52 protein-coding genes (2 of these 52 only partly in view) are annotated in these 57671 nt (G+C 42.7%); 35 read left to right on the top strand and 17 right to left on the bottom strand.

Annotation, left to right across the window (positions count from 1 at the left end; all coding sequences use genetic code 11):
• Positions 1-773: the 5' portion of a LysR family transcriptional regulator gene (locus tag V6252_RS09885; protein ID WP_341610269.1), read on the bottom strand. Its footprint begins 133 nt before the window's first position; the window shows 773 of its 906 coding nt (coding positions 1-773); it begins with the start codon at positions 771-773; its stop codon lies beyond the left edge, outside the window.
• Between the two features lie 137 nt (positions 774-910).
• On the opposite strand from V6252_RS09885, the gene V6252_RS09880 reads away from it, so the two are divergent.
• The 3 genes from V6252_RS09880 to V6252_RS09870 all read left to right on the top strand — a co-directional run bounded on the left by V6252_RS09880 (position 911) and on the right by V6252_RS09870 (position 3072).
• Positions 911-1291, top strand: a complete 381-nt coding sequence (locus V6252_RS09880; RefSeq protein ID WP_341610268.1) for a DoxX family protein — start codon at positions 911-913, stop codon at positions 1289-1291.
• Between the two features lie 346 nt (positions 1292-1637).
• Entirely contained in the window at positions 1638-2351 is a 714-nt protein-coding gene (locus V6252_RS09875; RefSeq protein ID WP_341610267.1) for a pirin family protein, read from the top strand.
• 109 nt (positions 2352-2460) lie between these two features.
• The gene (locus V6252_RS09870; RefSeq protein WP_057761493.1) at positions 2461-3072 is read left to right on the top strand and encodes a nitroreductase family protein; all 612 of its coding nucleotides are present in this window, start codon (positions 2461-2463) and stop codon (positions 3070-3072) included.
• A 174-nt stretch (positions 3073-3246) separates the two neighbouring features.
• Here V6252_RS09870 and V6252_RS09865 read toward each other — a convergent pair whose 3' ends face one another.
• The 3 genes from V6252_RS09865 to nadR form a co-directional block, all read right to left on the bottom strand.
• Positions 3247-3681, bottom strand: coding sequence for a DUF962 domain-containing protein (locus V6252_RS09865; protein ID WP_102091859.1), 435 nt, complete (start codon positions 3679-3681; stop codon positions 3247-3249).
• Positions 3682-3902: 221 nt separating this feature from the next.
• Positions 3903-4634: a nicotinamide riboside transporter PnuC gene (gene pnuC / locus V6252_RS09860; RefSeq protein ID WP_160022375.1), complete on the bottom strand. Its 732-nt coding sequence runs from the start codon at positions 4632-4634 to the stop codon at positions 3903-3905.
• Between the two features lie 109 nt (positions 4635-4743).
• Positions 4744-5802 (bottom strand): multifunctional transcriptional regulator/nicotinamide-nucleotide adenylyltransferase/ribosylnicotinamide kinase NadR, encoded by a 1059-nt coding sequence (gene nadR / locus V6252_RS09855; RefSeq protein ID WP_341610266.1) that lies wholly within the window; start codon positions 5800-5802, stop codon positions 4744-4746.
• Positions 5803-6546: 744 nt separating this feature from the next.
• Here nadR and V6252_RS09850 point away from each other — a divergent pair.
• The 4 genes from V6252_RS09850 to V6252_RS09835 all read left to right on the top strand — a co-directional run bounded on the left by V6252_RS09850 (position 6547) and on the right by V6252_RS09835 (position 10913).
• Positions 6547-6759, top strand: a complete 213-nt coding sequence (locus tag V6252_RS09850; protein WP_057761485.1) for a PspC domain-containing protein — start codon at positions 6547-6549, stop codon at positions 6757-6759.
• A 475-nt stretch (positions 6760-7234) separates the two neighbouring features.
• Complete coding sequence (gene glyQ, locus V6252_RS09845) at positions 7235-8221, top strand: glycine--tRNA ligase subunit alpha (RefSeq protein WP_341610280.1); 987 nt, start codon at positions 7235-7237, stop codon at positions 8219-8221.
• Between the two features lie 9 nt (positions 8222-8230).
• Complete coding sequence (gene glyS, locus V6252_RS09840; RefSeq protein ID WP_341610265.1) at positions 8231-10324, top strand: glycine--tRNA ligase subunit beta; 2094 nt, start codon at positions 8231-8233, stop codon at positions 10322-10324.
• A 298-nt stretch (positions 10325-10622) separates the two neighbouring features.
• Entirely contained in the window at positions 10623-10913 is a 291-nt protein-coding gene (locus V6252_RS09835; RefSeq protein WP_341610264.1) for a hypothetical protein, read from the top strand.
• 78 nt (positions 10914-10991) lie between these two features.
• Here the strand turns inward: V6252_RS09835 and V6252_RS09830 are convergent, their stop codons facing one another.
• Entirely contained in the window at positions 10992-11453 is a 462-nt protein-coding gene (locus tag V6252_RS09830; protein WP_341610263.1) for a cell division protein ZapA, read from the bottom strand.
• Between the two features lie 106 nt (positions 11454-11559).
• On the bottom strand, positions 11560-12000 hold the full coding sequence (locus tag V6252_RS09825; protein WP_057761479.1) for a hypothetical protein: 441 nt from the start codon (positions 11998-12000) through the stop codon (positions 11560-11562).
• 212 nt (positions 12001-12212) lie between these two features.
• Between V6252_RS09825 and V6252_RS09820 the strand changes: the two genes are divergently transcribed.
• The 3 genes from V6252_RS09820 to V6252_RS09810 all read left to right on the top strand — a co-directional run bounded on the left by V6252_RS09820 (position 12213) and on the right by V6252_RS09810 (position 15099).
• Positions 12213-12866 (top strand): UPF0149 family protein, encoded by a 654-nt coding sequence (locus V6252_RS09820; protein WP_057761477.1) that lies wholly within the window; start codon positions 12213-12215, stop codon positions 12864-12866.
• Between the two features lie 48 nt (positions 12867-12914).
• On the top strand, positions 12915-14195 hold the full coding sequence (gene argE / locus V6252_RS09815; RefSeq protein WP_341610262.1) for an acetylornithine deacetylase: 1281 nt from the start codon (positions 12915-12917) through the stop codon (positions 14193-14195).
• Positions 14196-14370: 175 nt separating this feature from the next.
• Complete coding sequence (locus V6252_RS09810; protein ID WP_341610261.1) at positions 14371-15099, top strand: LysE family translocator; 729 nt, start codon at positions 14371-14373, stop codon at positions 15097-15099.
• A 202-nt stretch (positions 15100-15301) separates the two neighbouring features.
• On the opposite strand, the gene miaB is transcribed toward V6252_RS09810, so the two are convergent.
• Positions 15302-16795, bottom strand: coding sequence for a tRNA (N6-isopentenyl adenosine(37)-C2)-methylthiotransferase MiaB (gene miaB, locus V6252_RS09805; protein WP_341610260.1), 1494 nt, complete (start codon positions 16793-16795; stop codon positions 15302-15304).
• A 347-nt stretch (positions 16796-17142) separates the two neighbouring features.
• Here miaB and V6252_RS09800 point away from each other — a divergent pair, with 347 nt between their 5' ends.
• The 4 genes from V6252_RS09800 to V6252_RS09785 all read left to right on the top strand — a co-directional run bounded on the left by V6252_RS09800 (position 17143) and on the right by V6252_RS09785 (position 22345).
• Positions 17143-19275 (top strand): lytic transglycosylase domain-containing protein, encoded by a 2133-nt coding sequence (locus V6252_RS09800; RefSeq protein ID WP_341610259.1) that lies wholly within the window; start codon positions 17143-17145, stop codon positions 19273-19275.
• Between the two features lie 495 nt (positions 19276-19770).
• Positions 19771-20451, top strand: coding sequence for a hypothetical protein (locus V6252_RS09795; protein ID WP_341610258.1), 681 nt, complete (start codon positions 19771-19773; stop codon positions 20449-20451).
• Positions 20452-20821: 370 nt separating this feature from the next.
• Positions 20822-21811 carry a malate dehydrogenase gene (locus tag V6252_RS09790; protein WP_179797575.1) on the top strand — a complete coding sequence of 330 codons (990 nt, stop codon included), beginning with the start codon at positions 20822-20824 and terminating at the stop codon, positions 21809-21811.
• A gap of 294 nt (positions 21812-22105) precedes the next feature.
• Entirely contained in the window at positions 22106-22345 is a 240-nt protein-coding gene (locus V6252_RS09785) for a DUF2789 domain-containing protein (RefSeq protein ID WP_057761462.1), read from the top strand.
• Positions 22346-22425: 80 nt separating this feature from the next.
• Here V6252_RS09785 and ribF read toward each other — a convergent pair whose 3' ends face one another.
• Positions 22426-23508, bottom strand: a complete 1083-nt coding sequence (ribF, locus tag V6252_RS09780; protein WP_341610257.1) for a riboflavin biosynthesis protein RibF — start codon at positions 23506-23508, stop codon at positions 22426-22428.
• A 125-nt stretch (positions 23509-23633) separates the two neighbouring features.
• Between ribF and V6252_RS09775 the strand changes: the two genes are divergently transcribed.
• Entirely contained in the window at positions 23634-24356 is a 723-nt protein-coding gene (locus V6252_RS09775; protein WP_341610256.1) for an N-acetyltransferase family protein, read from the top strand.
• Between the two features lie 11 nt (positions 24357-24367).
• Here the strand turns inward: V6252_RS09775 and V6252_RS09770 are convergent, their stop codons facing one another.
• The 3 genes from V6252_RS09770 to ampD all read right to left on the bottom strand — a co-directional run bounded on the left by V6252_RS09770 (position 24368) and on the right by ampD (position 27413).
• Positions 24368-24991 carry a hypothetical protein gene (locus V6252_RS09770; RefSeq protein WP_341610255.1) on the bottom strand — a complete coding sequence of 208 codons (624 nt, stop codon included), beginning with the start codon at positions 24989-24991 and terminating at the stop codon, positions 24368-24370.
• 129 nt (positions 24992-25120) lie between these two features.
• Positions 25121-26671, bottom strand: coding sequence for a murein biosynthesis integral membrane protein MurJ (murJ, locus tag V6252_RS09765; protein ID WP_102091874.1), 1551 nt, complete (start codon positions 26669-26671; stop codon positions 25121-25123).
• A gap of 112 nt (positions 26672-26783) precedes the next feature.
• On the bottom strand, positions 26784-27413 hold the full coding sequence (gene ampD / locus V6252_RS09760) for a 1,6-anhydro-N-acetylmuramyl-L-alanine amidase AmpD (RefSeq protein ID WP_341610254.1): 630 nt from the start codon (positions 27411-27413) through the stop codon (positions 26784-26786).
• Positions 27414-27564: 151 nt separating this feature from the next.
• Here ampD and V6252_RS09755 point away from each other — a divergent pair, with 151 nt between their 5' ends.
• The 12 genes from V6252_RS09755 to lpxC all read left to right on the top strand — a co-directional run bounded on the left by V6252_RS09755 (position 27565) and on the right by lpxC (position 42839).
• Positions 27565-29724 (top strand): DUF4105 domain-containing protein, encoded by a 2160-nt coding sequence (locus V6252_RS09755; RefSeq protein ID WP_341610253.1) that lies wholly within the window; start codon positions 27565-27567, stop codon positions 29722-29724.
• A 125-nt stretch (positions 29725-29849) separates the two neighbouring features.
• Positions 29850-30689: an SDR family oxidoreductase gene (locus V6252_RS09750; protein ID WP_341610252.1), complete on the top strand. Its 840-nt coding sequence runs from the start codon at positions 29850-29852 to the stop codon at positions 30687-30689.
• Positions 30690-30776: 87 nt separating this feature from the next.
• The gene (locus V6252_RS09745; RefSeq protein WP_341610251.1) at positions 30777-31799 is read left to right on the top strand and encodes a hypothetical protein; all 1023 of its coding nucleotides are present in this window, start codon (positions 30777-30779) and stop codon (positions 31797-31799) included.
• Positions 31800-31861: 62 nt separating this feature from the next.
• Positions 31862-32578, top strand: a complete 717-nt coding sequence (pyrE, locus tag V6252_RS09740) for an orotate phosphoribosyltransferase (RefSeq protein ID WP_341610250.1) — start codon at positions 31862-31864, stop codon at positions 32576-32578.
• Positions 32579-32643: 65 nt separating this feature from the next.
• Positions 32644-33615 (top strand): glutathione synthase, encoded by a 972-nt coding sequence (gshB, locus tag V6252_RS09735; RefSeq protein WP_191114161.1) that lies wholly within the window; start codon positions 32644-32646, stop codon positions 33613-33615.
• 279 nt (positions 33616-33894) lie between these two features.
• Positions 33895-34980, top strand: a complete 1086-nt coding sequence (murG, locus tag V6252_RS09730) for an undecaprenyldiphospho-muramoylpentapeptide beta-N-acetylglucosaminyltransferase (RefSeq protein WP_341610249.1) — start codon at positions 33895-33897, stop codon at positions 34978-34980.
• 66 nt (positions 34981-35046) lie between these two features.
• Positions 35047-36486, top strand: a complete 1440-nt coding sequence (gene murC, locus V6252_RS09725; RefSeq protein ID WP_160022333.1) for a UDP-N-acetylmuramate--L-alanine ligase — start codon at positions 35047-35049, stop codon at positions 36484-36486.
• A gap of 23 nt (positions 36487-36509) precedes the next feature.
• On the top strand, positions 36510-37502 hold the full coding sequence (locus V6252_RS09720; protein ID WP_298809125.1) for a D-alanine--D-alanine ligase: 993 nt from the start codon (positions 36510-36512) through the stop codon (positions 37500-37502).
• 377 nt (positions 37503-37879) lie between these two features.
• Positions 37880-38668 carry a cell division protein FtsQ/DivIB gene (locus V6252_RS09715; RefSeq protein ID WP_341610248.1) on the top strand — a complete coding sequence of 263 codons (789 nt, stop codon included), beginning with the start codon at positions 37880-37882 and terminating at the stop codon, positions 38666-38668.
• Between the two features lie 164 nt (positions 38669-38832).
• Positions 38833-40125, top strand: a complete 1293-nt coding sequence (gene ftsA / locus V6252_RS09710; RefSeq protein WP_341610247.1) for a cell division protein FtsA — start codon at positions 38833-38835, stop codon at positions 40123-40125.
• A gap of 266 nt (positions 40126-40391) precedes the next feature.
• Positions 40392-41597 (top strand): cell division protein FtsZ, encoded by a 1206-nt coding sequence (gene ftsZ, locus V6252_RS09705; RefSeq protein WP_057761433.1) that lies wholly within the window; start codon positions 40392-40394, stop codon positions 41595-41597.
• 324 nt (positions 41598-41921) lie between these two features.
• Positions 41922-42839 (top strand): UDP-3-O-acyl-N-acetylglucosamine deacetylase, encoded by a 918-nt coding sequence (gene lpxC, locus V6252_RS09700; RefSeq protein ID WP_341610246.1) that lies wholly within the window; start codon positions 41922-41924, stop codon positions 42837-42839.
• A 298-nt stretch (positions 42840-43137) separates the two neighbouring features.
• On the opposite strand, the gene V6252_RS09695 is transcribed toward lpxC, so the two are convergent.
• Positions 43138-43653, bottom strand: coding sequence for a hypothetical protein (locus V6252_RS09695; protein ID WP_102091884.1), 516 nt, complete (start codon positions 43651-43653; stop codon positions 43138-43140).
• Positions 43654-43904: 251 nt separating this feature from the next.
• Between V6252_RS09695 and V6252_RS09690 the strand changes: the two genes are divergently transcribed.
• On the top strand, positions 43905-44633 hold the full coding sequence (locus V6252_RS09690) for a CHAP domain-containing protein (protein WP_160022325.1): 729 nt from the start codon (positions 43905-43907) through the stop codon (positions 44631-44633).
• Positions 44634-44772: 139 nt separating this feature from the next.
• On the opposite strand, the gene V6252_RS09685 is transcribed toward V6252_RS09690, so the two are convergent.
• Entirely contained in the window at positions 44773-45546 is a 774-nt protein-coding gene (locus V6252_RS09685; RefSeq protein WP_341610245.1) for a hypothetical protein, read from the bottom strand.
• A gap of 219 nt (positions 45547-45765) precedes the next feature.
• A complete protein-coding gene (locus V6252_RS09680) occupies positions 45766-46077 on the bottom strand; it encodes a YhbY family RNA-binding protein (RefSeq protein WP_341610244.1) in 312 nt (103 codons plus the stop codon).
• A 334-nt stretch (positions 46078-46411) separates the two neighbouring features.
• Here V6252_RS09680 and V6252_RS09675 point away from each other — a divergent pair, with 334 nt between their 5' ends.
• The 6 genes from V6252_RS09675 to V6252_RS09650 all read left to right on the top strand — a co-directional run bounded on the left by V6252_RS09675 (position 46412) and on the right by V6252_RS09650 (position 52547).
• Positions 46412-47044 carry an RlmE family RNA methyltransferase gene (locus V6252_RS09675; RefSeq protein ID WP_057761424.1) on the top strand — a complete coding sequence of 211 codons (633 nt, stop codon included), beginning with the start codon at positions 46412-46414 and terminating at the stop codon, positions 47042-47044.
• 401 nt (positions 47045-47445) lie between these two features.
• Positions 47446-49341 carry an ATP-dependent zinc metalloprotease FtsH gene (ftsH, locus tag V6252_RS09670; protein WP_057761422.1) on the top strand — a complete coding sequence of 632 codons (1896 nt, stop codon included), beginning with the start codon at positions 47446-47448 and terminating at the stop codon, positions 49339-49341.
• A gap of 456 nt (positions 49342-49797) precedes the next feature.
• Positions 49798-50691 (top strand): dihydropteroate synthase, encoded by an 894-nt coding sequence (gene folP / locus V6252_RS09665; RefSeq protein ID WP_341610243.1) that lies wholly within the window; start codon positions 49798-49800, stop codon positions 50689-50691.
• Positions 50692-50799: 108 nt separating this feature from the next.
• A complete protein-coding gene (locus V6252_RS09660) occupies positions 50800-51081 on the top strand; it encodes a succinate dehydrogenase assembly factor 2 (protein WP_057761419.1) in 282 nt (93 codons plus the stop codon).
• 52 nt (positions 51082-51133) lie between these two features.
• Positions 51134-51592, top strand: coding sequence for a hypothetical protein (locus V6252_RS09655; protein WP_341610242.1), 459 nt, complete (start codon positions 51134-51136; stop codon positions 51590-51592).
• Positions 51593-51833: 241 nt separating this feature from the next.
• The gene (locus V6252_RS09650; RefSeq protein WP_341610241.1) at positions 51834-52547 is read left to right on the top strand and encodes a YidB family protein; all 714 of its coding nucleotides are present in this window, start codon (positions 51834-51836) and stop codon (positions 52545-52547) included.
• Between the two features lie 179 nt (positions 52548-52726).
• Here V6252_RS09650 and V6252_RS09645 read toward each other — a convergent pair whose 3' ends face one another.
• From V6252_RS09645 to trmB, 3 genes are all read right to left on the bottom strand, one after another.
• The gene (locus V6252_RS09645) at positions 52727-53818 is read right to left on the bottom strand and encodes a regulatory protein RecX (protein WP_341610240.1); all 1092 of its coding nucleotides are present in this window, start codon (positions 53816-53818) and stop codon (positions 52727-52729) included.
• 40 nt (positions 53819-53858) lie between these two features.
• A complete protein-coding gene (gene recA, locus V6252_RS09640) occupies positions 53859-54911 on the bottom strand; it encodes a recombinase RecA (RefSeq protein WP_101205782.1) in 1053 nt (350 codons plus the stop codon).
• A 1057-nt stretch (positions 54912-55968) separates the two neighbouring features.
• Positions 55969-56808 (bottom strand): tRNA (guanosine(46)-N7)-methyltransferase TrmB, encoded by an 840-nt coding sequence (gene trmB / locus V6252_RS09635; protein WP_341610239.1) that lies wholly within the window; start codon positions 56806-56808, stop codon positions 55969-55971.
• Positions 56809-57009: 201 nt separating this feature from the next.
• On the opposite strand from trmB, the gene V6252_RS09630 reads away from it, so the two are divergent.
• A protein-coding gene (locus V6252_RS09630) for a DUF2628 domain-containing protein (RefSeq protein WP_102091892.1) crosses the window boundary here: on the top strand, positions 57010-57671 show its 5' portion. It continues 268 nt past the right edge of the window; only the first 662 of its 930 coding nucleotides appear in the window; the start codon lies at positions 57010-57012; its stop codon lies off the right edge, out of view.

Below are 57671 nucleotides of genomic sequence, written 5' to 3'. Positions count from 1 at the left end.
TGTAAGACAGGTACAAGCTCGCCAAGCGCCAGTTGTTTATAAGCAATAAAAGTCGGCACAAAAGTAATCCCATGGCCCTTGACTGCCAAATCCACTAAGAACTCACCATTGGTGGCTTTAATTTTGGCATCTATTGTACGATGATGACTTCTGCCTTCAGTATCCACCAAGTTTATACTATTGGTTTGACCGAGACTGTATTGCAAAAGCGCATGGTTGTCTAAATCGTCTAGCGTCTCAGGCGTGCCCATTCTTGCTAAATAGTCGGGACTGGCGCAAATCACACAACGAATCAATGCCAACTTTTTTGCTTGATAACTAGAATCTTGTAGCTCTCCGATTCGAATGGCCAATTCATAGCCTTCTTCAATCAAATCGATACGTCGGTCAGAAAAATCCAGATCGAATTTCAGATTGGGATGTTTATTGGCGTATTTATCAATTACATCGTTCAGATGCATGAGTCCAAAGGACAACGGCGCTGTCATCTTTAGCGTACCTTCAATACGCATGGGAGCGTCAGTAGCATGCTCATTGACAGCGTCAACCTCACGCAAGATATTGTTCACTTGCTGATAATACTGCTCACCAGCTTGCGTCAATTTAGATTGGCGGGTAGTACGGCTGATTAATTGACTGCCTAAACGCTCTTCCAATTCTTTGAGTCGGCGACTGACGGCTGATTTTGCAATATTTAACTGCTCAGCAGCCTTGGTAATACTACCTGCCTCAACAATGCGTACAAACATTGCCATGTCTTCTAATTGACCCATTATCGATGCCTCATGATTGTTCTTACACCAAGAACTTATATTTGTGATTATTGCTGTTTATCCCATGCTAGTCAACGCCTATAATCGCGCTATTCTCTACTTAGAGACATGATTAAACACACTTTTGGAGCATCATTATGGACAAATTACAGCAATTTAGCGCACCGCTCGGTCGTCTATTATTATCAATCATTTTCATCTTTGCAGGCATTGGTAAAATCACAGACTATGCGACTACTCAAGGCTATATGGAGTCAGTAGGTGTGCCTGGTATGTTGCTACCATTGGTAATCGCGTTTGAGGTACTAGGTGGTATCGCTATCTTGCTAGGTTATAAAGCTCGTCCAATCGCTTTCTTGTTTGCCGGGTTTAGCATCGTGTCAGCCATTATTTTTCACCAGTTCTGGGTTGATGAATCGCAAATGAATTCATTTATGAAGAACGTCGCGATAGCTGGTGGATTCTTAATGATTTTTGCTCATGGTGCGGGTGCTTACTCAATAGACAATAAACGATAAGCAATCAGTAGCTGAGTTACCTCTTATACGCTTACGAAGAACAATCATGAATGGATAATTTCAAATAAAGAGCGTCATAAAATTTTCACAGAAAACCTTAACAACAGACAGTTTTGTTATATAAGCATAACTTAAATTAATTTATATAAAGTTAGCTGTGCTAATATATGTAAAAAATCTATATTACGTTAAAACCGCCCTGATTGTTCTATAAAAAAGAATAGTTAATTGCATTTAGTGTTGTTTATCTATGTAGAATTAATAATTATAATAAGCCCATTGTTTAAATAGATTAATCGATAAGAAGTATATAGAGGATTAATCTGTTGATAGCTAAGGATAAATAATGAAAACAATCTATCATGCAGCAGACTCACGTGGCGATGCCAATCATGGCTGGCTTAAAAGCAGACATACCTTTAGCTTTGCCAATTACCATAATCCTGAGCGCATGGGCTTTGGTGCCTTACGCGTCATCAATGATGATTTCGTCATTGGCGGTCAAGGGTTTGGCAAACACTCGCACCGTAACATGGAAATTATCAGTATTCCTCTATCCGGCAAGCTCGCTCACGGCGATAGTATCGGCAACGAGGGCATCATAGAAACTGGTGAAATTCAAGTGATGTCAGCGGGTACAGGCATTACCCATAGTGAAATGAATGGTGACGATGCAGAGGCTGTGAGGTTTTTGCAAATTTGGGTAATACCAAACAAAATGGATGTCGCACCGCGTTATCAGCAGGTGCATATGAGCGATATCATGCGACCTAACGAGTTTAGCCAAGTGCTATCACCTAATGCTGATGATGCAGGTGTTTGGATTCATCAAGATGCTTGGTTTAGCATGGGTGGTTTTGACGAAGGTGTATCGCAGACTTACCAGTTAAATGATCCTAACAATGGTGTCTACGTATTTGTCCTCAGCGGTGAAGTCGTGATAGATGACAATACTTTGGTTAGTAGAGATGGTTTGGGTATTTGGGATACTCAGAGTTTTACGATGGACGCAACAGTAGCTAGCCGTGTGCTAGTGATGGAAGTACCGCTATTTATGTAGTCATTGAGAAGCAAAGCAATTTATCAATTAAAGTACTCATACCAATAAATATTAACGCTAAAAATTATTTTTATTAATAACTATTTTACTAACAACATGGAGAAACACTATGTCAGATTTAACAACATTACAGCAGCTAGCAGAAAAACGTCGTTCTATCTATGCGCTAAGCAACCAACTGCCAGTAGCTAATGACGAAATCGTAAAAATAGTTGAACATGCTATTTTGCATACGCCATCGTCGTTTAACTCGCAATCGACACGTATCGTTGTATTGTTCGGCGATGACCATCGTAAATTGTGGGATATGACCGAAGATACGTTACGCGAAATCGTTGGTGACGAAGAGAAGTTTAAATCGACCAAAGAGCGTGTCAATGGTTTCCGTAATGGTGCTGGTACGGTGCTATTTTTCGAAGATCAAGCAGTCGTCAGAGGCATGCAAGAAGCAGCGCCACTATATGCTGACAACTTCCCAATCTGGGCAAGCCAAACCAGCGCCATGCATCAGTATGTTATCTGGACGGCACTAGCCAGTATCGATGTTGGCGCAAACTTACAGCACTACAATCCAGTAATCGATCAAAAAGTAGCTAGCGCTTGGGATATCGACAAAGACTGGACGCTAAATGCACAATTGGTATTTGGAACGATTGAGCAGCCAGCAGGCGAAAAAGCATTCAAGCCAGTCGAAGAGCGTATGAAAGTTTTTGGTGCTTAATATAAGTTAGTTTATTCTATTTTATATAGCCCTAAAAGCTTATGTAAAACAAAAAGCGCCACTCAGTAATTTCTGGGTGGCGTTTTTTTATTGATGATATTCTTTTGTTGAGGGTCAAGATTGTAGAGGTTATCAATAGCCTACAGCTAAGCTAAATTACGCAGAGATTAACGACTATTTACGCTGCATCAAACTGTTAGCCACCCATGCTGGACCAATTAACAAAAACTGCAAATCTTTAAAGAAAGAAGGTTTTTTGCCTTCGATTTTATGCCCAATGAACTGGCCAATCCATGCAACGACAAATACCGCTGCCCACGCTTTGAAGCCCCATGGCATCGCTGCCATCACTGATAGACAGATAAGAATAAACATCCCCATCGCTAAAAATAGTGGCGTAGATAAACGCATATAAAACAGTAACACCAATGCGCTTAGTACCAAGGTAAACCATACGGATAGTGACATGCCCATACCTAACAGGCTGACAAAGATGGTTGGCACACATAGCCAATGGATCTTTTTATTGACCAAGTTTTGGTGACTGACAGAGTACTCACTAAGCCATTGCTCTAGCGTACGTTTGGACATTTTTGGTTGACGAGACATACTAACCTCCCTGTTAGTAAATAAGATAAGTAACTCATACTAGCTAATGGACTCGCTACTGATCTCAGTATGAAGATGATTGTTAATATCAGTTGTAGCACTAATTGCGCCTGTCTACCATGTTATCTGATAGACGGCACAGTCAATTTCACTCGTACTATTGATACTATATCAGCAAGGTTTTATTTAAAATCCCAAGGGGTTTTTGTATAAGAGACGCATTATCCTTGCTCGCTGCGATGCCATTCATACAGGCCGATAAAGGCGTTTACTTGATACACCATAGTCTGAATAGCAAAGATATAGTTGCCAGACATGAGGTTCACAATGAGCCAGACAAAGTTGACGATAATCCATAACCACCAGTTAAATGAATAACGCAGAATCATAGCTGCCTGAGCGGTAATAGAAAGCACAAAGGCAATGACATTAATCCAAAAGAAAGAGATAAATCCCAAAAACAGACTACTATCATCTTCTACGACTGCATAGCCGTAGCTCGCTAGTAGATCATTTATCGTAGGAAACAAGGCAAGACCAATAATAATAAATGCAGCGGTGATTAACCAGACAGCTTTACTCGCTGATTTAGGTATCATGTCGCCATCAGGATCGGTATGCTTCGACCAATAAAAAATCCCGTAGACATGAGTGAAAAAGTTAAACAGTGGCGCAAGCATCAAACCAACTGCGCCAGACGTTGCCTGCACGATGACCTCCCCTGCGGTCGCCCCCATACCAAAGCCATTGCCCATGACGTTTTTGCGAAATGATAGCGAGACCACGCAAACCAAACCAATGAACGAGACCGCTAAATAAAACCAATCAAGCGTGGTATGGTCTGTCGTGAGCCAAAAACCTGCGGACAAAGCAATAACACCGCAAATAAACCAAATGATAATCCATTGCATCGCCCATTTTCCGGTGATGTTGTCCAATAGCTGAATACGCATCGCTTTTCCCCTAAAGTAAATACTGATATCAATATAGTGCTAACTGTCATGTATTAGTTAAACAACGTGTGCTAGTTGAATAAATTATTATAAATATGCTCAGTACAGCTTATGATTTTTTGCCATAGATATATTGATCAATCAATAGTAATGCTTGCTGGTAGCGAGCATCATAGTCGGGCTGATCGATCGTATGCGGCGTAATATCGTGACGCGCAAAAATATCTATCAAACGCTGCTCAAAGCGTCCACGATCTTCAGGCGTACCCAAAGATCGCATACCATCATCAACCCATGGTGTATTGTTATCTAACATAATGGTGTGGTCTAAACGAAACTCATCAATACAAGCAGCCACAAAGGGATGCGTGCGACCCTCGTATTCTTCACAAAATGCTTGCGTAGTGACAAAGTCAGTATCAACGATGGTGATAGGGGCCGTTGCATTGGCTTTAGCTTCTCGGATTGCCTCAGCATGATCAAGACAAATAGGGCCATAATCACTGTACTGTAATCCAACCTCGCTACCACCCAAATCTGTACCGACATACAGACGCCCCATCTCTAAGGCAAAGCTGGCACCATAATAATTGGCAAGCTTATGTACCAGCGTTGTCTTGCCTGAGCTTTCACCGCCGACGATAGCGACAGTCTTGGTATAGTCGACGCGCGCTTGTGGGTGAAGTGCTGACCAATGGGTAACTGGATCACGCGCAATCGCATAAGAGTCAAATTCGAGCTGTAGCGGCGTAGTAACGACTGGCAAAAGCAGCTGCTTTTGTATGTCATTGCGAGTGAGCGGATGGTTGTCCGCCGTAAACAATACAGTCTCTGCTGATAGTGATAGTGCGTCCATTAAGCGTTGTAATTTGGCATTGCTAGCAGCGATATCGATACTGACATCATCACTGGCACTATACAGATGTTCGTGCAGCGGTAGCTCTATCTCATGAGTAGTATGAATATGAATAAATGGCAAGTCGGCACAGGCCATCTGTAGCCAGCGCGCTTTGTCTTGTAAGGTGATGGTAAAATCTGGATGCGGCGATGGATGCGCCATAATAACGATATGCAAGGTTTTGGCTTGTCCTGCTGCATCCAATATGCTGCGCATCTGCCCTAAATGCAGCGGCTCGAAATGTCCAATCATCAATCCAGTGTCGTACATAGTTATCCTTATTATTTTTTTATTCTAATCTCAGTGTTCCATGTCTATTCCAAAAAATACGGCTAATACTGTCTAAGTTAAATGATCCAAACTAGACATCTATCAAGATCCAAAGTAGACACCTATTAAGAATCGTAATACCAACCACGTTCTTTACTTCAATATTCTTCGTAAAGGTATTTTTATCTAACAGTTGAGCAGTGTTATAACTTTCATTATAGAACGTCTGAAAACCTAAGTTGCTTATCAGCATGGTATAAAGGTTTTGGATGATTTGCAGGTGGGTTATTGTAAAAATAAGGTATATCGCACGTACACGGAATCGCAGGTTTTTTAATTGAGGATTCTTTTAATCGAGTAAACTTGGTTAACTAAAAGATTATTCAGACTATAAAAAGTTCCACTCGATTTTATCGTTATGAAGCAAGCTTATCTCTTTGATTAAATTAAAAATAACAAGATACGTGAAGCGAGATTGCAAGGTTATAGCAACAAAAATGATTTTGAAACATTTTGAAATAACTATTTAAAATCAGGGGCTTGCATGGTGCTATGACAGATTAGGGTAAGCTTGAGTAGCATAAATTCACAAAGTACTGCTATACCTTCAACAGATAAATCCTGAAATATTGATATACTGATTCGTAAGTTAGCAAAGCAAGATAATGTTTTAGTTAAATACGTAAGACAATCAGAAAATAGAATAAAAAATAAACAAGAATAGAAAATAGAGGGGTATTTGATTTGGCTAAGTTAGCAAAATTACATCGCTCACCAAATAATCGCATGATAGCAGGTGTGATGGGTGGCATTGCAGAGTACGCTGGTTGGTCGCCAACATGGGTGAGAGTATTATTTGTCATCATCTCATCGTTAAGCGCAGCAGTACCAGGCATTTTGATTTATATCATCTTATGGATAATTATGCCAAAAGCCAACAGTCAGTCTTATCAATAACAAGAGCCTGATAATTGTTTTCAAAATTAGCTTTTTTAAAATTAGGTTTTTTGAACCAGTTAAAGAGTCAAGTTTAAGTTAGATGTAGTTGCTAAAAACAGTAGACCTCCAAAAAATAAAAAGCCTGATCAATCAGGATGCCCAAGATACAATTTTCCTCCTGCCCGAATGCTAGCGCATTTGGGTATTTTTTTATTCATTATATTAGTGCGAATTCTATGATGATTTGCCTGCAAATACGCTATACAACCGAGGTTTTATGCTCACTATGCAAATTTAGTTGATGTAAATATGGATAAAATAGTCAATTTTTAGTAAGGTGAGCAGGCAGATAGAGTCGTTGCCGAATAGGTCGCGCGAGCGCTATCAGAGATTTATTTAATAATACTCATTTCACAGTGGCTATACTATGAAAACCGAAACTATGACATCCCAAGCGATAACCCCGATGACCCAAGATAAAGACTCTCAACCGATGACTTTTCAAGATTTAATCTTAACTTTGCAAAATTATTGGGCCGATAAAGGCTGCGTTGTATTGCAGCCCTACGACATGGAAGTCGGTGCAGGTACTTTTCATACCGCGACGTTTTTGCGCTCGTTAGGTCCTGAGCGCTGGAATGCGGCCTATGTACAGCCATCACGTCGTCCTACTGACGGGCGCTATGGTGATAACCCGAACCGTTTGCAGCATTATTATCAGTTCCAGGTTGTACTAAAGCCAAATCCACCGAACATCCAAGAGCTGTATTTGGACTCACTACGAGCCATTGGTATTGATCCATTGGTGCATGATGTGCGTTTTGTAGAAGACAACTGGGAATCGCCAACGCTTGGTGCGTGGGGACTTGGTTGGGAGATTTGGCTAAACGGTATGGAAGTCACGCAGTTCACGTACTTCCAGCAAGTCGGCGGTATCGAGTGCTTCCCAGTCACTGGCGAAATCACTTACGGGCTTGAGCGTTTGGCCATGTACGTACAGGGCGTCGATAGCGTTTATGATTTGGTCTGGGCAGATGGTGAGTTTGGCCGTGTCACGTATGGCGATGTCTTTCATCAAAACGAAGTCGAGCAGTCTACCTACAACTTTGAGCACGCTGATGTGCCTATGATGGGTGAGATGTTTGACTTTTATGAGCAGCAAGCCGACAAATTGGTCGATGCAGGATTGCCGTTACCAGCTTATGAGATGGTATTAAAAGCATCTCATGCGTTTAACTTGCTTGATGCACGCGGCGCTATTTCAGTGACTGAGCGTCAGCGTTTTATCCTACGTGTACGTACGCTTGCTCGTAAGGTCGCCATTGGTTATGTCGAAGCTCGTGCCAAATTAGGTTTCCCGTTGGCTGATGAAGAGCATCGTCAAGCGGCATTCGACAGATATCTACCAAATGAGGATACTGCCCTTGCATCTGACAATGTTTTTGATACCCAAAACTCTACTACTAACAACAATAAATAGGAGCATCCCATGAGTACTATTCTATTTGAACTGGGGTGTGAAGAGCTACCTCCAAAGAGCCTAAAACCATTACGTGATGCACTACAATCAAGTGTCACTGAGCAATTGACGGCAGCTGATATTACCTTTGATAGCATCAAATCCTTTGCTGCTCCGCGCCGTTTGGCAATTCAGATTCAAGGTATTAGCGATAAGCAGCCTGATCGTACTGAGCAAAAACGCGGACCAGCGATTAAAGCGGCGTTCGATGCAGAGGGCAATCCAACACGTGCGGCCATGGGTTTTGCCAAAGGTTTGGGTATTGAAGCCAGCGAGCTTACGACGATTAATACCGATAAAGGTGACTATGTTGGTTTTGAGCAGACAATCCGTGGTCAAGCGACCACTGAGTTACTGCCTGCTATTTTTCAGACCGCGCTAGATAATTTGCCAATTGCTAAGCGTATGCGCTCAGGTGCTAGCCGTAACGAGTTTGTGCGTCCAGTACAGTGGGCAGTATTGATGCAAGATGATACTGTCATTGATGCTACTATCCAAGGTCATCAGACTGGTACGCAAACGCGTGGTCATCGCTTCCATAGCCCTGACTACCATAATATTGCTCATGCCAATGATTATGAAGAATTACTAAGTGGTCTAAAAGTGGTGGCAGATTTTGATAAGCGTCAAATGCTGATCAAAAACCAAGTTAAAGCTTTGGCAGATGAAGTCAATTCTGATGCCATCGTACCGCAGGATTTGTTAGACGAAGTCACCGCATTGGTCGATTTCCCAATTGCGCTACGAGCAAGCTTTGAAGCGCGCTTTTTACAAGTACCGCAAGAAGCGCTTATCTCGACCATGCAAGCGGATCAAAAGTATTTCTGCTTAACCGATAAAACTGGCAAGCTGCAGCCGTATTTCATTTTTATTACCAATATTGAATCAAAAGATCCTAACCAGATTATAGAAGGTAATGAAAAAGTTGTACGTCCACGTTTGGCTGATGCAGAGTTTTTCTTCTTGCAAGATCAAAAGCAGCCCTTGTTTGCGCTCACAGAAAGCCTAAAAAATCGTGTATTCCAAGACAAACTGGGTACGATTTGGGAGAAGTCTGAGCGTATTGCTAAATTGGCAGCATTCATCGCCGCGTTGATGCAGCAGCAAGGCCACGATATCAATGTCGATGAAACCGTACGTGCGGGCATTTTGTCTAAAGCAGATTTGGCCAGCTCGCTTGTCGGCGAATACCCTGAATTACAAGGTATCGCAGGTACTTATTATGCGCGTCTAAACGATGAGCCAGAAGCGGTTGCCGCCAGTTTAGAAGAGCAGTATCTGCCGAAATTCAGTGGTGATGTATTGCCACAGACACCGATTGGTATTTGCTTAGCATTGGCTGATCGTTTGGATACATTGGTTGGTATTTTTGCGATTGATCAAGCACCAACGGGTTCAAAGGATCCGTTTAGCTTACGTCGTTCTGCTATTGGTATATTGCGTATTTTAATCGAAAAGCAGTTGCCGATTAATCTGGTTGCGCTCGTTGAGCAAGCGATTAAAGGCTATGGTGATGCTGAAGGTAGTAAGATTGCCAAAATGGGTGATACTTTTACCCAAGTCATGGCATTCCTAAACTCGCGCTACCGTGCGATGTATACGGAGCAGGGCGTTAGCGTCGATACGATTCAGGCAGTGCAAGCGATTAACCCGCATATGCCGCTTGATTTTGATCAGCGTATCCGTGCAGTGCAAGCATTTAGCGAGCTGTCACAAGCGTCGATGTTGGCTGACTCAAACAAACGCGTTGCTAATATATTGGCCAAGTCAGAAGTGCGCGTGGCTGATACAGTCGATGAAGCACTACTGTCTGAATCTGCTGAGCAAAACCTATATGCGAATGTGAAGCAAGCACAGACAGTGGTACAACCATTGCTTGAGCAAGCGGACTATACGCAAGTATTGCAAACGCTGGCTAGCTTAGATGAGCCGTTGACCCAGTTCTTTGATCAAGTAATGGTCAATAGTGAAGATGCCGCGCTTAAAAACAATCGCTTGGCATTGCTAAAGCAGGTTCGCGCCTTGTTCTTGACGGTAGCTGATATTAGCGAGCTACAACTGTAATCCTGCTAAAAGCTGATTTTTATTTTAGCCTGATTGTTGCTTTAACTTGACGGTTATTTTTGATAAAAAACCTGGCTTATCGTGGCCAGGTTTTTTTGTTGTACAGTTGACGGATTTGTTGGTAGGTTTATCTAGTGGATATAACCAGTCAGTTAGCGCAATCAGCAATTAAACGGTAAAGGCATTGTATTATCGCTATTATTGACGGTAAAATTTATGCTATCAAAACGTCTTAAATAATCTTATTTAGTAGATTTTATTATTTCTCACGTTTACCCGTAATCGAAGGAGCACTGCCGTGTTTGCTGTTATTATCGTCATCCTTATTATTTGGGCTTCAATGTGGGCTTTTTATAAGTTTATGTACCCGCGCGCACCTAAGAGTATGATGCCAAAAGAAGGAGATGTGACCACTCCGCGTCAGTGCAATTTCTGTGGCAACAGCTTGGCTGAATATCGCGGTGTACTTGAAACCAAACCAAGCACAGTTACCGATGGCAATATTGAAGCGAACCAAGAATTGTTCTTTTGCAATTACGAACATCAGGCAGACTTTCACGCAGGCAAGACCTACACGCCTTATGCATAAATAGATAAATAATTGGCCACAAAAAAGCGCCTAACTTTATTGGCTAGGCGCTTATGAGTTTAATACAGTACGATGCATCTACAGTATAGAATGAGCATCTTTCATAATTTTATTGAGCAATGCCTCAGACTGTTTGTCTTTCTGCAAGCGATCTTCATCACTTCTTTGATTGGCATGGATTCTTTCATACAAGTTTAAGCAGCACAGTACCAGTATGCTTTCTTGGCTAAGGCTTGGCGCATCTCTTTTTAGATCGAGCGCATAGTTGTTGATATACGAAACCGCTGACAGTAGCTCTTCTTGCTCATGTACTGGACAAAAGATTGGATAAGTAACCCCAGCAATCGCGATATCAACTTTTTTGATTTGTGGTTCTGGCGCTTTAGGTGTTTTGGTATTAGATTGTGCCATGGCGCTTGATATATTTGATGCTGCTGGTGTCGTTTTTTGCGCTGGTACTGTCGCACTTGTTACTGGCGCATTTGGCGCTTGAGTATTTTTTGGTTGTTTTTCTATCGATTTGCTTTGGTCATCGGTCATGATAAATCCTACAATGTCTGGTCAGTGAAATGAGTGATATCAGATTTTACAAATAGCGTTATGCAGTTTTACAAGCAATATGTCTGCTATCTATTGCAAGAATGCGTTAGCCTTCTGCTTGATCGATACGGGTTAGGCGCTGTAATACGACTTGCGTACGCTCGGCTGCCAATTGGTTCTTCTTTTGTAGTTCACTGTTTTGTTGTTTGATATCGCTATACTGCTGCTTTAGCTCATTATTGTGTTGTTGCAGCTCGCTGTTTTGTTGTTGTAATTGGCTGATCTGTTTTTGCAGTTTGTCTTGTTCTTCACCGATCATATGGTGCGCTTCTGCAAGACTCTGATAGCGCTTATCGAGATCGTTCAGTTGTTTTTTTGCACCGTCACGTTCGTTATGGCTGTTGTCTAATTTGGTTTTTAGTGCGGCAAATTCTTTTGAATCAGTAACAGGGTGTTGTTTTAAGCTGCTAAGTTCAGCACTGACAAGCTGATACTGTTTTTTGATGTCGAGTACCATTTTTTCTAATATTCTAAGTTGATCATACATAGTCAGTTTTTATCCTTAACAAGTAAGCGTGAATGAATTTTGTTCGCTGCATTTAATAATGCCATAGGTGACCGCATAATATCTATATCAACAAAGTAATTACAAGCATCAGGCTTTGTCTTTTCACTTTTATTTATCGATGATTTGTCCATGACATCTTATCGCGACTATTTTTATTTTATGAGCAGTAATCAATTACTAGGACATCTATTATGAATGATAATATCTCTGGCTGGAATACTTGGCTGACTGCGTTTGATGATTGGACTGACGTGTCTATCAGCGAAGTGCATGGCATGATGACAGGGCTTATGACGGCTTGTAATGCACCTGACGAAGCAACTTGGGCTAAGGTGTTTGAGGAGCTTAGCTTTGCTCCATTACCAGAGCCTGCATTGACCTTGCTGACAGAAGAAGCGGAAGATATTGTGTTTCAGCTAAAAGACAAAGATGATGCCTACGCGTATATGCCGCTCATCCCAGATGATGAACATGATTTATACGAGCGCGTGATGGCGTTGAAACAGTGGGCAAACGGTTTTATGACCGGTTTCGGCATTACTGATTGTGGTTTGACCAGTGAAGAAAACGAGATGCTATCTGATTTGGCTAAGATTGGCGCAATTCGTCTCGAAGATGATGAAGATTTTGAAGGTGGCGAAGAGTCTTATCTTTATATCTATGAATTTGCTCGTATGGTACCCGTAAGTTTTGCCACGCGTAAACGCAAGGCTGTCAAAGATATCGCGCTCATCGCTGGTTTGTCTATCGATGCCAAAACAACCAAAGAGCTACAGGCAGAAGGTAAGCTACCAAAACCAATGCCTCCAGTGGTTGATGTGATGAATCATAACAATCCATCGTAAGGCAGCTCTGACACATCATAGTTCTGAAAATTGTAGTAAGGATATTTTATGATCCAAATTAACAGTAGTAATAGCGACAACGTCAGTAATAGCGATAACGTTGATAGTAGCAGCGCTGTCCAACTGAAAAGTGTCGAACATCCTACTCAAAGCCTAGATTGGCTAACACGTCTCATCGCCTTTGATACGGTCAGTCGCCATTCTAATTTGGCTTTGATTAACGATGTAAAGTCGTACTGTGAGCAGTTGGGTTTGACGGTAGATTTGACCTTTAATGAGGCTGAAACTAAAGCCAATTTGTTTGTGACTGTACCAGCTGGTGAAAACGCTGATATTATCAATAACGGTCTGGTCTTATCAGGTCATACCGACGTTGTGCCAGTTGATGGACAAGCGTGGTCTTCAGAGCCATTTACCGCGACGATACGTGGTGATAAGCTATACGGACGCGGTGCATGTGACATGAAGGGCTTTATCGCTTGTGCGCTAACAGTATTGCCGCAAGCCGTGCAGTTATCGAACAGCGGTCAGCTACGTCGTCCATTACATTTGGCATTGTCGTTCGATGAAGAGGTTGGTTGTTTGGGTGCGCCATTGATTTTGGCAGACCTAAAAGCACGCGGCATCACACCTGATTATTGCATCGTCGGTGAGCCGACCAATATGGCCATGGTAGTTGCACATAAAGGAATCGCGGTTTATCGTTGCCGTGTACATGGCAAGTCGGCGCATTCTTCATTGATTGCACAAGGTGTCAATGCTATTAGCTACGCTAGCAGATTGGTTGGCTATGTAGATACGCTTGCTGAAGAGCTGAGCGCTCGTGATGATAACGATGCCTTATTTACAGTGCCTTATTCGACATTGTCAGTAGGTACCATACATGGTGGTACAGCGACTAATATCGTGCCCAATCTGTGCGAGTTCACCTTTGACTATCGTAACCTGCCGCACATGACGCAAGACGATATACTAGCGCCCATTCGAGCAAAAGTCGCTGAGCTAAACGCGCAAATGCAAGCGCGCGCGCCAGAGACTGGCATTGAGCTGATGCAAGAAGAAAGCGTACCAGCAATGACTGACAATGATAGCGCTGAGTTGCAATCATTGATCGCTGCGCTGACAGGAGATGATGAGCGTCATAAAGTGGCTTACGCGACTGAAGGCGGTCAGTTTACCAATGCAGGCATCCCAACGATTATCTGTGGCCCTGGTAGTATTGAGCAGGCGCACAAAGCGGATGAGTATGTGGAGCTTAGTGAAATTGAACGCTGTGATGTGTTTTTAAAGAAGCTATTAGATAGCTGTACGACTCAGCCGTCCATGTAATCGTAATTATTCAGAAGAAGGCATGTCGTTTCTTTAATGATTTCTGCGAGAATTTTTGATATATAGGTATAAATGACACCGTCTTAATGGCGGTGTTTATTTTTTAGTCGCGTATTTAAGTCGTATAGCCGTTCGTATTAGAACCATTTACACATGACAAAGTAGGGGTGGGTTGATGTCTTGGCATCTGTTTGCAGTGTTTTTCGCAAGTACGTTTTTTATTTCAGCGACCCCTGGTCCTAATATGCTGCTGGCATTTCAGTATGGCATGAACTATGGCGTCAAACGAACCTTATGGACACTGGCAGGTCTGAGCCTTGGCTTGTTTGTATTACTGCTATCGACACTGCTTGGCTTGGACGTGATCAGTCGCCAGTCACCGTGGCTACTGACCATCATTAAAGCCGTGGGTGCAGTATACTTAATCTATTTGGGTATCAGTTCTTGGCGCGATGCTGGCGACGGTAGCTTGATGAGCGATGCTAAAGAGTTGAGTGCCGAGGTAGCAGCAGACTATGCTGCCACTGATGGTGCGCCCAGTACACCACAGCCGCGTTCACTATCTAGTGCTGCTACTAAGATAGCGCCGAGCAATACAACCTTGTTTCGTACTGGTGTTTGGGTATCATTATCTAATCCGAAAGCTATCTTGTTCTTTGCGGCATTTTTTCCTAAGTTTATCAATTTTAGCGCGCCACTATGGCCGCAATATGTTCTATTGACTATCGGCTTGTTTTTGAGTGAAACCATTTGGCAAATCGTATATACGCTAGGTGGCAAAAAGCTGGCAAGCTGGCTTGATGTTGGTAATCGCTTAGCGTGGCTCAATCGTGGTTGCGGAGTGATATTTATAATTATTGCTGCTGCTTTATTGGCTGAAGTGATAAAAAGTTTTATGGTATAAAAGGTGCTATTCACGAAAAAGAAGATATCGATATCATCCGAAAAAAACGTCGCCGTGAGACTAAGCAACAGTTACGGAAGACAGATTGGTTATCAGAATAGTGATGGTTAACATTCATCCACAAAAAAGCCGTTCGCTATGATAGCAAACGGCTTTTTTATTCTTACTCAAATTTATAATTTAACTACTGTTACCTTAACCACTATGCCAATACTTCGATTAGCTCACCTTTGACCATGTGCGGACTAACGAAATCAGTAATACGTACGCTCACAAGTTTACCCAACAGTTCATCCATTTTCTCAACATCATGAGGGAACATGACGGTACGAGTGTTATCTGCCGTACCGATTAAGCAGTCAGGATGACGGTTGGCAACTTGTTCAACCAAGACACGAGTCGTGGTACCGACCATTTCATGCGTTTTGGCAAGTGTCGAATCAATGATGACTTTCTGAAATTCAGCCAAGCGCGCTTTTTTAGTGGTGAAGCTTACATCATCTGGCAACTCAGCGGCTGGCGTGCCTGGACGCTTAGAGTAGATAAAGCTGTAAGAGTGATCGAAGTTCAACTCTTTTGCTAAGTTTAAGGTATCTTGGAAGTCTTGATCAGTTTCACCAGGGAAGCCAATAATAAAGTCGCTCGACAAGTGAATATCTGGACGAATGGCTTTTAGCTTATTAATCTGATTGATATAAACATCGATTGTATGGTTGCGCTTCATCGCTGCCAAAATAGCATTTGAGCCACTTTGAACCGGTAGATGTAAGTGCGATACTAGCTCTGGCAATTGGGCATATGCATCAATGATGTCATCAGTGAACTCTAGTGGATGGCTAGTCGTATAGCGAATACGCTCGACACCATCAACGTGCGAGACATAGTGCAATAGTTCAGCGAAACGGCAAATGCTGCCATCGTCTTTTTCGCCGCGATAGCCGTTGACGTTTTGACCCAATAGGTTGATTTCACGGATACCTTGAGCAGCAAGGCTGTCAATCTCAGCCAATACGTCATCAAGTGGACGCGATAATTCTTCACCGCGTGTATAAGGCACCACGCAGAATGAGCAATATTTTGAACAGCCTTCCATTATAGAGACAAATGCTTTATAGCCTTCTACTCTTGGCTCTGGCAAAAAGTCAAACTTCTCGATGCTAGGGAATGAAACGTCAATTGTACCGATACGGTTTTTAGGCGCGATTTCACGTTGCTCATTTGATTGGTCGTATAGCTCTGGCAGGCGATGCAAGGTTTGCGGGCCAAATACCATATCGACATAAGGCGCACGCTTTTGAATGTTATCGCCTTCTTGTGAAGCGACGCAGCCACCAACGCCAATGACAAGGTCAGGGCGTTTTTCTTTTAGTTTGCGCCAGCGGCCCAATTCTGAAAAGACTTTTTCTTGCGCTTTTTCGCGGATAGAGCAGGTATTCATTAACAATACGTCGGCCTCATCGATATCATGAGTCACTTCCATACCATGCGAATCGCCGAGCACGTCTAGCATTTTGCCAGAGTCATAGACATTCATCTGACAGCCTTGGGTCGTGACAAAGACCTTTTTTGTCGCTGCTTTTTCGACGGGTGCTTGGACTGAACTTGCTTCTTTGAGTGCAGTGACAGCACGTGCGGTGACAGTCGTCTCAGCAACAGCATCGTCATCGATGCGGGGATTGAATACAGTAACACTCATAAGGATAAGTCCATGATTGACCAAAAATATAGCGGAGTAGCCGATTAACAGGTGGCGTATTTTATCACAACCCTGTGCCAATGTGAAAAATTAGCACGAGCGATAGCTCCTCAATATGATAAATAATTCATAGCAGTATCAATTATTTACTGTCGTTCATATTACTATTCATAAAAACTGCGGCTCGTTATCACTTCTATGTTACACCGTGCTGTCCTATTTATTAACAAAAGGTAAAGGAGATAGTTGAAAGCACAATGAGTATAGTATGATGATTGCTATACCCTTGGCGGTACTTAGCGAACCGTTATTCACATATTTATAGAGATATCATAAAGAGAGTCAGTATGACAAAGTTGCGTGTTGCGCATAGCATCAAGGATGAAGAGTCTATCAGTCAAAAACACGCGTCAAAGCGAATCACAGTAGGTACGCTACGGTTGAGCGCGTTGAGCGTGGCAACAGCGGTAAGTGCACTTGGTGTGTCACAGGTCGCTTGTGCCGAGTTGACCTGGGGCGATGAGGAAAGCTATCAACAAGAAAGTAACTATCAACAAGATTATCAGCAAGACAGTAGTATTGACTCATTTATGGCAGCCGCTATCGCCGCAGATCGCGGTGATGTGAGTGCGCTCTATAACTATGAGCAAGTCATGAGCGGCGGCTTGTTTGCGATGTATCCGACTTATTGGCGTATGAATCTAGACCTCAATTCGCAGAGTTCAGCGGCGGTCTCGCAGTTTGTGCGCCAATATCCAGACACGGTTATGGCTGAGAAATTAGTGGCTGATTTTGCGGAGACGAAAGCAGGATCGAATGATTATGCCTCGGTTAGACAGGTAGCCAATTTGATTACCAATGCGGATGCTAGTGAGCGCTGTGCGGTTGCGCTTGGGTTTAATAATGGCGGTGACACCATGCGTGCTATGGCAGCCAAATCTGATGTGTGGCTGACCACCAAAAAGCAACCAGCATTGTGCGATCAGCTAGCGATGGAGATGAACAACAACGCGCTAATTAGTAATCAAGATCGTGCGGCTCGTCTCAAGCGTATGTTACGTAAAGGCAAGACAGGCGATATTATGGCATTGTCATCACGCCTTGGTACGCCAATTGCTTATTCGGCGCTCAGTGAAATTCAGCTAAATCCGTCTTCTTTCTTTAGCCGTTTTGGTCGTGAGCCTGCAAGCCAAACCAATCAATACCTATATATGTACGCAATCGGCCGTATGGCTGACAAGTCTTATCGTGAGGCGGCGCTACAGTTAGACTTTGATATCAAACAAGACAATCAGCGCGCGGTCAAATTGTTGAATGATGAAACCCGACGCTATGCTTATCGTACGCTTGGCGTACAGCGTATGAATCACAACACTGATGATGGCTTTAACGCTGAAGCAGTGGATTGGTTCCGCAACAGTTTGGACAACGACTTTAATTTTGAAGAAGCTGAAGATTACGCGATGGCAGCGATTCGCTTTGGTCGTTGGGATGATGTGGTAGAAGCTATCTCAAAAATGGATGGCGAAACGCAAAAAGAAGCCCAGTGGCAGTATTGGCTAGCTCGTGCGTATGAGCAGTCAAGCGATAGTAGCAAGCGCAATACGTCTAAAAAAATGTATCAAAACCTAGCAAAAAGTAATGACTACTATGGCCTGATGGCAAAAGACAAAATAGGGCAGCGTTTTGATGCTAGCCGTTTAGGCGGTAGTAATTTGCCTAATGTCAGTACCGCTGATCGCGCGCGCGTCATGCAAGATGCCAACTTTGCTCGTGCGTTTGCGTTATACAACTCTGAAGCTAGTCGTGCTTATGCCAATCGCGAGTGGAACTGGGCAGTGAAGCAAGCTCGTGACAATCGTGATGACAATTTGATCGTCGCTGCTGCTCGTCAAGCCTATGATATGGGCTGGCTCGATCGAGCGATTTATGCAGTTGATAATACTGATAGGGTGGATAGTCTCGCACTCTCGCATCCGATGCCGCATCAAAGCGCAGTCGTACGTTATAGTGAGTCAGCAGGTATTGATCCAGCATGGGCGTACGGTATTATGCGTCAAGAAAGTCGCTTTGTGACTTCAGCACGCTCAAACGTAGGCGCGAGCGGACTGATGCAAGTTATGCCTGATACCGCAAAATATATTGCTCGCAACCTAGGCGAGACGTATAGTGCGAGCCGTGCCAATAGCGGTGATACCAATATCCGCTATGGTACGTGGTATATGGGTGATATTTTGGGTAAGCTTAATTATCAGCCAGTATTGGCAACCGCAGGCTATAACGCTGGTCCTAATAACGCCAAACGCTGGCAGCCAGTTTATGGCTCACTTGCTGCAGATCAGTATGTAGAGTCGATTGCATTTCCTGAGACACGTAACTATGTCAAACATGTGATGGAAAACGCCACTATTTATAGCAGTCTGTTGGGTCGTGGTCAGCCGATTACTCAGCGTATGGGTACAGTGCCAGCTGGATTTTAATCACTTAACTTGTATTTGATAAACCACTAATGATTTATTGTTAGTGGTTTATTTTTATCTGCTGATTTGCTTTGCTAATTGTCAATTTATCAACTCTGATTTGCCAAAGTAGCATTCATTTGGCTAAGATAAATTTTACAGCTGTTATCCTTCAGTGCTTTATCAACATTTATCGATCTTCCTGACGATGTCGTCAACGTTTACGTTTTTGCTATAGATTAAAAAAAACGTTTTGTTACCATTGCCTTAATGGGAAACCCTATTTTTCAGTCTTGTTCTTAGGTCAATGCGTGTTTTATGTATCGCGTCTAATGATTTAAGTTATAGCCTATGTCTTATCATTGCTAACTAACTGCCTTCAGTCCTATGATCAAAAAATATTTTAGTCTGTCTACGTCGCCAAAAACCAAATATTCGTTATCTAATCGGATATGCTTTTTATCGAAGGCAAATACAAAGACAGATACAAACCTGAGCAACAAGGCTGCTAACTGTATGGTGCGATTGCGTGCAGATTTGGCTAGCAAACATAGCGTAGGTAGTATCAAAGCGACAATGAGCTTTGGCGCTTTACTGCTTATACAAGGCGTTATACTGCTACCAGCACAGGCGGCTAGCACGGTTAAGACTGGTCAGCGCGTATTGATGATTGAGATGACCCCAGCATTATGTAATATGCAGCCGACGCGGGCACGTATGCGCCAGTGTTTAGAAGGGTATTCGTTAACCGTATCTGGTCTAGATATGGGATATGGTGAGCGCTGCGGTCGTGGTAGTGAGCCACGTCTTACCCCGCTACAACTAAAAGTCGTTAACCGAATCATGCCTGACACAACGGTACGTAGCCAAACGTGGCAACGTTACGGAGCCTGTAGTCCGCTTAGCGCTAGCAGTTACTTTCGGCAGATTACTAACTATGCAGGTGGATTAAAGCTACCGAATGAGCTAAATACGGGTAATAGTTATACCGTTTCCAAATCACGATTTATCAGTCAAATGACCCGTCTTAATAGTGGTATGTCATCAAACAGTGTGGATCTCATCTGTCAAGAAGGCAGCCGTCGCCAATCGATACTTACTGATATACACGTGTGTTATGAAGGTAGTGATTTTGGGACTTGTCATGACGTTGTAGACAGCTGTGGCAGTAAATTTATCATTTCAGGTGGACGATAGTCTTTACTTAGTTACCTGCTTAAACTTCCTTTTCGATACCGTTTTTCATTTCACTTAATCGAATTTGATGGTGCACATTGCCTATTTTGACCATTATATCTACCTATAACACAGTGAAAATATGCTTTAGTTATCATGTGCTAAAACCCTCTAGCGCTTTATCTATAAGCGCTTAGCCTCTGTAGAACTCCTCTCGTATAAAATGTAACAATATAATCCCTGACGGGTCTATGACTGTATCTAGACGGTCACTGCGATGAAGTGCTACACTAGCTCTCGGTTTATACATGCTGCTATGCGGCAAACAAGTCGATATCTAAAATGATAATCGTTCATTAGAATTATCTAATAATTAATTAGGGAGTATTCAATGTCAATGAAACAGCCTTTACGTGTTGCCGTCACTGGTGCCGCTGGTAATATCAGCTACGCGATGCTATTTCGTATTGCATCTGGCGAGATGCTAGGTAAAGATCAGCCAGTTATTTTGCAATTACTTGAAATTACGCCAGCTCTTGACGCCCTAAAGGGTGTGGTCATGGAACTAGAAGACTGTGCATTCCCATTGTTGGCTGGTATCGTCCAAACTGACGATGCTAACGTCGCATTCAAAGATATCGATTATGCTTTACTGGTTGGTGCACGTCCTCGTGGCCCAGGTATGGAGCGTAAAGATTTGCTAGAAGCCAACGCTGCGATTTTCTCAGCACAAGGTAAAGCATTGAACGAAGTCGCTAGCCGTGATGTAAAAGTATTGGTAGTCGGTAACCCTGCCAACACCAACGCACTTATCGCTCAGCGCAATGCACCAGATCTTGATCCACGCAACTTCACAGCAATGACTCGTTTAGACCACAACCGTGCTATGGCACAGTTGGCTGGCAAGACTGACAGTACTGTAAATGACGTGAAAAAAATGATCATCTGGGGCAACCATTCGTCAACTCAGTATCCAGATCTAACCGCTTGTACAGTAAACGGTAAGCCTGCGCTAGATTTAGTTGATCGCGAATGGTACGAAGCGACTTATATCCCAGAAGTACAACAGCGCGGTGCTGCGATCATTAAAGCTCGCGGTGCATCATCTGCCGCTTCTGCTGCCAACGCTGCTATCGCACACATGCGTACGTGGGCACTAGGTACTGATGAGAACGATTGGGTATCTATGGGCGTTTACTCAAACGGCGAATACGGTATTGCTGAAGGTTTGATCTACTCATTCCCATGCACATGCACTAACGGCGACTGGTCTATCGTAGACGGCGTTGATGTATCATCAGATTTCTCTAAAGAGAAAATGGCTGCCACTGAGCAAGAGCTTAGTGAAGAGCGTGATGCAGTAGCACATTTACTACCGTAAATCTAAGCTGCTATCCAGTAAGCTATGATTTAAGTAGTAAAGATAAGTAGTACAAAAAAGCCCTCTTAAATGTGAGGGCTTTTTTTATGTCTATAAGAAACAGGCAAATGAGAGCAATTCAATCATCATCTTAAATGAATAAAAGCGATTTACCGTTAATACAATTGATAACGTTAGATAAACGTTGATTAACAGCTATTAAAATAAAGCTTGCTACAATGAATATGTCAATTTGAATAATAAGCACATTAAACAATAAGTACGACCATATTCGTACCATTTAAGGAGAAAATTATGTTGGGTGAACCAGAATATAGTATGAATGAGTTATTTGCTCAGTTAGGTCTAGATAGCTCTGATGAAGCAATTGATAATTTTATCGCAGCAAACCAATTAGCTAGCGAAGAAAAACTAACAGAGGCTAGTATTTGGACGGATAATCAGCGCATGTTCCTGCAGGAAGAATGGCAAAAAGATGCAGCATGGGTAGAAACCATCGATGAGCTAAATGTCCGTTTGCATCCTGATGCATAAAGACTTATAAACATATTTGAAAAACCCCGCGATAGTCTTAATATCGCGGGGTTTTTTTATATCTGGAGTAACGCTAAACTTTAAATTTGCTTTTCGCGCCACTCAAGTAGATCTGCGACGTCTTGATGAATACCCGCTTTTAATGCTTCTATTCCATCATAGCGACGCTCACCGTGCAAAAAGTGTAGGAAACGTACGTGTAAATTCAGTCCGTACAAATCAGCTTGCAACTGCGGAAAGTGGACTTCTAGTCGCCAGTCATCACCTTTATCAACAGAAGGTCTTTTGCCAATATTAGCCGTGCCAAACAAACTATGCGCACGCAAGCCTGCAACACCTGTACGACCATCGGTGGCAAGCGCAGTCAAACCATCAGCTATCACACTACCATTGTCATCTAAGCTCACCACATCAACTGCAAAAATACCATGCAGGGCAGGCTTTATTCGTTGCAAATCGATATTTGCGGTAGGGAAGTCTATCGTACGACCTATCTGATCGCCGCGCACAACCACTCCTGTGATTGCATAGTCACGACCAAGTAACCTGTTGGCTGCTTGAAGATCACCTGCTAATAGTAAATCACGAACACGAGTAGAGCTGATACGGGCAGCGTCGTTATCGATAGTATCAACACTGTCGCTATCAACATTGTCGCTATCAGTATTACTATCAGTGACCGTATGCAGGTTGGTCACATCCAAACCATAATCACGCAAAAACTGACTGTCGCCAGTACGATCATGACCGAAGCGAAAGTCATCGCCCAACACCAACGCTTTGACGTTCAAACGCTTGGCTAATATATCGGCAAACGCTTGTGCTGATAGCGAGCGAAATTCTGTATCAAAACCTGCTACGATCAATGTTTCAACGCCATACTCTGCTAGCAGTGCTTGTTTTTCTGCCAGATTGGTCAGGCGCGCAGGCGCTTTAGCAGGTGCAAAAAACTCGCGTGGCTGCGGCTCGAATATCATGACCGCCGCACCCAAATTTTGGGTATGCGCAATTTCACGAACTTGGGCTAGCATTGCTTGGTGACCAAGGTGTACACCGTCGAAATTGCCGATAGTGAGCACGCAAGATGCCAACTCTACTGGGATAGTGTCCGTAGATGAAGTGTGTGGCGACGAAATCAGTTGCTCAAGAAAATAGGTTTTCATAAGTTTTCAGCTATGATGAGACCAAATAAAAAACGAAAAAACACATCTATGCTTAAAATTGATGTGTCTAAAACCAGCCATTATAAAGTAAAATAGCCACACTAACATCCTATAGTCTACGTGTAATGCAAGTATGGCGCATAGGGTGGCTATTCTTTATTGCCAATGATGCTAATAGTAATCCTAACAACAATCCTAACAACAATCCCGACAACGATGGAGATCTTATGTCTGCTGCTGCCTTAAATACTATACCAACCGACCTATCGACATATCAGCTTACCGATCAGTTCGTTGTGCAGCGTGCAAGTAAAGAAGATTTAGCAGAAGTCTTAGCCATTTATAATCAAAGCATACCGGGCAAACAAGCAACAGCCAATCTTGCATTGGTTACGCTAGAGGAGCGTGCCGCTTGGTTTGATGAACATTTGGATAGCGCAACCAGACCAATATATGTGGTCAAAGCATTACCATCAAATAATGTAGACCAAACCAAGGCACCAATAGTTGCATGGGGCAGTTTTAGCGATTTGTACGCGCGTACGGCCTATCACATCAGTACTGAGATTAGCATCTATCTAAATCAAGATTATCAGGGCAAAGGGTTAGGCAGTTTGCTGACCCGTTGGATGTTGACGCAAGCACCAAGCCTAGGTATTCGAAATATCATCGCCCTTGTCTTTGCTCATAACCATCCAAGCTTAGGATTATTTCGTAAGCTTGGCTTTGAACAATGGGGTTATATGCCCGAAGTTTGCGATATGGAAGGGTTCATCGCTGATGTTGTGATGCTTGGTAAATCAGTCACGTCAGACGATATTTTAGATAAAGCACCTGAAACAATTTAACTTAAAACGCTCTAACCTAAAATCTTCCATTGATCTTCTATCTTCTGTAGCTGGTAGGTCAGTGGTGCAGGTTCGCTCTGTCCTTTTAGCATCAGCTCGCCAGTGATGGTGGCACGAGTTTTATCATCATTATATTTGGTGTCAGTAATCGTAACGCCATCCACCGTTTGCTGAAACGCAGACTGGGTATTGGCAAGCTCTTCTTCGAAGTTTGCCATATCAACTTGGTAATATGACGCCGCATCCTTCACATCACCGTAATATAAGCTGTTTAGGGCTTGCTTGACAGTATCCTCTGGCGTACCGGCTTGAGTTGGATTGGTCACTAGGCTTTTCTGTTTGGTCGCATCGGTGACTGGATTAATATTGTCACTATCAATCGCCGTCTTATCTTTAGTGCCATCTGTAATTTCGCCTGTTTCGCTAGCACTGTCAGCAATCTCTGCTTGGTCAGTCGTATCATTGTCTAATGTGACGTCTTCTGAGGTATCAACAGTCGCTGCCACATCTTCATTATTGGTAGCAATTTCAGCTGACTCATTATCGCTACAGCCACTAATAAGTAGTCCAGTGCTTAGTACACCAGTTGCTAGCAAAATTGGTAAGCGCTGAAAGATTGGCTGTTTCGTTGTCATATTAAACCTCAAATGTCATTTATTCATTAGTGATCTATTATGACAATTATTCGCAGCGCGCATTGTCATTTCTCATAACAGGCTTGTTTTGGTTTCGTAAGCCCGTCATAAGTTTGCTTATACTTTGTCCTAACCGTGCTTTAGCTGACGCGGACGGAACCCTGTCGCTAGCAATACCACACCGTAAACCAGCGCTCCGACGGCACACATAATAATCAGCGCGACGATACGCTGCCACTGAGCCTCATCGGTAGGGAAGTAAGGGAGCATAAAATAAAGCACGCCAATCATAGAGCCAGTCGAGATAGCAAACTGCGTAAACAGCTTTTTCCAATGCGGACCGAAACGGAAAATATCACGCTTGTGCAAGAAGTAATATAGCAAGCCTGCGTTTACAAAAGCAGCGCCAGTCGTAGCCAAAGCCAGACCACCATGTAGTGGTATCTCTAAGAAATAAAATATCCCGATAAAAATAACACTAAAAATCATATTAGCGATGACAGAAATGATGCCGATTTTTACAGGGGTTCTGGTGTCTTGACGCGCAAAAAATGCAGGGGCAAAAATCTTAATGAGCATAAATCCTAAGATACCACCTGCCATACTACGTAAGGCCAGTGAACTCATTTGGGCATCACGTAAGGTAAACTCACCGCGTAAAAATAGTGCTTGCATCAATACATCTGCCAGTACAAATAAGGCAGCCGAGGCAGGCACACCGACCAAGATGATAAGGCGTGCTGCCCAGTCGATGGTCTTTTTAAAACTGACGTCGTCTTTTTGAGCTTCGCTTTTCGACAGACTTGGCAATATGACGGTACCAATCGCCACGCCAATCAGACCCAATGGAAGCTCGCTCATACGTTCAGCTGCATAGAGCCAAGAGACTGAACCGCCAATCATTAATGAGGCAAAAATGGTATTTAACAGTAAATTAATCTGAGTAACAGAAACACCAAAGATAGCAGGTAACATCAGTTTCAAAATTCGACGAACACCTTCGTGCTGGAAGTCAATCTTTGGTGCGACAAGCAGCTTTTGTTGCCAAAGCTGCGGCAGTTGAATCAAGAATTGTAGCAAACCTGCGATAGCAACGGCATAGCCAAGCGCCATAATGGGCGTATCAAACATCGGCGCAAAAATCAGCGCACCACCAATCATACATAGGTTCAATAGAACTGGTGCAAAAGCAGGTGCGGCGAAACGACCGTAGCTTTGTAGAATACCACTGGCAAAGGCTGTCATAGAGATGAATAGCAAATATGGAAAAGTAAGACGCAATAACTCAGCAGTAATGGCAAACTTATCAGGCTGATCGGCAAACCCAGGGGCAAACAACGTCACTACCCAAGGTGCGATTAAGATAACCACCACCGTCAGCATCGATAACACTAGCAATAATGCACCTGAGGTTCGACTGACCAAAATCTGCACTTGTTGCAAGCTGTACTTTTCTTTGTATTCGGAGAGGACTGGCACGAATGCTTGGCTAAACGCACCCTCCGCAAACAGTCGTCGTAAAAAATTTGGGATTTTGAAGGCGACCAAAAAGGCATCCATCAAACCACCTGCACCAAAAACCCCTAGCAATACAACATCACGTACCAAACCTAAAATACGCGATAACATGGTCATACTACTGACCACCATGGTTGAACGAAATAACCGACTTTTTGCCATGAGAACCTATCTTGCTAAGTTGTATATTGAGTTATGTGCTGATGTGATATGGATAAAAAACTGACAAATTATATCACTTTCACCATTGAGATAAATGGATTGAGTGTGGAAATCACTTATGTGACGGTACACCGTTTTTCGTTGCATCAGCCACTAACTGGCGCAATCTTGCCCATTCAAAATAATCACCAGGGTCAGTCTTACGCCCAGGCGCGATATCGCTATGGCCTGTTAAGTGGCGACGTGTTTTGGGATAGGCCGTATAGATGGCGGCAATTACTTCGGCTAGCTGCTCATATTGAGCAGAGGTGAAGGACACAAAATCCGACCCTTCAAGCTCGATGCCAATGCTATAATCATTACATTCAGGTCGACCCAAGTAGCTAGACCGCCCAGCATGCCACGCCCGTTCGTTGAAATTGACGAACTGAGTGATAGCGCCATCACGTTCGATAAATAAATGCGCTGATACTTCCGCGCCTTTAATTGTTTGAAAGTAAGGATGAGCATCCCAGTCTAATTGATTGGTAAATAATGCTTTTACATAATGCGTGCCACTAGCGTCGCAGGCATCAAATTCATTCGGTGGTAGACTAATATTGTGTACGACAATAGCGTCAATACTTAAACCTTTTGGCCTTACATTGTAATTGGGTGAGGCTAGCCAAGTGGCTGCTGATAGTAGACCATCTTTGATAGTCATTGGCGATGTAGATGATGAGTCTGGTGATAATACGGGCATAATGCTCTCTTTTTATACTAGTATTGATAATGGTGTAATAAACAATCTATCTAAATAGTTAAATGATAGTGGGCGATGTGTTTGATTTTTTGACCCAGAAACTCTAATAACGCTGATAGCGTATGAATAATAACGTGCGAGATTTTACCTCATGTCTATAAAACTAACGTCCATACCTATCGATTGTACGCTAATGACCATTGGCCTGCGAGCACGTCTGCCATTGGCTATAGCAGGGCTGTTACTCTCGGCTCAAACACAGGCATTTTTACCAACGCCGCTGTCCGTTCTTGAATCAGATGTATTGTCACCTGACGCATCTAGCTTAGCACCTACTAGCACAGCACTTACTTATTCTAATTCAGATGCATTATCTGAGCCGGACAATATCAGTAGTGCTGAACCTAATATTCAAAATAGTACTTTATCTGAATCAAGCTTAGCGACAGAGCAGCTACTATCAACATGGCGGCAGCAAGTAAAAACAGACAAGTTGGCACAGCATACAACATGGCGACGCTTGTTGTATTTTTACGATGATAAAAACAGTGTATTCAGTAAAAAGAAAACCGAGAGTTTGGTTGATGATCCGAGCTTTTTTTTAAGTAAGAATGGTCAACGAGATTCAGGTGCAGAGTTGGATGCGATGCTCGTAGCACTTGCGCAAGAGTTGGCATCATCGGCGACTGATAACGACCAAGCCAAAACTGATACCAATAATAATTCTGTCTTGTGCCGTTTTCCAGCGCGAGTGGCATGGTTGACAGAGGTGCTAGCGATCGATACTGCAAGTCTATCTGCTGACTGTGCAGAATTGGATGAGTGGATGTCGACATTGGCGCCTGAGCAGCTGTCTATCATGTTTGCGCAGGAGTATTTGGACAATCCGCTCTCTGCGTTTGCTCATACGCTGTTACGCATTGACTCAAAATCGAGTATCGCCGATCCAAACCAAATCGATAAGTCTTATGCGCTGAACTATACGGTAGACGGTGATCCAAACGACAGTTTTCCAGTCTATGCTACCAAGTCAATGATTGGTAGCTACAACAGTGCTATCGAAATTGACCCTTATCCAGAGATGCTAGCGAAATACCTGCAAGATGATGAACGTGATACGTGGACATATCAGTTGAGTCTGACGCCCGCGGAAGTTCAGCAGATTATGCGCCACGTTTGGGAAACCAAAGCATTAAAGATGCCGTATTACTTCACCACGGACAATTGTGCTTCTGAGATTCTGCGTCTTATTGATGTGGTCCGTCCGCAGCAAAACTTACTAAGCCAACTGTCTTACGCAGTCGTGCCTTCTGATGTGATTCAATTATTAAATGATAAGCAGTTGCTGGCAAGTACCACTTATACACCTGCTGATAATACCTTACGTCAAAATCAGCTCAATGAGAAAAAACAACAGCGCACACAGTTGGGCTATCATAATAGTGCCAAACAAACCGTGAATGAGATCAAGTCTGCGCAGCTCAACCCTGTATCGAGTATGTCAGCTGATGGGCAAACACTACTCAAGCGTCAAATCGACGTATCGGATAATAATCCAATAGACAGGCATCCGCTACAATTGGGCACGATAGGTATAGGGCAGCGTGGTGACGATGACTATATAGATATTGGGTTTCGAGCGGGATTTCATGATACGCTTGACCACGCCTCAGGGTATCCACAATTTTTTAACTTAGAAGGGTTAGCTGCGACATTACGACTGTATGACACAGATAACAATAACCCCAATCAGCCAGATAGTGTGACCTTGCAAAACGTCACTTTGATTCGTGGCCGCTCTTTTAATCCAATCAATGCAGCCAAAAAAGGCAATACTTGGGGCGCCAGTATCGAGGCGACGCGAGTAAACGATGGATCGCAAGAGGTAGGTACGGATCATTTGGTCGGTAGCGTGGGTTACGAAAAAGGCTGGTCATGGGCATTTGGTACACCAGCCGCAGGTACTGGTGAGATGCCGCCGCAACTGTGCTATACGTTTTTGGCAGGTACAGGGCAAGTAGGACGCGGTATCAATAAAGGCTTTCGTCTAGGCGCAGGTATCAATGCGGGCTGCCGTTACCAGATTAACAATCAGTTACGCGCGCAAGCTGAATTGCAATTGCCATATTGGTATCATGGCAACAGCGATGAAACCAACGTCCGTGGTCATTACTGGCAACCAATCTCAAGCTTAGGGCTGCAATACGACATTGATAAAAACCAATCATTACGTATCAATGCCAATTACGAATGGCAAGAACGTATCGATGCTAATGATGATATACAGCTATCGTACAGACGGTACTTTTAGGCACTGATTTAGATATTGGTTTAGAAACTGATTTAGCCGTTGATTTAGGCATTAATTTAAACAAAATGGCTTCTAAGCGCTGTGATGGTTGTATAAAGGAAGTTGTATAAAGGAAAACATGCTTTATGAGTACGCAAAATTTACTAATTATTGGTCAAGGTGCTATCGGCCTGCCAGTAACCAATAAACTTGCCCAAGATGGCTATTGTGTGACTGGGCTGGCTCGTAGTGAGCGCCACCATTATGATTTGATAGATAGCGCAGATTTTCTGCAGGCTGATGCGTTGACGCTGACGACTGAGCAACTGCAAGCGTTTACTCATATTGCGATTATCGTCACCCCTGACGAGTACTCGACCAGCGGTTATCACGACAGTTATCTAGCGATTAATCAGCATTTAGCAACGCTTGCTCCACAGCTCACCAAACTTGAACGTGTGGTATTTATTTCTTCTACTGGTATCTATGGTCAGGATAATGGCGAATGGATTGATGAGCATACTGCACCTGTTACGCCTGCGCGTGAAGCCTCGAAATTCATATTGCAAGCAGAACAAGCACTGCAACAAGGCTTTGGTGATAAAGCCATTATTATTCGCCCCAGTGGTATCTACGGTCGCGAGCGCTTAATGCGACTACGCAAGGCTCGTGAGCCAAATAAAGATCCAGTGCCAGCTGAGCATTGGAGCAACCGGATTATGGATCGCGACTTGGTCAATATCATCGCCAAAGTGTTGACGATAGAAACATCAAAGCCTATTTATCTAGCGACGGACTATCGACCTGTTACTACGTTTGAGCTAGGAGTTTGGCTTAGTGAGCAGGTTGGCGAGACACCTCCTACTACTGATAATACAAAAACCTCAGTGACAGGAAAACGCTTGCACAGCAACATTCCGTTAGCTTGGCTTGATTATGCTGACTGGCAGACAGGCTACCGAGATATTTTAAATTATCAGGAGTAAGCCCTTAGAGTTAAGCCCTACAGAGTAAAATAGCCCTTGGTGTAATCGTTTTTATTTGTTTTATATTTTATAGTCTATGGAGATTTCATGTCCCAGCCTTCTACTTCTGATGACCGTTTGTCTCATGCTAATCTGGCAGCAGAAGGCGGTAAGCTGGCAGAAAGTCATGTGCAAAAAAAGGCTGAGCAATCGTCTATGTTGGCTGATTCACAGCAGCCTGCGATCGTACATCCTAACTTTGATCCCAAACAATCTCCTCTTGATCCTGCCAGACCATTAAGTGATATACCTGAGCCTGCTCGTCGCCTAAATGGTCAACTGCGCAGGCTTTATGGTAACTCGACTCGATTCTATCATCCCAATGCAGACAGCTTATCAAAATGGTCGCTGATTGCTTCAGAAGCACTGGCTGAACATTTATCGTTACTAAATGCAGCACAGCTTATCGAATTGCCGGATAGCTTTTATCAGAATCACAGTGAGCAGCCACTAATATCGACATTATCAGATATGACATTATTAGATATGTCGGATATTCAGCAGGCGATTCGGGCTTATCCAAAACTGAACCGTTATGGGTTTTTGCCGACTGATAGCGCTACAGGGGTTGAGTCAAACAACGATTCAAATAATGACAGCAAGGCTCAAAACTCTGCTTCATCTATGCGCGCATTGACCAAACGTTATAATCCTGATGAGCTACTCAACAGTCTGTATGCCGACGATTGGCAAGTGATACTACAGCCGCAGCAGTTTGAGACAGGCGAGGGCAGTTTGGCCACGGATATCATGGCATGTAGCGTGGCCGTCCATGTGCTAAAGCAATGTAGTACCCGTAAGAGTATCAATCATAGTTATAGCGCCGCAGAAATATGTCAGCATGTGCGTAGCTATTTGCTCAGTCAGATCATTTGTGAGCCGCCACAGCGCCACGCATATCGTCAGATTCGACTATTTGCTGGTCATATTATTGTTGCCGCTTATCATTTGGGCTGGGAGATACAAGTCCGAGCAGATGGACAAAGCTATTTTAATATCTCGTCGCGTAGTGGTTTGCTGACTCGCTATGCCAATATGCAGGATTATGAGATCAATGGTTGGTCAAGCTGATCAATAATGCGTACAATAATGCAAATTTTTTGTCCCCTCTTCTTGCTGATAGGAATGTCATAATGTCTCATGTAACACGCCCTCAAGACCCTACATTTTCATCTCATCAATTTATTCAACTGGCTCTAGACAACCAAGTGCTCAAATTCGGTGAGTTTGTCCTAAAGTCTGGTCGTATCAGTCCGTACTTTTTTAATGCAGGTTTGCTTGCGACTGGTGAGATGTTGTCACTGCTAGCACGTGGTTATGCAGATGCCTTAGCTGAACAAATGAATACAGCAAATAATAGCGGTAATGAGCAAGAGCTGGTCATCTTTGGTGCGGCTTACAAAGGTATTCCTTTTGTCGCAGCGACGGCGCAAGCGTTATGGCTACATCATGGTATTAACGCCAAGTGGGGCTATAACCGTAAAGAAGCCAAAACTCACGGCGAAGGCGGCAATTTGGTCGGTGCTGACGTAAGTGGCAAGGCCGTTTGGGTGCTCGACGATGTCATCACAGCGGGTACAGCCATGCGCGAAGTGGTCGAGATTTTAGAGCAAGCAGGCGCAAGCGTTGCTGGTATTCTCGTCGCACTTGATCGTAAAGAAAAAGGTCAAGCAGAGCACTCTGCTATTCAAGAGCTTGCCGCGACACTAGAAGTGCCCGTACGTGCATTGGTCGATATTGATGATTTAATCAGTTATTTGGCCGATGACCATGGTGCACAAACCGGCCAACATCAAGACGCGACCCAGTTAGCCAAAATGCAACACTATCGTGAGCAGTACGGCGTATAGTTGGGCACTGATGTTGTTTAATAGGTGTGTTTCATATTAATAATATAACGTAAGTGAGTCTTATCATGAGCCAACAAAAACAAGAAAAGTCGCTAAAAATACTCGTTATTATGGATCCTATCGAGCGAGTCAATTATAAAAAAGACACCAGTCTCGCTATGATGTGGGCCGCTCAAGATCGTGGCCATCAGCTTGGTTATTGTCAGATTCATGACCTGTGGTTGGACCGTGGTCAGTTGATGGTTGATACGCAGCCGCTTACAGTGAAGCGTGATCCTGCAGATTTCTATACATTGGGTGATAAAAGCACAGGGCCAGTCGGCGACTATGACGTGATTTTGATGCGCAAAGATCCGCCGTTTGATATGCGCTTTATCTATGCCACTTATATGCTTGACCATGCCAAAGCAGCAGGCGTGCTCGTGGTCAATGATCCACAAGCGATTCGCGACTGTAATGAGAAGCTATTTGCGACGTGGTTTAGCGATTATATGAGCCCAACGATTGTGACCAGCAAACAAGCACACATTCGTAAGTTCATCGCTGAACAACAGGACGTCATCGTCAAGCCACTAGATGGTATGGGCGGCACTGGCATCTTCCGTTTGACTGCTGATAGCCCAAACATCGGAGTGACGTTAGAGGTACTGACTGAGCTCGAGACTTTGCCCATTATGGCGCAGCGTTATTTGCCAGAAATCAAAGAGGGCGATAAGCGCGTATTAATCGTCGATGGAGTCGTGGTAGATTATAGTTTGGCTCGTATTCCAACCAAAGGCGAGACCCGTGGTAATCTAGCAGCTGGTGGTAGTGGCGTGGCCATGCCATTGACTGATATCGAACGCCAAGTAGCAGAAGTTGTAGCACCAATCGTCAAAGAAAAAGGCCTAATGTTTGTTGGTCTAGACTTGATCGGTGGGCGCATCACTGAGATTAACGTTACTAGCCCAACATGCGTACGTGAGATTGATGATCAATGTGGTACAGATATCGCAACCGACTTTATTATGGCGATTGAAAATAAATTTACTGCGTAGCTTTCGCTATGTTCAGGAATATTTTGACTACGTAAAACCCATATTTTGAGGTATTGTTAGTCATTGAATTTTCTTACCGTTTATTAGCATTACACGACGCCAAGCTATGACCGATCATGGCTTGGATTTTTGTTATTTTTGCTGCATAAAGTACTGTATATAAGACAATGATTTCCTCTATACTATGCGGGCTTTGGCTAGGTCATTATTTTTCATAACTGTCACTGCAGCAGTGAGATAAACCCTTCATATAAATAAAGTAAAGATAGGCAGGCGTTCATGAAAACACCGCATATATTGATGATGGCAGCTGGTACGGGCGGGCATGTTTTTCCAGCGCTTGCAGTGAGCGACGAGCTGACTCAGCGCGGTGCGGTGATTCATTGGTTAGGTACGCCAAACGGTATGGAAAACGGTTTGGTTGAGCCGACAGGTTATCCTTTTCATGCTATTAATATGCAAGGACTTCGTGGTAAAGGCGTTGGTCGACTATTAAAGCTACCAATGACTCTACTATCCGCGACGATGGCAGCCGTAAAAGTGATTCGTAGTAATCAGATCGATGTAGTCGTTGGGTTCGGTGGCTATGTCACTGCACCTGGCGGTATCGCTGCACGTATGACTAATACGCCTTTGATTATCCATGAGCAAAATGCCATTGCTGGCATGAGCAATCGCTACTTATCTAAACTGTCGACCAAAACATTACAAGCGTTTGAAAATACCTTTGCCAATAGTCAGCAAGATGCCAAGCTTGAGACAGTGGGCAATCCTGTGCGTAATGCCATTACTGGTGTCGCAGAGCCAACCATACGCTACGATGTAAATGACAGTTCACCGCTTAAACTGTTGGTAGTAGGCGGTTCACTTGGTGCTCAGGTATTAAATGATACAGTACCAAAAGCATTAGCATTACTAGATCAGCCATTTGAAGTCTTACACCAGTGTGGACGCAACAATGAAGCAGCTACGCAAGCGGCTTATAGTGAGCAAAACCTAAACAACCATCAGTTTACTGTACAGCCCTTTATTAATGATATGGCTGCAGCTTACAACTGGGCAGACATCATCGTTTGCCGCGCAGGTGCACTGACAGTGACCGAGATTCAAAACGTCGGCATCGCCGCTATTTTTGTACCGCTACCGCATGCAGTGGATGACCATCAGACGGCTAATGCGCGCACGTTGACCTCACATGATGCTGCAATTCTACTACCACAGTCAGAGCTAACTGCCAAAAGTCTAAGTGACGAGCTTGGCGTACTCAATCGAGAGAAGTGCTTGGCGATGGCAAAGAAAGGCCATGCATTGGCCAACCGTAGTGCGAGTAAGCAAGTTGCCGACATCATTTGGCAAGCGCTATAGTCTGTAATCTATACCCCTTATTTGAATTTACTAAGTTTTATTGACCTTTAATAAAGAGAGATCCTTATGCCTACCTCTGCGAAAGCTCTACCTAAGCGTTTGATTGAAATACCAGAAATGCGCCGCATTCAGCATTTGCATTTCATCGGTATTGGTGGCTCAGGCATGTGCGGTATCGCTGAGGTGATGAACAATCAAGGCTATCAGGTCAGTGGTTCTGACATCGCAGAAAGTCTAGTGACTAAGCGTCTACAGCAGATTGGTATTGAGATATCGATTGGCCATGACTCCAAAAACATTGCCAATGCTGACGTTATCGTTGTCTCATCAGCGATTGATCGTAGCAATCCTGAGGTAAAAGCAGCACTTGAAGCTCGCCTGCCAGTAGTACGCCGCGCTGATATGCTTGGTGAACTAATGCGCTATCGTCACGGCATCGCAGTTGCTGGCGCGCATGGCAAGACGACGACGACCAGTTTGCTAACCACAATGATGGCAGAAGGACAGCTAGATCCTACCTATGTTATCGGCGGTAAGTTAAATGCGTCAGGCAAAAATGCAGCATTGGGTAGCAGCCGTTTCTTGGTAGCAGAGGCTGATGAGTCTGATGCATCATTCTTGTCATTGCATCCGATGGCCGCGATTGTGACCAACATCGACCAAGACCATATGGAAACCTACGAAAACAGCTTTGATAAATTAAAAGCCGCTTATATCCAGTTTCTACAAAATATGCCGTTTTACGGTTTGGCAGTGGTCTGCGGTGATGACCCTGAACTATATGCAATGATCGATGATATCGGTCGTCCAGTATTAACCTTCGGTCTTGAGCCGTTCAATGACGTACAAGCTGTAGACTTGGTAACGGAAGGAACCAAAACTCACTTTACCGTACTGCGCCGTGACCGTGAACCATTACGCCTGACGTTGAACATTCCTGGTACACATAATGTCTATAACGCTCTTGCTGCTATTACAATGGCGACCGATGAAGGCGTTGATGATGCAGCAATTGAGCGCGCCCTGCAAAAATTTGAAGGCGTGGGTCGTCGTTTTGAGCAGCATGCTTCTGTCGATATCGATGATGGTAATGTCTTATTGATTGATGATTATGGTCATCATCCGAAAGAAGTTGATGCGACCATAAAAGCCGCTCGTCAAAGCTTCCCTGATCGTCGTTTAGTGATGCTATTTCAGCCGCATCGTTACAGCCGTACCCGTGATTGCTACGATGATTTTGTAGAAGTGCTATCGAGTGTTGATGAGCTATTGTTATTAGATGTTTATTCAGCAGGTGAGAACCCGATTACGGGCGCTGATACCAAGTCACTAGCGCGCAGTATCCGTTTGCGCGGTGAAGTTGAACCGACTATTATTGATAAAGACAATCTGGCTCCTGTTATGCAGCGTTTGCTAAAAGCTAACGATATGCTGATTACCCAAGGCGCTGGTAATGTCGGGCAGATTGCTATCGATTTGGCTGCCAATAACCTTTATATTAAGTAAGCTAAAATTTAGGGACGATCCTCATGACAACTGATAATAAAGACAATAATAGTACTCAAAATGCAGCTATCAACGATACATCTTTAGACACGACGACTCATACAAAAGACGCCAGTCAGTTTGGCAAAGTCGCCGTTATTTATGGTGGCAGTAGCAATGAGCGTAGCGTGTCTTTGGACAGTGGTGCGGCAGTATTGCAAGCGCTTCAAAACCAAGGCGTTGATGCCACTCACTTTGATCCAAAACACCAAGACATTACTGAGCTACGTAAATTCGACCGCGTGTTTAATGTGTTGCATGGTCGTGGCGGCGAAGATGGCTTGTTGCAAGGCGTATTACAGTGGTTTGATATACCGCAAACTGGTTCAGGAATTCTAGCTTCTGCACTAGGCATGGACAAAGTACGTACCAAGCAATTGTGGCAAGGCTGCGGCTTATCAACTGCACCATTTTCATTATTGACGGCTGATACGGACTGGCAGCAAGTGGTTAACATGCTAGGTCTTCCACTTATCATTAAACCAGTTCATGAAGGTTCGAGCATTGGCATGACTAAGGTCAATCATCTTGATGAATTGCCTGCTGCTTATGCAACTGCAGTGGAATGTGGTGATGCGGTGATGGCTGAGCGTTGGATTACAGGTCGTGAATTTACGATTGTGATTATCGATGACGAAGCCTATCCAGTTATTCGTCTTGAACCAGCTGATATCACTAATTTCTATGATTTTGAAGCCAAGTATAATCGTAACGATACCAGTTACTACATCCCCTGTGGATTGAGCGCTGCTGACGAAAAGCACTTGCAAGATTTAAGCCTTGCGGCATTTCGCGCAGTAGATGCAAAAGGCTGGGGACGTATCGATGCCATGCAAGACGAAGCAGGCAATTTTTGGTTGCTTGAAATCAATACCGTACCAGGTATGACCAGTCACAGTTTGGTTCCGATGGCAGCTAAAGCGCGCGGATTAGATTTTGATGCACTATGCTGGCATATTTTGGCACAAACGCTATAACTGTCAAATCAATTAAATTGAGCAGATAGTGATGACTCTTTGTGTCACTAGAGCTGCTATACCACAGCTTCATGTAAACTTGTGTAAATTCGCTGCTACTAGTTGGTGTTTGGCTATTGTTTAACCATAAAATACGTTAATATTGTAAGAATAGGTCTATTTCGGTGATATTTATGTTGTTTTGTGAATACAACTGATAACTTATTCATAATTTAAGAAAAATGTTACGTTTAAATCAACGTAATCGCTGTATATAAGCTATATTTTTAACAAAATTTGATAACATATCGACTTAATAAGCTTCTGCCAAAAATACGCAGATTTATATCAATAAATAGCATGATCAGTTTTATGCAAATATAGGGACAAAGGTCGTTATGGCTCAAACTGTCAACGAGGTAACTGACTTGATGAGTGATAAAGCCGGTCGCCCAAAATCTAAGATCCAAATACCGGCAACGGTAAAGTATCTATTTATGGTACTGGTCTTAGGTTTGCTAGTGCTAATATTAATGATGGGCGGCAAAGCGCTGCGTGATGCACCGCCAGCAAATATTTATGTCAGTAATCAAGGTTTGTCTGCTGCTCAGTATGGCTCATTGCAAGACGTGATGGAACAACAACAAGTAAGTAGCTTCTTTACTTCTGATTTGCAAGCATTGCGAGACATTACGATGGGTTTAGCTTGGGTAGACCAAGTGAGTATCTCTCGTGATTGGCAACGTGGCATCGTCGTCAACGCATTACCCAAACAAGCAGTTGCTAATTTTGGTACAGAACGTTTGGTCGATGCAAAAGGGGCTGTATTTGTTCCTGCTGATAGTAGAGATTTAACACAAGAGCGTTTTGCCACCCTACAAGGCGAGATGTCTCAAGCGCCAGTTATCATGCAACAAATGCAGCAGGTCAATGATTGGTATGCACCGCTTGGTATGCAGGTCGAAGATATCATTCTGTCACCGAGAATGACTTGGTTAATCCGCTTTGACAATGGGCTACGTGTGATTGTCGACAATGAAAATACGGCGCAAAAACTACTGAATTTAAGCCAACTGCTTGGCAATCAGTTACGTACGCGTCGAGATGAAATGCAGTCTGTAGATTTACGATACAAAAATGGCTTTACCATTGCTTGGAACGTGACACAGAGTGCTGAAGCAGAATAGCCTAAGTAAGCATTACATCTATACATAACCGATATGAGCTAATATGGTTTATTTAGTTTGAAGAAAATATGTACAACATCATAGCGTATTAGTAACGCTTTTTTTAATGATTCAATAGAAGAGCATTACTTGCTCTTCTATTTAGCGATAATTTGTCTGGTACCATGAAAAATAATGAAAATCTGGTTGTTGTCCATCTAAGTGCCACGGCAGTATATGTCGTCATAGGCAATGTTGTCTCTGCAAAAGACATTCGTATTTTGGGCGTAGGACAAGTTAAAAACAGCGATTTTTATCAAGGTCAAATAAAGCATCGTGAACGTCTGCAAGGTGCTATTAAGCAAGCCATTCAAGAAGCAGAAGACACCGCTAACTGCCGTGTGCACAGTGTTTGGTTAACGCTTGCGACCCCTGAGCTATCCAGCAAAAACAGTGCTGGAGAGGTCAAAGTAGAAGATGAAGTCGTACGTGCCAAAGATATGGTACAAGCATTGGCCAATGCAAAATCGCGTGATTTATCATCTGATTATTATTTGATGCATTGCTGTCAGCAAGGTATCTATGTCGATGAGCAAGATTTTATGGTGGATGATGTCATCGAGATGATGGCACACAATATCACCGTAATGTACCACATGATGATGATGCCTGTTGCCAGCCGTCAGAATATCCAAAAGCTATTACAAAGTTGTGACGTCGGCATTGATCATATTGTTTTCGATGCAGTGACCAGCGCTGAGTATAGTTTGATGACTGAGGAGCGCCAGCAAGGCGTTTGCTTGGTTGATATCGGTGCCAGTACGACCAGCATTTGTGTTTATAAAGAGAATAAGCTGATTTTTACACACTGTATAGCAACAGGCAGTCATGAAGTGACAATGGATATTTCAGCTGATTTTGGTATTTCCATGATTGAAGCTGAAAAGCTGAAGAAGTCTCATGGTACAGCTGATGTTAATAGTGTCGATCCAAGCGCCTTCTTTTTATTCAAGCCTCAAGGATCGGGTGACGAAATCAATATTGGTATCTATAACCTAGCACGCATCATTGAAGCTCGTTACGTTCAGATATTTACTGAAGTAGCGCGTCAACTACACGAAGCAGATTTGATAGGCTATATCGATAAAGGGATTGTGTTGACTGGCGGCGGTAGTACGATTAAAGGTATGATACCCTTTGCCAAAAAGCTACTAAAAATGCCTGTCGTACTAACAAACACCCATCCTGCTATCAGCGCTTATAATCATTTTGATAATGATGAGTCATTTAAGCTATTAAATAGTCAAGTGAATGACCGTGCTTATCAGACAGCTTTTGGCACATTGCTATATAGTCAAAGTGAGCAATTCCGCCGTAGCGAAAAAAGCGAACCTGAAGCGATTCAAAACAATCGAGTATCAGGCGTGTTTCGGAGTGCGGGTCAACGGTTTGCAAATGTTTTAAAGAAAATATTATAGATCTGTTTAACCTCATATCTAGAGCATTCATACATTATGGAATACCTCTAAGTTGGTTAAGCAAGAAAATAAAGTAACATTGCGAATAAATTAGTTTCAAAAATAAAGTATTAAGTAATAATGACATATTATTGTCTATACTGATCGATTTTAGCCATACCCTGTTTTATTTAAATACATTTATATATAGTATGTCGATAGCGCGCCACATGAGTGCGTTACTATGTATCGACTTACACGCTATCTGCAACTGGAGAATCTTTTTTATGTCAAAATACACCATGCCAGATGATAATCAGCTTCAAAACAATGGCCAAGCAAGCTTCACTGTATTCGGTGTTGGTGGCGGCGGCGGTAATGCAGTTGAACATATGGTACAGCAAGGCATCAGAGGTGTAACGTTCGTTTGTGCCAATACAGATAAACAAGCGCTAGATCGTCTTACTGCACCGCACAAACTGCAACTGGGTGCAAAAACGAACCGTGGTCTAGGGGCAGGCGCAAATCCAGAAGTGGGTCGTGAAGCAGCAGAGAGCGAAGAAGAAGCGATTCGCGCATTGCTTGAGCACTCAGATATGGTATTTATCACTGCTGGTATGGGCGGCGGTACTGGTACAGGCGCAGCGCCAGTTGTTGCTCGTATTGCAAAAGAAATGGAAGTATTAACAGTTGCTGTTGTGACCACGCCATTCAAGTTCGAAGGTGGTAAGCGTATCAAAGCTGCTAAAGCGGGTATTGAGCAGCTGACTAACTTTGTCGACTCAATTATCACGATTCCAAATGATAAATTAATGAGTGTATACGGCAACATCTCTATGCAAGATGCTTTCAAAAAAGCGGATGATGTATTGCTGCATGCTGTTCAAGGTATTGCGGAAACCATTGCTAGCGAAGGTATGATCAACATCGACTTTAACGATATCCGTACGGCAATGACTGCGAAAGGTCATGCGATGATGGGTATTGGTCGCGCCAGTGGTGATGATCGTGCGCGTCAAGCGACTGAAAAAGCCATCAGATCACCACTACTTGATGATTTGCGTTTAGAAAATGCAAAAGGCCTATTGGTTAACGTTATTTCTTCAGAGTCATTGTCACTAGATGAGATGAGCAAAATCAGTGCAATAGTCGAAGAAATTACTGATATCGACGACGCTCATATTTTCTACGGTTCTGTGATTGATGAAAAAATGGGTGACGACTTACATGTAACCGTTATCGCAACTGGCTTAACGTTAGATGAGAATGCTGGACAAGAGCCAGAAGTAGTAGAGCAGCCAGTACCTTCTGTTAATAGCACGCAACCTGTCGATCCTAACGTGCATACCAGCGCTTTAAACAGTCAGAAGCAGTCACAAGCTCAGCAGTATCAGGATAGCGTTGCACGTCCTAGTGCAAGTGCACCTCAAGAGCAGCCTAAGACTAAAACAAACAGTATCCAAGACTACTTAAAGCGTCAACAGAATAAATAGTACTTCTAATTTACTGTGAGTAAGAAAAAGCCAGCATTTTAATGCTGGCTTTTTTGTGTTTAAGGAAAGATAAAACGTTTTCTGTAAGAAAAATCATGACAGTTTTCTATGTAATCTATATGTATATGACTGTCGAAACTTATGTGAGTCTCGTTGTTTTATAGCGTTAGATAGGTCATAAGAAGTAAAAATCAGCAATAGAATATTGACGATAAGTGTTATCAATCAAGGAGATAAGAAAATTAGCGCTTTTTATATATAGCGAATAAGGGGTCGGTAATGGTACACTATGTCAATTGTAACAAAATATGTGAGAAGACAACCATGAACCAAAGAACCATAAAAACAGCAATAGCCGTTACGGGTACTGGTCTACATAGTGGTCAGCCTGTTGACTTGGAGTTTCATCCACAGCCGATTGACACTGGTATTGTTTTCGAGCGCTCTGATATAGAAGGTAGTCAACCAATTCCAGCGAGTGCTTTTTTAGTACAAGACACGATGATGTCATCGAACTTAGTGTTTGGGGGTACGCGAGTGGGCACGGTTGAGCATCTGCTTAGTGCCATCGCTGGTCTAGGAGTAGACAATCTGTTAGTTCGGGTTTCTGCTTCAGAGATACCAATCATGGATGGTAGCGCTGCGCCTTTTGTTGCGCTCTTACTAGATGCAGGATTTTGTGAGCAAGAAGCGGCCAAGAAATTTATTAAAATTATACGTCCAGTACGAGTAAAGCTAGAAGATAAATGGGCAGAGCTACGTCCTTATGAAGGGTACGAATTAAATTTCGAAATTGATTTTGATCATCCTGCATTTGATAAGAACTTTCAGCATGCACAGTTGCAGTTCTCTACACAGAACTTCATCGAACAATTAAGCACTGCGCGTACTTTTGGATTTTTACGTGATATAGAAGCACTACGTCAAAATAATCTAGCATTAGGTGGCAGTATGGATAATGCTATCGTTATTGATGATGCCAACATACTTAATGCAGAAGGCTTACGTTTTAACGATGAGTTTGTCCGTCATAAAATTTTAGATGCTTTGGGAGATTTGCATCTGATTGGCTACCCGATTTTAGGTCGTTTTAATGCCTATAAGTCTGGTCATGCTCTAAATAATTTATTAGTACGTGAAATACTGTCTGACGAAGATAACTTTGAAATTGTAACTTTTGATGACAATGTAACCTGTCCTATCGAGTATTTATCACTTAACGATTTGGTTATTGAAGGATAAATACAGGAATATACAGGAAGTATCGAAACATTTACGCAATATTACATAGGCGCCCCATAATTACATTTATATAATATTCTATATTTTGAATATATTATCTATATGAATCTATGAATTTTCCGTTAAGGCACATAATACAAAAGCTGTAGATGATTTTTAAGTCCTTCGTTAGCTATATCCATAATCTGGATATAACTAACGAAGGATTTTTTTTATCTGATACATTACAAAAATCCATCTTTATCAATGCCATCACCTGCTCTTATTTACATAACTTTACATTTAATGGTCGGTATTTTTAATGATTAATCAAACGCAAAAGAGCTTTTTTGAGATTCTCATCAGTGGTGACATGCTCTGCGGCCTGTGATATAGTCCGTTTTGTGTTCTGGCTAAGCGCCTGATTTTCATTGGCTTTACGAGAATTTGGCAAGTGCAGTGATGATGTTGATGATTGTTTAGATGAATAATTATCGGCAGAGCTTTTAGCCACAACGACACGAATTTGCTTGAGTTGTTTAAATGTAATTGACTGCTCTGTTAGTATTTGCAAATACGAGCTATGTAAATAGCGAATATGATTTGCTGCTGTCATTGAGCTAACACTTAATATTAACTGCTCAGGTGTTAAGCCTACAACCCAACAGGTATTGAGTATTTCTTCAGGTAGACAGTCTACCAATAGCTCTTTTATCTCGTTGGTTGCTTCTATATATAGTCGCATGTTGTTAGCAAGGGTTTGAGGTAGCGCGCTACCAGCAAATGCTTGATGATCTATAAGCTGGGCAAGCCGATTAGGTTGTTTTTTTGACATCGTAAGTACTCATCTAATAGGTGACAAACTCGATACTCATAACAGACATGCTAAAAGCAATATATAGCAGATGGCTTATAAGATATAGTTGACTAGGTGGGAGGTACTACTGGCACTAGTCGCTATTTGAAAAGAATGAACCGTTGTAATAGGGATTTTATCACGTCTATTTGATGATTATATCCTCTAAATTAATTGATGCTTCGTTACGGATGACGAGCAGACTTGTATTAACAATAGGTAGTAAATTTATGAAACAAGCTTTATTGATTTTGTCAGTATTGGGAATGGGTATCGCACAGACGAGTGGTGCTGCCGAAACAACCTTTCAACCAAATAATACCTTGAGTCATACCATCACAAATATTTCTACTTCTGCGAACTATGGTTCTAGTCGCAACATCTATAGCACTAACAGTGGTGCACATGTGTATAGCAACGATGAGATCAGTCAAGCAATTGACAATCTAAGTGCTCATGCTAAGCAAAAAGAATATCAGCTCGCTTCACTGACCAGTCGTTTATCTTACGAGCAGCGTCAGCAGCAAGCAAGCCGCGTACCTGACCGTAACTCTGCTCCTGCTATTGCAGCAGCAAATGCCTCTCGCGTCGCTCTATCTAGAAGCTCTGGCTACTGTGCTCGCTATGTGCGTAAAGCATTACAATCAGCAGGTTACGAATTTACGCCTAACCCTTCAGCCTATCAGTACGCCTCTCGTGGCACGCTAGCCCAAGCCGGCTTTACCAAAATCAGTAACGACATGGCACCACAAGTTGGTGATGTCGTTGTCTATAACCGCACGTCAAGCCGTCCACATGGTCATATTCAGATTTTTGATGGCAATGACTGGGTATCTGACTTCCGTCAAAATAGCATTAGCCCTTATAGCGGTACATACAGCTATACGACGTGGCGTGATTCGCAGTATGTTGATGATGCATCAGATCGTGGTATCTACCTTGCGATGGCTGACAAATAAAGATCGGTTAAATGAAGTAAGTATCAGTTAAATAAGACTAAAGTTTTCTCCAAACTCAGTAATGCTCTTTATGACATTACTGGGTTTTTTTTGTGCTTTAAACTGGGATGCCTAAGTGAGCACAGCTCATATAACCAAATCAAAGCTCAAATTTTGGCCAATAATCACGATTGTGAAAATCAGGCGGAGAGGCATGGCCCGAGGCAAAGTATAAGTCAGTTTTGCCAAACCATAAGATGACACAAGGATGTATTTGTTCAATCATCATGTTTGCAATAGCGTATTGTTGATTCGGTAGTTGAGTTATAGGCAGGCTAAAGCTACGCCCATAACGGAAAGGTGTCTGCACTACCGTTGGAGTGCTAGATAACGGGTTCTTCCCTGATATATCTGCTAGCTCTTTACAGTTACGCCAATTAATAGATGCGCGCGTGGTTTCATCGGTCTCGTACAACGGTAATGGCGGTAGTGCCGCAGGGTTACGATAGCTCTCAAATTGATAAAGTGCGTAACGACCATCAGGGTTAGCATTAATCTCTATATAAGCGGTTGCTTGCTGAAATGGTATCTTGTAAGGTTCTGTCTGATGGCGTGCTACGATATCTTCATCATCAGTCTTACAGCCTGCAATCTTGCTGCCAGCAATAAAACATTCAAGGCAGGTTTCTTCCCATAGGTAATCAGTGAAAGTTACTTGAGTTTGTTGCCATGTTGGCCAATTGAATTGATTGGCTAGAATTTGGCTAGGCAGAGTCACTTGATAGGTCAGCACTAGTTGCAAAGCTGGTTGCTGGATGATCTCTGCACTTACTTTGATAGAGATATTTTCTAGCTCTTCTATAGATACACCTAATTCCTGAGCGTCTTTCGCTATCGTCTCGGTGGCTAGACGGAGGTTAAAAGCTTGTTTCATTATGGGTACATCTCGACGGTAATAATAAAGAGGTGATAGTGACAAGAGAAATCATACTAATTCAGGGCACTAATACTATATGTTAAGTATAACCGAGACTATCGGAAAACATAAAAGCCGCGAGCAAGATGCGTCGCGGCCTTTGTATTTCATTATCGCTTAGCTATGATATAAGTGAACATAAAATTCAGTCACTTAAGTCTAGTCTATCAAGACATATTACTGTGCGTGACGTGCTAGGTTAGACAGTTTTGGGTTGGCATTTGGGTTTTTACGTAGTAATAATGCCATACGACCAATAGAATGAACCAAAGACGCATTAGCCACCTTAGCAAGTTCAGCGCCAACGATGTCACGCTCTTCTTTCGTGCCAGCAGGCAATTTCACTTTGATAAGCTCATGATCTGTTAGCGCGCGATCGATTTCTTCAGTGATGGTTGGGGTAATACCCTTGTTGCCGATCATAACGATAGGCTTTAGCTCGTGACCGATGCCTTTTAGACGTTTGATGGTAGCGTTATCGAGTTGCATAGAATTCCTAAGTGTTGGTAAAAATAAAAATGGGACTGTTAAAAACAGTTATTGATCATTATAGATAATCTGTGACCATCTTGCATGAGATCAGCAGGATTTTGCACGATTTTACGTGACGAAAATGTTAAACTGAATGTTTGGTACATTATAAACGCTACTGCCTTATAAAACAGTTATTTAACCAATAGAATTTGGTCAGTTTGCAACCAACCATGAATAAAAAATCTGATTAACACCGCATTTAGAATGATCCGCAACGGATTAATATCAGTTTGTAATTGATAGAGCAATTAAAGCAGCTAGATTTAATAAAGCAATAGGAGCAGGTATTTTGGCCACGCGTATCGAAAACAAAAAACTATCAAAGAGCAGCAGTGCTTGGATGAAAGAGCATATTGATGATCATTATGTACAAAAAGCTCAGAAAGATGGCTACCGTGCCCGTGCCGCTTATAAATTATTAGAGATTAATGAAAAAACCAACCTGATCAAAAAAGGCATGACGGTCGTCGATTTGGGCAGTGCACCTGGCAGCTGGTCACAAGTTGCTGGTCGGTTGGTAGGTGATGATGGTATCTTGATTGCCTCTGATATTTTGGCGATGGATACTTTGCCTGATGTTACCTTCATTCAGGGCGATTTTCGTGAAGCTGAAGTGTTTGACGCCATTATGGCAGAAGTGGGTGATAGACAAGTCGATGTCGTATTGTCTGACATGGCACCCAATACCGCTGGGAACAGTGCTATCGATCAGCCACGTATGATGTACTTATGTGAGCTGGCTGTAGACTTCGCGCTTGCAACCTTACCAGAAGGTGGCGCACTTATTATGAAAGTGTTTCAAGGCGAGGGTACACAAGAATTACGCAAGCAGATGCAGCAGGATTTTAGTAAGATTCGTAGTATAAAGCCAGGTGCGTCACGACCACGCTCAAAAGAGATGTTTTGGATAGCGATTAAATAGTTTTAACATCAATAGGTTGCTGCTCTTGTAAGCGTGAAGGTAAATCACCATAAAGTGTTATTATCGCGATATAAAAGCTACATCAATTGTTAAATGAATAATCGTGAAACCTGCTTGAATTATGCGGGTTAGCACCACATATCATGGTATATTACCTTTGTTTTTAGCATACGTTTTAGGCAAAGTCGTCTGATAATAAGCGTTTTACAAGCTCAATGATCTTATATCTATGTTTATCTCATAATGATTATTTATAAAAACAATTTTTAGGCTACCTATAAATCATATAAGTTTAATTTAGCAGCTTTTTATTATCGGGATATTCGTTAAAAATGAGCAATACGTTTATAGACGTCACGTGTTTAATAAACACACCAATAAGTAAGGGATGGGAATAACTAGTGAGCGACATGGTAAAAAATACCTTATTGTGGCTGGTGGTAATCGGCGTTTTGGTGCTGGTGTTTAGCGGCTTTGATCAATCTTCTGAGCCGGATAACCTTAACTACTCTGAGTTTGTGACCGCAGTGTCAGAAAACCAAGTAGCCAGTGTCGAGATCGACGGCGAACAGATCACCGGCGAAAAGAAAAATGGCTCATCTTTTGAGACCATTAGACCAGCTGTGTCAGATGACCAGCTCATGCCAATGCTACGTGAGAACCAAGTCGAAGTTCAAGGAACTGCACCAAAGCGCCAAAGCGTATTAATGCAACTACTGATAGCCAGCTTCCCAATTCTATTGATTATTGGTCTGTTCTTATTCTTTATGCGTAATATGCAAGGCGGCGCTGGCGGTAAAGGCGGCGGTCCAATGAGCTTTGGTAAATCAAAAGCGAAAATGCTGACCGAAGATCAAATCAACGTTAACTTCGAAGACGTGGCCGGTTGTGAAGAAGCCAAAGAAGAAGTTGTTGAGGTGGTTGAGTTCTTACGTGATCCAGACAAATTTACCAAACTGGGTGCAACGATCCCTCGTGGTATCTTGATGGTAGGTCCTCCAGGTACAGGTAAAACCTTGCTAGCGAGAGCTATTGCTGGTGAAGCTAAAGTGCCGTTCTTCTCAATTTCAGGTTCTGATTTTGTTGAGATGTTCGTTGGTGTTGGTGCATCTCGTGTTCGTGATATGTTTGAACAGGCAAAGAAAAGCGCTCCTTGTATCATCTTTATTGATGAGATTGATGCAGTCGGTCGCCATCGTGGTTCCGGTATGGGCGGCGGCAACGATGAGCGCGAGCAGACATTAAACCAGTTGTTGGTTGAGATGGATGGTTTTGAAGGTAATGAAGGCGTTATTGTTATTGCTGCAACCAACCGTGCTGATGTGCTTGATAAAGCATTACTGCGTCCAGGTCGTTTTGACCGTCAGGTGCAAGTAGGCTTGCCAGATATCAAAGGCCGTGAGCAAATATTGAAAGTTCATTTGAAGAAACTGCCGAACACAATCAGTGTAGATGCCAGTTCTCTTGCTCGTGGTACGCCTGGGTTTAGTGGTGCACAGCTTGCCAACCTTGTAAACGAAGCTGCATTGTTTGCCGCACGTCGTAACAAGACTAGCGTCGATATGAATGACTTTGAAGATGCGAAAGACAAGCTATATATGGGTCCTGAACGTAAATCCATGGTAATCCGCGAAGAAGAGCGCCGTGCAACTGCATATCATGAAGCAGGTCATGCGCTAGTAGCTGAGCTATTGCCAGGTACAGATCCGGTGCATAAGGTTACTATTATGCCGCGTGGCTTTGCTCTTGGTGTGACTTGGCAGTTGCCTGAGCATGATCAGACCAGTATGTATAAGTCGAAAATGCTGAGCGACATTGCTATTTTGTTTGGTGGTCGTATCGCTGAAGAAGTGTTTATCAATCAAATGTCGACGGGCGCTTCGAACGACTTTGAACGAGCTACCAAAATGGCACGTGCGATGGTCACGAAGTACGGTATGTCTGATGCACTTGGTATCATGGTGTACGAAGATGATGACAACTCGCAAGGATATTTCGGGGGTGGTGGACGTACTATCTCTGAAGCTACCCAGCAGAAGGTCGATGAAGAAGTGCGTCGTATGCTAGAAGAGCAGTATGATATCGCTCGTGAACTGATTGAAGCCAACCAAGACAAAATGCATGCGATGGTTGATGCGCTTATGAATTGGGAAACTATTGATCGTGACCAATTACAAGATATTCTAGCAGGTGAAGAACCACGTCCACCAAGAGTTTATCAGCATAACGAAGTAAACTTGTCGAAAAACGATGTCAAAACAACGGGTGCTACACCGCCACCATTACCGGCGATGTAAATGCTAGCGTACTCATGTTTTATAAAAAGCCCTTTATGATAGAGGGCTTTTTTATTGTCATCATTTTATGAAGGATTTAGAACCCTATAAGATTTACTGGTATCATAAGCATAGATAACAATAAATAGGGCGTGTTGAACATTCACAAATAGGCACTGCTAATCGCTAAAACTGTTCCAGACAAGGCATAAAGTGACGGTAATGCTCCAGCCTTAACTAGGTTTGCAACGTACTGCTTGTATGGATCTGGGGGCAGTTTTAGGCTCAGCTCTAATATTAACAGAAGGAGACAGGACTCTTTTTTGCCATTTCATTGTTAAAAATACACGCTTAGGATGACTAAACTTACTATTTTCAACGTCGAACTGTGTAAAAAACAGTCTCTGTCAGTGCCATGCTCGAATGTTCAACACGGCCTAAAACTGTATTGTAAATTTTACTTGTAATGGATTATTCATGTCATTTTTCCAACCTTTACCCAACTACCAAGTATCTAGCCGTGATAAAACCTTAGATTTATCGCAGCCGCATGTCATGGGTATCCTGAACGTAACGCCAGATTCATTTTCAGACGGTGGGCAGTTTAACGCAGTAGATAAAGCCGTCGCTCATTGCCAGCAGATGATAAATGAAGGCGCTACTATTATCGACATTGGTGGTGAATCTACTCGTCCAAATGCGCAAACTGTGGCCACTGATGATGAGATACAACGAGTTGTGCCGGTGGTTCGAGCCATTCGTCAACATTGTGGTGATGATATCTGGTTATCGATTGATACTAGCAGCCCTGAAGTCATACAGGCAGCGTTTGATGAAGGTGCTGACATTTGGAACGATGTACGAGCACTGAAACGTACTGGTGCGGCAGAGCTAGCGGCTAAGCTTAATATACCAGTAATGCTAATGCATATGCGCGGTGAGCCAACGACAATGAATAATCTAGCACAGTATGACAATGTGATCGATGAGGTGCGTACAGAGCTGCTCGACCGTATTAACGAAGTAGTTAGCATCGGCGTCAAACAAAGCAATATCATTATCGACCCAGGTTTTGGTTTTGCTAAGAACTATGAGCATCACTGCGCATTATTAAGCCAGCTGAGCAGCTTGCAGACATTAGGGCTGCCGATGATGTTTGGCATTTCTCGCAAGCGTTTCTTGGCAGAAGTATTGACCAGAAGCGATGTTCTAGCAGTAAATACGACGCAAGCGGTAGAACGTGATTCGGCAGGAACCGCAGCTGGACTATTGGCCTTACAGCAAGGCGCAAGTATCATTCGTACGCATAATGTGGCGATGATGCAGCAAGCAGTGGCCTTATGGAGTCAACTGTCTGCATATCGTTGTTAATTTCATTCTACATGTCCGAATGCATAGTGAGATTTCAAGACTATAAATATTCTATACGCTATGCTTAACGTCTATTTTCAAGCCATCTCAATTAATAAGAGTAAATCTATGACAAGTACAACTCAGCCAGAACCAACCAATGAACAGCGCCGTATCATTTATCAAGCTCGCCGCGGATTAAAAGAATTGGATTTTTATATTGATCCTTATGTTAAAGAGCTATATCTGACAGCAGATGCTACTGAGCAAGCAACATTTGCAGAAATGCTCACTCATGAAGACCCAGACTTGCTAGACTATTTTACCAATCAAAATCGTCCAGAAGAGGACGACATCTGGGCATTGGTCAATAAGATAAAAACATGGCGCCATACCAAAGACTTGGTTTAGGTCTTAAGGAACGGGTCAGTACAATATCTAACGTTTCCCATGGTACGCTTATATGACGCTAGTAACCTCGCTACGTATTGATACAGCTATCAAGCCTGCCAGTTATTTACGCGCGCTGCTATATGTAGGCTTGACTGGCGTTGTGATGATATTGGCATGGTTTGCATCTTTGACTTTGTGGCAGTATCTACTGATCTTAATAGTCTCGGCAGCAGTTGCAAGTTATCTGATTATATCGAGACCGATACTATTACATATTAGTCAGCCATCGCTCAGTCAGCGTGTCGATAAAGAATGGCAGTTACTGATACGAACGGGTCGCGGCGATGAGTTATGGCAAGCAGAGTTAGTCGATATAAATTGCTACCAGTGGGCAATGAGTATCGAGTTCGATATCGTTGAACCTTATCAAAGATCGTTTTCGACTACTATATTCCGCGACCAAGTAAATTCTGAGCAATGGCGACAGTTAAGTATTTTAGCCAATACCAGTAAGGGTAATGCTAGATAACTGGTTATCTACTGGTCTTAGACTTCTCCTTTTACGATGAAAAATCTCTACACGTCATAACAAAATAGCTATCTCAAAGGACAAAGAGGTTTGTTATATTAAAATCTGTTATATTAAAAATAGAAAATAAAACTCGTAATTCTGCTGTCCCGTTATTAAAGAACATATAGGCAGATATGAGGTTTCATAAATTTTAGCAGTATTTTTGTACTAAACAATACGATAAAAAGAGGAATAGATAATGAGCTTATTAGGGAATTTAGTGAGCCAAGTGGCACGTAGTGCAATGAATCCAGACGATGCTCAGCGCAATCCAGTTAACCAACGTACTGAAACACGGCAGACGGGCGGACTAGGTGATATTTTAGGTAGTGTGCTGGGCGGTGGCAGTCAGGCAGGTGGTTATAGCCCTCAACAAAATAGCCGTCAAGCAGACAATGGTTTTGGCTTAGATGACATCATTGGGGGTCTCACGGGCGGTAGTCAGCGCGGCGGTACGAGCTCAGGTGCTGGTGGACTCGGTGATATTTTAGGTAGTGTATTAGGTGGTCAGCGTACTAATAGTGGGTTTGGTGGTAAAGGTATGCTCGTCGCTGCATTGATGCCTATGATACTTAGCTGGATCAAACGTAATGGTGGTTTGAGTGGGGCGTTGTCAAAAATCACTGGTATGGGCTATGAAGGTCAAGCACGCTCTTGGATGAGTAATAACGAAGCAAACGATAATTTAAATCCAGACGAAATTAACCGTTTATTTGACGAAAACGAAATTCAGCAAGTAGCCGCTCATACTGGTGCTAATGAAACTGAGGTAAGACAGGGACTCGCTGAGCTATTGCCTGAGGTCATGAATCAGCTAACGCCTAATGGTAATCTAGATAATGAGTCTGAAGCCAATGAAGAGATAGATCAAATCATTAGCCAGTTATCTAGCCGTCTTGGTAATTTTAAATAGTTTGACAGCTTTGAGTTTGGAAGTTTCTAACTGCATGTTTTAAAGCTACGTAGATTAAAATGACTGGCAGTATTGATTAAAGGGCACGTTATATAACGTGCTCTTTTTTACGTCTATCACAAGAGCATGACTGTCAGTAAATACCGTTTGGCAGGGACAGTGATAGCGATAGTAAGCCCTTAAAATCGCTCGTCTAGCGTCTCTGTAGTATGGTTAAGTGCTGCAAAGCAGATATCGGTATTAAACCCTCTATACTGTAAAAAACGTAACTGTTTAGCTTTTTCCTTTTGTTCAACTGGTATCTTATTACCATATTTTTTGGTACGTGCTATCACCGCCAGTTTCAGCCAATCTACACCATCGACTAGGTTATCTGCATCATCATCTATAAACTCTCTGAATTCTTCCGACTCAGTATTTGCCATATCGATTAGCTCATCGATGTTACCTGGCATAGCAATCTTCTTACGATAGAACTCTTGTTTGATCCGACCACGTCCGCGGCCTTTACGGATATTCTCACGTATCAGCATTAGGGTAGTGCGGTAATCACTTTGATAACCTTTTTCTTCAAACTCATCGAGCAGTGCGTCAATTTTCTCTGGGTCTTGTTCTTTGTCGATCAGCTTTTGCTTTAGCTCAGCCTTACCGTATTCGCGGCGTGATAAATAATAAAATGCGAGCCAACGCAATCGACTTTCTGCTTTAATCGAGTCGATTTCTGCTTGTTTTTGTTCAGGGGTTCGTAAATAGGCTTTGAGCGCGGCTGGTATGTTATCGTTTTGGCTGTCTGCTTCACTAACATTGATAGCAAAAAGCTCAGCTTCATTTTCTGAGTTCTTGGATAGCGGCTCAGTGCTACGAACATTATCTGTTGCTAAGCTATTGTCAATTTCGTCATTATGAATATCGAGTTTGACTTCTGCCAGCATCTCTTTGATGGTTTGCGCTTCAGGGGGTTGATATGTAGGGGTATCACTAGGCTCAGCGGTAAAATTAGCCGCTGGATGAAAACGCTTTTTACGTTTTTTAGATTTAGAAGTCTTCTTTGACTTAGGAGAGGAGTCTTCAAAGAACGCTGTATCAATAGTAGCGTCATTCGTGACTGAATCATCTTTACTTGAACGAATAGTCCGTTTACTAAACTTCTCTGATTTTTTAGACTCTTTCGTATGAGAATTTTTAGGCAGTTTTTTTGATTTTCTATCAACAGAACTAGCTGAGTCGGGTGCCGACTCAGCTAGAATTTCAGCTAAGGTTTTAATTTTCATAATGAATCATAGTTACTGACAACGGTTAATCGTTAAACCATTATTGTACAGGTTCAGAAGCCTGTTCTGCTTCTTCAGTTTCGTCGGCTTTGCTATTTTTCTTTGTACCAAGCTTTTCATCACGAATCTTGTCTTCGATTTCTTGAGCAATGGCAGGATTCTCTTTTAAGAAAAGCACAGAGTTAGCCTTACCTTGACCAATTTTTTCGTCGCCATAGCTGTACCAAGACCCTGCTTTGCCAACGGCTCCAATCTCCACACCTAAATCAATAACTTCGGCTAAGTGATTCGTACCTTCACCGTAAGTAATTTCAAACTCAGCTTGGCGGAAAGGTGGTGCCATTTTATTTTTGATGACTTTGACACGGGTCTGGTTACCGATGATTTCATCACCGTTTTTGACCGCACCAATGCGGCGAATATCCATACGTACAGAGGCGTAGAACTTCAGTGCGTTACCACCAGTTGTGGTCTCAGGACTACCGAACATAACACCGATTTTCATACGAATCTGGTTAATAAACACCACCATACAGTTAGAGCGTTTGGCGTTACCAGTGATTTTACGTAGGGCTTGGCTCATCAGGCGCGCTTGCAGACCCATGTGCGAGTCGCCCATTTCGCCTTCAATTTCAGCACGTGGCGTCAATGCGGCTACTGAGTCAATCACGATCATATCGATTGCGCCTGAGCGTACCAACATATCGGTAATTTCAAGAGCTTGCTCGCCATTGTCAGGCTGCGAGAGCAATAAATCATCAGTGTTTACCCCAAGCTTGCGAGCATAGACAGGGTCAAGCGCATGCTCGGCATCGATAAAGGCGCAAGTACCGCCTTGCTTTTGACATTCTGCAATAGCTTGCAGAGTCATCGTCGTCTTACCTGAGCTTTCTGGACCGTAAATTTCAACGATACGGCCTTTTGGTAGACCGCCAATGCCAAGCGCAATGTCTAATCCTAGAGAGCCTGTAGAGACCACATCGACATCCATAATGGCCGAGTCATCGCCTAGATGCATGATGGTGTTTTTACCAAATTGCTTTTCGATTTGACCTAATGCCGCTTTGAGGGCTTTGGCTTTATTGTCGTCCATATTGGATTCCTTGTTTTCGGTAGTTAAGTTGATGCTATAAATAAAATATTGGTACGGTTAAAACCTTTGGCAAACGCATACTGACTGTTATGAAGTCGGCAATTATTGTTTGGCTGTTTTATCGAAAAATAGGTTGTCACGTGACTGGTATAGGTAGTAGTATCGAATGTATCGTTCTACTATACAGTAAAATTAAATAGCGAGAGAAGTAAAAATAAGTCCGTAATATAATGTCGTTATCGTTGTTTTTAAGTCTGACTTGGCATGCTGATTACTCGACTCAACTTCTTAACACTGTTGATTTGATAAGGTAATTATAACAAAAGCAAAGCACTATAATGTTCATTGAGGGATGCTAAACGACACTATCTGTCGTATGGTATGAAGCTAAAACCTACGGAAATAATGCGATAGGTCGTTGTTGTTTTGAACCTGATAATGACTATGCTTGTCAATAGATTTAGGAGTTGTCCACAACAAATAAAAGGCTTATTTTCGCTAATTGTGAAACATTATGAAGAATTAAATTATTTTAGAAATTATTTAAAATAATTTTTTATGTGTGTGAATTTAATATAAGTATTTGATTTTAAAGGTTTTATAAATTGTACAAAAAATGAACGATTTTACCTTATCCTTTAAGTTGCTTAGCTATAAAGTTGTCAAGTGGTGACTTATGCACAGGGTTATCCACAGCTTATGGGGAGAACTCTGTAAAGCCTTATAATACATAAGTTTACGTAGATAATTGGTATGAGGAACGGATTCTATATTTCGTTTTTAATCACTTTAAAGAGACGATTTTGTCTATTAACAGTGCTATGAGCGCTATGTTTCACAAATTATAAATTTATCTTTTTTTATGCATAATCATACTATAGGCATTAAAAGTCAGGAGTATGACTCAAGATATACACCCAATATATTAGCAGACATAGTTATGCATAGAATGTCTAGTATTTTTAGAGATATTTTCGATAGCATATAGAAGGCCACAAAAAAGCGGCTACATCAGATAGCCGCTTTGTCAAAACACTTAAGAGTAAAGCTGTATTGATCAGTCTTTGATATAGATCAAATCCCAGACGCCATGCCCACGATCAAGGCCACGACGCTCAAACTTAGTCATTGGACGAAAGTCAGGACGCTCAGTGAAATTACCTGTACCTGCTTTGTTAGTCAATCCAGCGAAACCATCCAATACTTCAACCATCCAAAATGCATAATGCTCCCAGTCAGTTGCTGTATGGAACCAGCCGCCTTGTTTTAAGCTGCGCGTGACGATGGTCATACGTTCAGGACTGACAAAACGACGCTTATAGTGACGCTTCTTTTGCCATGGGTCAGGGAAGTATAGCTGAATACGGTCGATATGGTTTTCTGGTAATTGCTTGAGCAATTGAATGGCATCACCGTTGATGATTTTTACGTTGCTCAAATTTTGGGTGCCAGCCATATAAGCACATTTACCAATACCAGGCTCATGCACTTCTACACCAACAAAGTTACGAGTAGGGTCAGCGGCCGCCATTTCAATAAATGAATCACCCAAGCCAAAACCAATCTCTACCGTAAGCGGCGCATCTGGACCGTTAGGGCTATCAGCAAATAACGTACGTAAGTTGTCAATACCGGTAAGATCGCCATCACCAAAACTGTTATTGACCAAATACTCAGAAAACTCTGGAGCAGTTAATGCAAGCTCAGCGTTTTTGTTCATGTGCGTACGGCGCTTCATAAACGTATTGACGATGCGGATATGCTTGTCAGAGGTCGGTTCTATTTCTTGGTTGGTGCTGTTATCGATATCGATAGGCTCGCTTGTGCTATTAGGGGTTTGCTCATCAGTAGTATCGGTACTGTTGAGGTTGTCATTGATATCAGAATGTTGACTCATAGGATTCGTAGGGCTTAATTAGGTGGGTGATGTTTGCTTATTATAAGTTAAATCCATACAACTGTGAACGGACAATCCTATTTTCGCGTATTGGCTGATCGGTGCTGTGGTTTCTCTATGTTACACATGGGTTTTAGCGTTATCATATAATGGTATCTTTCAAGTGCTTTTCCTAAGAGTCAGTAAGTAGAGCGTGTTGCCATGTTATTTATTGAGACAGATTCACCGCCACCGTTTTATCAAGAGTCGTTAACACCTACTAAACGTAAGCAGTTAGACAAGTGGTTCATCGGTAATCGTACCCAGCGTTATTATCTCAAACGTTTTGAGCAGTTTGATCAGCAAGGTTATCTGTCACCAAAATGGCATTGGGCTGCGTTTTTTATCACTTTTCCTTGGCTGCTATATCGCAAGCGCTATATGGATGCGATTGTTTATAGTGTCGCAGGGTGGTCTTTTATCCAGCTTAATGTGGCATTAGTGCTAGTCGCCTTTGAATTTATAGCGATGTCCTATGTACCAGATGCTTATCAGATGGCAACACGTATCAGTATTGCCGCTGTTATTTGGCTATTTTGGTCGTTTATGGTGGCACGCTGGACAGATGCGTATTACTACCGCATGGCAAGGCGTGAGATCGCTGATGCGATAAATGACCATCCGCGAGATGAGGCAGCACAGAAGGCACATCTGCAAAGAGAAGGTGGTGTTAGCTTATTTGGACTGGCATTAGGGTTTGGTTTTTTTGCATTTTCGCTATTGGTGATTAAGGTGCAGTTCTTACCGATTATTGCCAAGCCAAAAGCAAACGAAGTGTTGTTTGACGCTTATGATATTGCAAAGAATGCCCAAAATCGAGTGGC

Origin of the sequence: Psychrobacter proteolyticus (assembly GCF_038155145.1) — a bacterium.
Lineage (GTDB): Bacteria > Pseudomonadota > Gammaproteobacteria > Pseudomonadales > Moraxellaceae > Psychrobacter > Psychrobacter proteolyticus_B.
This window is presented reverse-complemented; position numbering and strand designations above follow the sequence as displayed.

What these genes read in the sequence shown, in the direction of transcription:
- V6252_RS09880 (WP_341610268.1), top strand. Translation starts at nt 911, where the DNA reads ATGGACAAATTACAGCAATTTAGCGCACCGCTCGGTCGTCTATTATTA.
- V6252_RS09875 (WP_341610267.1), top strand. Translation starts at nt 1,638, where the DNA reads ATGAAAACAATCTATCATGCAGCAGACTCACGTGGCGATGCCAATCAT.
- V6252_RS09870 (WP_057761493.1), top strand. Translation starts at nt 2,461, where the DNA reads ATGTCAGATTTAACAACATTACAGCAGCTAGCAGAAAAACGTCGTTCT.
- V6252_RS09865 (WP_102091859.1), bottom strand. Translation starts at nt 3,681, where the DNA reads ATGTCTCGTCAACCAAAAATGTCCAAACGTACGCTAGAGCAATGGCTT.
- pnuC (WP_160022375.1), bottom strand. Translation starts at nt 4,634, where the DNA reads ATGCGTATTCAGCTATTGGACAACATCACCGGAAAATGGGCGATGCAA.
- nadR (WP_341610266.1), bottom strand. Translation starts at nt 5,802, where the DNA reads ATGTACGACACTGGATTGATGATTGGACATTTCGAGCCGCTGCATTTA.
- glyQ (WP_341610280.1), top strand. Translation starts at nt 7,235, where the DNA reads ATGACTTTTCAAGATTTAATCTTAACTTTGCAAAATTATTGGGCCGAT.
- glyS (WP_341610265.1), top strand. Translation starts at nt 8,231, where the DNA reads ATGAGTACTATTCTATTTGAACTGGGGTGTGAAGAGCTACCTCCAAAG.
- V6252_RS09830 (WP_341610263.1), bottom strand. Translation starts at nt 11,453, where the DNA reads ATGACCGATGACCAAAGCAAATCGATAGAAAAACAACCAAAAAATACT.
- V6252_RS09825 (WP_057761479.1), bottom strand. Translation starts at nt 12,000, where the DNA reads ATGTATGATCAACTTAGAATATTAGAAAAAATGGTACTCGACATCAAA.
- V6252_RS09820 (WP_057761477.1), top strand. Translation starts at nt 12,213, where the DNA reads ATGAATGATAATATCTCTGGCTGGAATACTTGGCTGACTGCGTTTGAT.
- argE (WP_341610262.1), top strand. Translation starts at nt 12,915, where the DNA reads ATGATCCAAATTAACAGTAGTAATAGCGACAACGTCAGTAATAGCGAT.
- V6252_RS09810 (WP_341610261.1), top strand. Translation starts at nt 14,371, where the DNA reads ATGTCTTGGCATCTGTTTGCAGTGTTTTTCGCAAGTACGTTTTTTATT.
- miaB (WP_341610260.1), bottom strand. Translation starts at nt 16,795, where the DNA reads ATGAGTGTTACTGTATTCAATCCCCGCATCGATGACGATGCTGTTGCT.
- V6252_RS09800 (WP_341610259.1), top strand. Translation starts at nt 17,143, where the DNA reads ATGACAAAGTTGCGTGTTGCGCATAGCATCAAGGATGAAGAGTCTATC.
- V6252_RS09795 (WP_341610258.1), top strand. Translation starts at nt 19,771, where the DNA reads ATGGTGCGATTGCGTGCAGATTTGGCTAGCAAACATAGCGTAGGTAGT.
- V6252_RS09790 (WP_179797575.1), top strand. Translation starts at nt 20,822, where the DNA reads ATGTCAATGAAACAGCCTTTACGTGTTGCCGTCACTGGTGCCGCTGGT.
- V6252_RS09785 (WP_057761462.1), top strand. Translation starts at nt 22,106, where the DNA reads ATGTTGGGTGAACCAGAATATAGTATGAATGAGTTATTTGCTCAGTTA.
- ribF (WP_341610257.1), bottom strand. Translation starts at nt 23,508, where the DNA reads ATGAAAACCTATTTTCTTGAGCAACTGATTTCGTCGCCACACACTTCA.
- V6252_RS09775 (WP_341610256.1), top strand. Translation starts at nt 23,634, where the DNA reads ATGCAAGTATGGCGCATAGGGTGGCTATTCTTTATTGCCAATGATGCT.
- V6252_RS09770 (WP_341610255.1), bottom strand. Translation starts at nt 24,991, where the DNA reads ATGACAACGAAACAGCCAATCTTTCAGCGCTTACCAATTTTGCTAGCA.
- murJ (WP_102091874.1), bottom strand. Translation starts at nt 26,671, where the DNA reads ATGGCAAAAAGTCGGTTATTTCGTTCAACCATGGTGGTCAGTAGTATG.
- ampD (WP_341610254.1), bottom strand. Translation starts at nt 27,413, where the DNA reads ATGCCCGTATTATCACCAGACTCATCATCTACATCGCCAATGACTATC.
- V6252_RS09755 (WP_341610253.1), top strand. Translation starts at nt 27,565, where the DNA reads ATGTCTATAAAACTAACGTCCATACCTATCGATTGTACGCTAATGACC.
- V6252_RS09750 (WP_341610252.1), top strand. Translation starts at nt 29,850, where the DNA reads ATGAGTACGCAAAATTTACTAATTATTGGTCAAGGTGCTATCGGCCTG.
- V6252_RS09745 (WP_341610251.1), top strand. Translation starts at nt 30,777, where the DNA reads ATGTCCCAGCCTTCTACTTCTGATGACCGTTTGTCTCATGCTAATCTG.
- pyrE (WP_341610250.1), top strand. Translation starts at nt 31,862, where the DNA reads ATGTCTCATGTAACACGCCCTCAAGACCCTACATTTTCATCTCATCAA.
- gshB (WP_191114161.1), top strand. Translation starts at nt 32,644, where the DNA reads ATGAGCCAACAAAAACAAGAAAAGTCGCTAAAAATACTCGTTATTATG.
- murG (WP_341610249.1), top strand. Translation starts at nt 33,895, where the DNA reads ATGAAAACACCGCATATATTGATGATGGCAGCTGGTACGGGCGGGCAT.
- murC (WP_160022333.1), top strand. Translation starts at nt 35,047, where the DNA reads ATGCCTACCTCTGCGAAAGCTCTACCTAAGCGTTTGATTGAAATACCA.
- V6252_RS09720 (WP_298809125.1), top strand. Translation starts at nt 36,510, where the DNA reads ATGACAACTGATAATAAAGACAATAATAGTACTCAAAATGCAGCTATC.
- V6252_RS09715 (WP_341610248.1), top strand. Translation starts at nt 37,880, where the DNA reads ATGGCTCAAACTGTCAACGAGGTAACTGACTTGATGAGTGATAAAGCC.
- ftsA (WP_341610247.1), top strand. Translation starts at nt 38,833, where the DNA reads ATGAAAAATAATGAAAATCTGGTTGTTGTCCATCTAAGTGCCACGGCA.
- ftsZ (WP_057761433.1), top strand. Translation starts at nt 40,392, where the DNA reads ATGTCAAAATACACCATGCCAGATGATAATCAGCTTCAAAACAATGGC.
- lpxC (WP_341610246.1), top strand. Translation starts at nt 41,922, where the DNA reads ATGAACCAAAGAACCATAAAAACAGCAATAGCCGTTACGGGTACTGGT.
- V6252_RS09695 (WP_102091884.1), bottom strand. Translation starts at nt 43,653, where the DNA reads ATGTCAAAAAAACAACCTAATCGGCTTGCCCAGCTTATAGATCATCAA.
- V6252_RS09690 (WP_160022325.1), top strand. Translation starts at nt 43,905, where the DNA reads ATGAAACAAGCTTTATTGATTTTGTCAGTATTGGGAATGGGTATCGCA.
- V6252_RS09685 (WP_341610245.1), bottom strand. Translation starts at nt 45,546, where the DNA reads ATGAAACAAGCTTTTAACCTCCGTCTAGCCACCGAGACGATAGCGAAA.
- V6252_RS09680 (WP_341610244.1), bottom strand. Translation starts at nt 46,077, where the DNA reads ATGCAACTCGATAACGCTACCATCAAACGTCTAAAAGGCATCGGTCAC.
- folP (WP_341610243.1), top strand. Translation starts at nt 49,798, where the DNA reads ATGTCATTTTTCCAACCTTTACCCAACTACCAAGTATCTAGCCGTGAT.
- V6252_RS09660 (WP_057761419.1), top strand. Translation starts at nt 50,800, where the DNA reads ATGACAAGTACAACTCAGCCAGAACCAACCAATGAACAGCGCCGTATC.
- V6252_RS09655 (WP_341610242.1), top strand. Translation starts at nt 51,134, where the DNA reads ATGACGCTAGTAACCTCGCTACGTATTGATACAGCTATCAAGCCTGCC.
- V6252_RS09650 (WP_341610241.1), top strand. Translation starts at nt 51,834, where the DNA reads ATGAGCTTATTAGGGAATTTAGTGAGCCAAGTGGCACGTAGTGCAATG.
- V6252_RS09645 (WP_341610240.1), bottom strand. Translation starts at nt 53,818, where the DNA reads ATGAAAATTAAAACCTTAGCTGAAATTCTAGCTGAGTCGGCACCCGAC.
- recA (WP_101205782.1), bottom strand. Translation starts at nt 54,911, where the DNA reads ATGGACGACAATAAAGCCAAAGCCCTCAAAGCGGCATTAGGTCAAATC.
- trmB (WP_341610239.1), bottom strand. Translation starts at nt 56,808, where the DNA reads ATGAGTCAACATTCTGATATCAATGACAACCTCAACAGTACCGATACT.